This window comes from Streptomyces sp. NPDC047049 (assembly GCF_040643995.1).
Lineage (GTDB): Bacteria > Actinomycetota > Actinomycetes > Streptomycetales > Streptomycetaceae > Streptomyces > Streptomyces mooreae.
Genome location: NZ_JBEYVM010000006.1, coordinates 1 through 57,671 on the forward strand (window position 1 = coordinate 1; position 57,671 = coordinate 57,671).

Below are 57,671 nucleotides of genomic sequence, written 5' to 3' on the forward strand. Positions count from 1 at the left end.
CCCGAGCAGCGGACTGCTTCGCTTTACGTCCGGCACCCCACCCGCTCCGGCCCGTCACCGCACCCACAGCCCCGCGCAGCGGACCCGGCCCGCCGCTGGGGGTACCTCCCACGCCCTTTAGGCAGTGGGGGAGCAACGGGGAGAAACAACCACGGCGGGAAAGCCAAAAATGGGGGGAGGCAAAACGCAGTGAACCGCCTAGCGCGACTTCGCGACGATCACCAAGAAACTCATGAACGCCAACAGCACATGCGTCGCCACGACGTAGAGGAACACCCGCACATACACCCCGCGCGGCGGTTTGCCCTCCTTGTACGTCCGGGCGGCAGGCGCCGCCCCGGGCAGCGGCTCCGAAGGCGGCGGCGCGGGCACGGCAGGAACGGTTTGATCGGGCACGACGGGTGGTCCTTCCTTCAAGAGCGGCGCCCGGGGCTCACAGCCCGCGGCGCCTCGCGTCGTCGCCGAGGCACCACTCGGCGGCCCCGCTCTGCAACAGCGTGTGGACGAACAACAGCTCGGTCCCGCCCTGGGAGGCGGCGGAAATGCGGTGGGGCGTGAGCGAGTCGAAGTGCGCGGAGTCCCCCGGGTCCAGCACATGCACCGCCGCGCCGAGCGTGAGCCGCAGCCTCCCCTCCAGGACGTACAGCCACTCCTCGCCCGGATGCACCCGCACCAGATCGCCCTGCGTCCGCTGCGGCACATGGACTCGCAGTGCCTGCATCGCGCGCCCGGCTCCGCCCACGGTCCAATACGTCCAGCCGCCGACCTCGGACGGCTCCGTGCGGTCCGCGCGCAGCACCGGGTCCCGCTCCGGCGCGGTCTCGCCGAGCAGGTCGGATACCGTGGTGCCGTAGGTACGGGCCAGCGCCAGCAGCACCGGCAGCGACGGCTGCCGCTGACGCGTCTCCAGCCGCGACAGGTGCGCGGGCGAGAGTCCCACCAGCCGGGCCGCGGTCTCCAGCGTGAGACCACTGCGTCTGCGCAGGTCACGAAGGCGCGGTGCGACGGTGGACAAGTCCCCCGGCGGAGCGCCGACGGGCTCGTCGGGAAGCTCGGTCATACCCCTTGGTATAGCGATCCTTCGCCTCCTGGGCAAAAGATTTGCCTGACAGGCAAAAATCCCCGCCTGCCTCCGGCCTCCCCGCCCCCACCCGTCCCCAACTCCCGGCCTCCCGTGCGGCCATGGGCCGACGCCCGTCTCCGCGGGCCGGAATCACGGCTTCCGGGCCACTGTCTTTGCGTGATGACGCCATCACCACAGGTGAAGGAACGGTCCGAATAGCGGGCGTTCACCTCATACGGGCACGCGCGTCTTCACACTCGTCTGGCTTCCGCACGTCTCAACCAATGAACAGGCACGACCATGAGCCGGACCATCACCCCGCCGCCCCAGGGCTCCCCACAGGCCGTGCAGAACGGCGAAGCCGTGCTGTCGCACGGTCTCAAGCAGCGCCATCTGTCGATGATCGCGCTCGGCGGGGTCATCGGCGCGGGCCTCTTCGTCGGCTCCGGGGTCGGCATCGCCGCGGCCGGGCCGGCCATCGTTCTCCTCTTCGCGGGGACCGGCGCGCTGGTCATGCTGATCATGCGGATGCTCGGCGAGATGTCCGCGGCCCGGCCCTCCACCGGCTCGTTCTCGGTGCATGCCGAGGCGGAACTCGGCTCCTGGGCAGGTGCCACCTCGGGCTGGATGTACTGGCTGATGCTCTGTGCCGGCGTGGCCGCCGAGGCCACCGCGGCGGGCACGATCATGCACACCTGGGTGTCGTTCATCCCCGCCTACGGCTGGGTGGCGATCTTCATGGTGTTCTTCTGCGCCAGCAACCTCACCGCGGTCAAGAACTTCGGCGAGTTCGAGTTCTGGTTCTCCGCCGTCAAGGTCACCGCGATCGTCGCCTTTCTGGTGCTGGGCGTGCTCGGCATTCTCGGGGTGTTCGGCAGTGCGCCCGGCACCAGCCACCTCACCGGCCACGGCGGCTTCTTCCCGACCGGCGCCGCCGGGCTCGCCGCCGGTCTGCTGACCACCATCTCCGGGTTCGCCGGTCTGGAGACCGTCACCATCGCAGCGGCGGAGTCCGACGACCCGAGCCGGAACGTGGCCCGTGCCGTCCGCACCGCCGTCTGGCGCATCGCCGTGTTCTACATCGGCTCGATGGCCGTGGTGGTCACCCTGGTGCCGTGGAACGACCCGAAGGTCGCCACGGACGGCCCGTACGTCACCGTGCTCGACCAGCTCGGTATCCCGGCGGCCGGCACGATCATGCAGATCGTCGTGCTGGCGGCGCTGCTCTCCGCGATGAACGCCAACATCTACGGCTCGTCGCGCATGGCGTACTCCCTCGTCCACCGGGGCCAGGGGCCGCGCTTCCTGGCCAAGGTCACCCGGGGCGTGCCGGCCGCGGCGGTGCTGGCGTCCTGTGCGTTCGGCTTCGCGGCCGTGATCGCCGGGATCGTCTGGCCGACCACGGTGTTCGCCTGGCTGCTGAACATCGCCGGCTGCTCGGTGCTGGTCGTCTGGTCCATCGTCGGCCTCACCCAGCTGAAGATGCGCCGCCGCCTGGAGCGCGAGGCGCCCGAGCTGCTCTCCGTGCGGATGTGGGCCTTCCCCTACCTGACCTGGCTGGCGCTGGCCGCCATCCTGGGCGTCTTCGCCGTCATGGCCGGCAGCGCGGACGGGCGGCAGCAGCTCGCCGGCACGGCCGTCGTGGCCGCCGCGCTGGCGGGTGCGGGCCACCTCAAGCAGCGCCGCGACCGGCAGGCAGCCCTCAGCTCCTGAGCCGGGTGCCCCTCGGTCCCCGAGGGGCACCTCGGTCTCGACGGCCTCCGGGTGCGGGGCGAGCGCCGGGCGTATCCGATGCGGATGTCCGCGCTCGGGGGCGTTGAGGAGAGTGGCGCAACGCATCAGCGCCGGAGCAGATCGCGCTGGATCCGGTGAGCGACGGCGCGGCGTACGGACGCTGACGTGGTGGTGGTGGCCTTCGAGGGAAGGTCGAGGCCGCGGCTGATCTCGTCGTACGCGGCTTGGAAACCGCCGGGCAGCTCTGCCCGGTGCAGCCTCAGGTCGTCCTCGATGAGACGCCTCAGCTCGTCCACGTTCTGGGGCGTGAAGCGCTTCTTCCCCCGGGCGAGTGCGTTGACGCAGCGGGTGCAGCGGGCGGTTTCATGGAAGGTCTCGGAGATCACCTCGGCGAGGCCCCAGAGCCGCCCTTCGAGCCAGGGAATGTCGCGTTGACCGAGGGAGACCCCCATCGGCGGCCGTGGCTCGTCGGCCTTGTGCTTCGCCATCTGTTTGGACACGGCGGGCTGGCTCATGTCGGTGAGCTGAGCGATACGTTCCTGTGTCCAGCCGAAGCCCGCAAGCACCCTGATCATTTCGGCGCGTAGCCGTCGCATCTCCTCGCCCGCGCGAATGACCTCGTTCATGCCGGCGAGTACCCGCTCGGCCTGTTCCTCGGTCAGCGTCCCGGGAACCTGGTGCGTGCTCTCTTCGTGTTCCACCACCCGGTTATACACCAGATCCCGTCACTTATAACTTGGTTGTACAACCAGGTTATGGGTGACAGGATCCGCCTCATGCCTACCTTCTCCGCGCCGGACGGAACCCAGCTCTCATACCGCGTGACCGGTGAGGGCGACCCAGTCGTCTGCATCCCGGGAGGACCTGCGGATTCCGCCTACCTCGGCGACCTCGGTGGCCTGTCCGCGTACTGCCGCCTGGTCGTTCTGGATCTGCGCGGCACCGGCCGGTCCGCGATTCCCCAAGACACCTCCTCCTACCGCTGTGATCGCCTGGTCGACGATGTCGAGGCATTGCGGCGGCACCTCGGCCTCCCCCGGATGGACCTGCTCGGCCACTCCGCCGGCACGAACATCGCGACGCAATACGCGGCCCGGCACCCGGAGAAGGTCAGCAAGCTCGCCCTCATCGGCCCCAGCACCCGGGCTGTCGGCGTAGCGATCACGGGACAGACGCGGCGCGAGCTCGCGCAGCTCCGGAAAGACGAGCCATGGTTCCCCGCGGCATTCGCCGCCCTGCAGGCGATCACCGAGGGCACGGGCAGCGACTGGGAAGCCGTCGCCCCCTTCTTCTGGGGCCGGTGGGACGCCGCGGCGCAGAAGCACCACGCAGCCGGCCGGCCGGGCAACCAAGAAGCCGTCGCTCTCTTCGCGGCCGAGGGCGCCTTCCACCCGAAGAGCACTCGTGCGGCGCTCGCCGCCTGCGAGGCCCCCGTTCTGCTGCTCACCGGAGAGTTCGATCTGAACAGCCCTCCGGTGTCCGCCGCCGAGTTCGCGGAAGCGTTCCCGGACGCCACGCTTGTGGTGCAGCCGGGAGCGGGCCACTGTCCGTGGCTCGACGATGCCGGCCGGTTCGTGGCGACCACGGCGGCATTCCTCCGCGGGTGACCTGGCTCATGCCCCCGGGACTCCGAAACGAGGGCGGAGGGCTGCGATGGCGGGAGGAGACCGGCGCTCGACATGACCCTGCGTCAGGGGTGAGGCAGGGGCGCGGTATGGGGAGAATTGGGGCAGTTGGTGGGCGTGGTGTTGTGAACTCCCGGAAAACTTCCGCCCGTTGGGATTGACAGGATCATGTCTACGCGCGTCATTCTGGATGGCATGAGAATCCCCCCACGGATCACCAAGTTCGGCGCCGCCGGCGCCCTCGCTTCGGCCCTTCTCATCGGCGGGACCGCGGTCGCCGCCACGCCCGCCGTCGCCACGACCCATCCGGCCACCGCGTACGCCGCCACGGCGCACGTCACGTCCGTGCACGTCAAGGACGTCGGCAAGACCTGCTACTCCAAGCTGCCCTCGCAGGCACACGACACCCTCGACCTGATCGCCAAGGGCGGACCCTACCCGTATCCCAAGGACGGGACGGTCTTCGACAACCGGGAGGGCATCCTGCCGTCCCAGAGCTCGGACTACTACCACGAGTTCACCGTCGTCACCCCCGGCTCTCCCGACCGCGGTGCGCGACGCATCGTGACCGGCGAGAAGAAGGACGAGGACTACTACACCGCCGACCACTACAAGACATTCGACCTCGTCGACCGCGGCTGCTGACGGCCCGCCCGTACGAGGGCGGCGGAGCAGCACGCCACGGCGGAACAGTCGAACGGCGAAGCAGCAGTTCAGACGAACAGCGACACAGTGATACAGCGACACAGTGATACAGCAACAGAGCGACAGAGTGACACAGCGGAACGGCTGAAAAGCTGAGCAGCGGGGCGGCGGGCCCGGCCAGAGTCCGCCGCCTGCCACGTGACGGCGGCCGGGGTGTGCAGGCACCCCGGCCGCCGTTGTGCTGTCCGCGGGTGCCGCGCGTCCGTCTTGTGCGCCCCACGCCCGGCGCCCACGTCGTGCGCCCCCTTCTCACCTCCCTCTTCTCCCCATTCTTGGCAGAAGGGGCGCACGGGGCGCACCCCCGAGAGAGGATTGTCAGTGGTTCCCGGTAGCGTTTCGGCGGAAACGAGGAGCGGGCGGGCATCAGCGGAAAAAGACCATGTGGGGTCGGCTGCTGGGGCGCGCCCCGGAAAGTGCCGTATCCACCGTGCAGGCATGGTGAACCGGCACCAGGCGTCGGAGACAAGGAAGGACGGCGAACTGCCGTGTATCGCTGGGAGATCACCCGGGCCGCTCTGGCGCAGCGGGTTTTCGCCATCGTCCGGAGCAGAACGTATGACGAGGCGAGCGCCACGGCGGACACCCTGCTGTCGGCGGGCATCACCAGCCTGGAGATATCCCTCACCACCCCCTTCGCCCTGGAGGCGGTCACCACGCTCACCCGCGAGCTGGGCGACGACGCCGTCATCGGCGCGGGCACGGTCCTTGACGCGGTATCGGCCCGGATGGCGGTCGACGCGGGCGCCCGCTATCTCGTCTCGCCGAGCCTCGACGCCGAGGTCATCCGTACCGGCCACCGTTACGGCATCCCGGTCTTCCCCGGGGTGTCGACGCCGACCGAGATGGTCCGCGCGCTCGAACTCGGCGCGGACGCGGTCAAGCTGTTCCCCGCCTCGGGGCACGACCCGGCCTGGCTGGCGGAGGTCCGTGCCTCACTGCCTCAGGTGCCGCTGCTGCCGACGGGCGGGGTGACGGTCGACAGCGCGCCGGAGTGGATCGCGGCGGGGGCGGTCGCCGTCGGCATGGGAACGGCGCTCTCCGAGGGGGACCGCGAGACCGTCGCCAAGCGCGCCGCCGACCTCCTCAACCGCCTGGACGAAGCCGCCCCCGACCGCTCGGCCGGCAGAGGTACGGCGGACCTCTACGAGGACTGAGGGGCCCTCGGCTCGCCATCCCACCGGCCTGTTCGGTCAAACGCATGGGCCATTACGGCCACGCATCGGCCTCTTCGGCCACCGTACGGGCCGCTCCGGTCACCGCACCCGCCGTCCCGCCGTCCAGCCTGCCCGGCCGTCCCGCAGTCCGGCCCGTCCGGTCATCCCGCCGGCCGGTCAAGGGGTTCACCCGCACCACGGGCTCTGCCACCCTGAGCGCTTCGATCATGCGATCACGCCGCCGCGTCCAGGAGTCACAGGAGCCCTTATGAAGCGCGCCGCCACCCTCTCCGCCCTGGCTTGTCTGCTCGCCGTCACCGCCGCCGCACCGGCGGTCCCGGACGCCCCGAGCGGAGGAGGGGGTGCCCCACTCGCCGCCGGCAAGAAGGCCTCGGCCCTCGACGTCATCCCCCGGCGCGGTGTGCTGCGAGTCTGCACCACCGGTGACTACCGCCCCTTCAGTCACCTCGACCCCAAGACGGGCACCTACAGCGGTGTGGACATCACCATGGCCGGTGACCTCGCCAAGAGCCTGGACGCCGCACCCCGTTATGTGGCCACGACCTGGGCCGAGCTCGTCGGCGACCTGTCGGCCGGCCGCTGTGACATCGCCATGGGCGGCGTCTCGGTCACCCTCCCGCGGGCTCGCTCCGTCTACTTCAGCGAACCCACCCGCACCGACGGCAAGACGCCCCTCGTGCGTTGCGCGGACAAGGACAGGTACCAGACCCTCCAACAGATCGACCGGCCCGGAACCAAGGTCATCGTCAACCCCGGTGGCACCAACGAGGAATTCGCCCGCGCCCATATCCGGCGGGCCACCCTCACGGTGCACCCGGACAACACCACGATCTTCGACGAGATCATTGCGGGTCGCGCGGATGTGATGATGACCGACGCGAGTGAGACCCGCTACCAGGCCAAAATCCACCCCGAACTCTGCTCACTCCACCCGGACAAGCCCTTCTCCTTCTCCGAAAAGGCCTACGCCCTGCCCCGCGGCGACGACGAGTTCAAGGCGTATGTGGACCAGTGGGTACACCTGGCCACCCATGACGGGACCTACCACACGTACGAGGACGCCTGGATGAAGTGATCACGTGACGTGACGCCGGTGGTGCCGGTGGTGCCGTGTGAAGTGATGGCGTGCGAAGTGATGCCGTGCGAAGTGATGCACTGTGCAGTGAAGATGTGGCGCGCACCCATGGATACGGTGCCGTGGTGGAGAGCTGGCTCTCCTGTCGGCCAGGTCTTCTTCGGAGGTTCGGCGAGAGGCGGTTGGCGAGATGGCCGGTGCAGTACAGGAGAGCGCGGCGTTCGATCTTGTGGCGGCGCAGCAGGGGCTGGACGCACAGCCGTTCAGCAGGCTGGTGCAGGCACGGATCACCGAGTTCGGTGGCGGCGCGGCGACGCTGGAGATCGATATCCGCGACGAACTCCTGCAACAGCACGGGTTCGTGCACGGCGGGGTGCTCTCGTACGCCGCCGACAACACCCTGACCTTTGCCGCGGCCACGGCCCTGGGCCCGGCCATCGTCACCGGCGGCTTCTCCATCCAGTATCTGCGCCCGGCACTCGGCCGTACGCTGCGGGCCCGCGCCGAGGTCGTACAGGCCGGACGCCGGCAGGCGGTGTGCCGCTGCGATCTGACGGTGGTCGACGACGCGGGGGAGGAGAGCGTGTGCGCGGTGGCACAGGGGACGGTGCTGCCGCTCAACGCTCCGGCGGGCGGCGGGGAGTGAGGGGCGGTCTGGCCGGCGACGGCGCCGGTGGCAGACGGACGTAGGTCAGGGCAAGCAGGGACGGACGCCACTGGTCAAGGCCTGCGGGACCGCAGTGCGGCGAGGCCGAAGGCCACTCCTCCGGCGATGAACCAGGGGTTCCAAGGGCCAGCGTCCAGGTCCGCTGTTCCGCGCTCACGGAGGCGTCCAGGTGGGTGGCGCCGGCCAGCAGCAGCACCTCGATACCAATGCCACGGGCCAGCAGGAGGGCACTGACGCCCCATCCCAGCCACCGTGCCGGCGGAGCGGGAACGCCCAGCCACCGTGCCGGCGGAGCGGGAACGCCCAGCCACCGTGCCGGCGGAGCGGGAACGCCCCGGGGCCCGGACCGGGCAAGCTGCCGTGCCAGCGAGGCAGGCGGGACTTTGCGGACACGCCCTAGGACTCGTCGACCTCGTTCACGGCCTCGCGAGGCGGTGCCCGGTGTGAAAGGACATTGACGACCCGGTCGTTCGGATCCTTGACGAAGAACCGGCGGACGCCCCACTCCTCGTCCCGGAGCGGCCGGACGATCTCTGCGCCGGCGGCCAGCAGGGCGGCGTGGACCGCGTCCACGTCGTCGACCTCGATGCTCATGTCGGGGGTGACCGGGGCGGTCTCGTCGTGGGTCATGAAGGTGAGCTGGGCGGTGGGGTTGGCGGGGGACGCCAGGGTCATGACCCAGCCCAGGTTCATGACCTCCTCGAACCCCAGCAGGCCGTAGAACGTGCGGTTCTCCTCCAGGGCGTCGGACTGGATATCGGGGACGACGCGACGTACGGACATAACCGGCTGACTCCTCGGGGAGGGGGCGAGGCGTTCCGAAGGGTACGGCGCGCGGAGGTCCACGGTCCCTTGTCCGGACAATGTGACCTCCGGACTTCCCGTCATCTGTCCGGACGGATACGCTCGCCAGCGTGGGGAAACGCGAAACAGAAGCCCGGGGCGCCGAGAGCCCCCTCCAGTTCAGCGTGGACCGGAACAGTCCGGTCCCGTTGTATTTCCAGCTGTCCCAGCAGCTGGAGGCCGCGATCGAGCACGGCAAGCTGGCTCCCGGCAGCCTGCTCGGGAATGAGATCGAGCTGGCCGGCCGGCTCGGTCTGTCCCGGCCGACGGTGCGGCAGGCGATCCAGTCGCTGGTCGACAAGGGGCTCCTGGTACGCCGCAGGGGGATCGGCACGCAGGTCGTCCACAGCCAGGTCAAGCGCCCGCTGGAGCTGAGCAGCCTCTACGACGACCTGGAGGCGGCCGGGCAGAAGCCGGCCACCCGTGTGCTGCTCAACACCACCACCGAGGCCGACGCCGAGGTCGCCGCCGCGCTGGGGATCGCGGAGGGGGCCGAGGTCGCGCTGGTCGAGCGGCTGCGGCTGACGCACGGCGAGCCCGTCGCGCATCTGCGCAACCACCTTCCCGCGGGGCTGCTCAAGCTGGAGACGGCCGAACTGGAGGAGACCGGTCTGTACCGCCTGATGCGGTCGGCCGGCATCACCCTGCACAGCGCCCGTCAGGCGGTCGGCGCGCGCGCCGCGACCGTCGAGGAGGGCGAACGGCTCGACGAGCCCGAGGGTGCCCCGCTGCTCACGATGCAGCGCACCACGTTCGACGACACCGGACGCGCGGTCGAATTCGGCTCGCATGTCTATCGCGCCTCCCGGTACGCCTTCGAGTTCCAGTTGCTGGTGCGCCCCTGAGGTGCCCCTGGGAGTGCCCCTGAGGCAGCCCTGAGAAGCGCCCCTGAGGGCAGCGTCGAGCGCCTGGGAGCGCCCCTGAGGGCCAAGAGAGGCGCGCCCGGAAGCGGCCCCGGGCCCCGGCCCGCTGCGACGCCCCGAGGCATGTGACGCCCGGAGGCATGCGACGCCCCCGAGGTCTCCGGCCGGCGAACCGATTCCAGCCGCAATGTCCCCCTATGGGATACCTCTGCGGAACCCCCTAGTCAGAATGTTCTGACAAACCATTGACGCGGCTCTGTGCGCGCCGTTACAAACTCCTCCAGCCGCAGTCCGGCGGCCGGGAGAAAAGGCGGTCCCACGATGATGGGCGTGCGTACGGCTGGTCCCCTCACTGTCCGCGGCGTCGCGGTGCGCGGCGCCGCCGCCTTACTGACGACCCTCGCCCTCACCACCGGGTGCAGCGCTTCCGGCGGGCAGGGCGCCGGCGGCACGGCGTCCGGGGCCGGCAAGGGCGCCACCACCCCGCGGATGACGATCGGGATGGTCAGCCACTCCGGCGACGGCGACACCTTCTGGGACATCGTGCAGAACGGTGCCGAGCAGGCCGCCGCCAAGGACAACGTGAAGTTCCTGTATGCCCATGACAAGGAGGGCGCCCAGCAGGCCGCGCTGATCCAGTCGTACATCGACCAGAAGGTCGACGGGCTGATCGTCACCCTCGCCAAGCCGCAGGCCGTCAAGGCGGCGGTCCGCAGGGCCGAGGCGCAGGGCATACCCGTCATCACCATCAACTCCGGCGGCGAGCTCTCCCGGGCGTACGGGGCCCTGACGCACATCGGGCAGGACGAGTCCGTGGCGGGGCGCGCGGTCGGCGAGGAGCTGAACCACCGGCACCGGAAGAAGGCCCTCTGCGTCGTGCACGAGCAGGGCAATGTGTCGCTGGAGGACCGCTGTGCCGGCGTCCGCAAGGCGTTCCACGGGACGGTCGACGATCTCGATGTCGACGGCACCAACGCGCCCGCCTCGCAGTCCTCCGTCGAGGCCAAGCTCCAGTCCGACAAGGACATCGACGCGATCGTCACGCTCGGTGCCCCGATGGCGGCGATCTCCGTCAAGGCCAAGGAGGAGGCCGGCAGCTCCGCGCAGCTGGCGACCTTCGACCTGAACTCCGCCGTCGTCAAGCTGCTCAAGGCCAAGGACGTCACCTTCGCCGTCGACCAGCAGCCCTACCTCCAGGGCTACGAGGCGGTGGATCTGCTCTGGCTCCACAAGGCCAATGCCGATGTGCTCGGCGGGGGCAGGCCGGTGCTCACCGGGCCCGCCCTGGTCACGGAGAAGGACGTACCGAAGCTGACCGCATACACCGGGCGAGGCACCCGGTGAAGCCCCAGGGAAGACGGGACCCGATGAACCCGGACAGATCACCGGTAACGGATACTTGGCCCGCCGGTCCCGGCCGGCCGGTGCCGGAGGCGGTGCGGAACACCGCACACGCACGGACCGGCCGGTCCGGACAGCGCAGTCAACCAACGAAGCCAAACAGTCAACCAACGCAGCCGATACGGCAGCACCAGCGGGAAGGGCGAGTCCTCGTGGCACGGGTGAGAAGAAGGGGACGCGTCGTCGGCGCTGTGCTGGCGGCGGCGCTCGGCGTCGCGCTGGCGGGATGCAGCAGCACCGGAGGCCTGCGCGCCGAACAGGAACGCGCCGCCAAGTCCGCGGGCGGCAAGGCCGCGGTGAACACCCCCCGGTGGACGTTCGCGATGGTCACCCACTCGGGAGACGGCGACACCTTCTGGGACATCGTCCAGAACGGCGCTCAGCAGGCCGCCGTCAAGGACAACATCAAGTTCGTCTACGGGCACGACAAGGAAGCCCAGCGGCAGAGCCAGCTGGTGCAGTCCTACATCGACCAGAAGGTCGACGGGCTGATCGTGTCGCTGGCCAAGCCCAATGCGATGAAGGACGTGATCGCCAAGGCCGAGAAGGCCGGCATACCGGTGATCACGGTGAACTCCGGCGCCGAGGCGTCGAAGGCCTTCGGTGCGCTCAGCCACATCGGGCAGGACGAGACGGTGGCCGGTGAGGCGGTCGGCGAGGAGCTGAACAAGCGCGGCCGGAAGAAGGCCCTGTGCGTCCTGCACGAACAGGGCAACGTCGGCCACGAGCAGCGCTGCGACGGCGCCGGGAAGACCTTCAAGGGCGATCTGCAGAAGCTGTACGTCGAGGGCACCAACATGCCCGACGTGCAGTCCTCCATCGAGTCCAAGCTCCAGGCGGACAGCTCCATCGACGCCGTGGTCACGCTCGGCGCCCCGTTCGCCCCCACCGCCGTCAAGGCCAAGGAGCAGGCCGGCAGCAAGGCCGAGATCGACACCTTCGACCTCAACGCCCAGGTCGCGACCGGGCTCAAGGACGGCTCCCTCGGCTTCGCCGTCGACCAGCAGCCCTACCTCCAGGGCTACGAGGCCGTCGACCTGCTGTGGCTCTACAAGTACAACTCCGATGTCCTCGGCGGCGGCAAGCCGGTGCTCACCGGACCCCAGGTGATCACCAAGAAGGACGCCGCCGCGCTGCAGGAGTACACGAAGCGGGGGACGCGATGAGCCACACCGACGCACCGCCGCTGCGGCCCGCGGGGCCGCCCGCCAAGAGCGGCGGCGACGAACGGCTGCTGCACCGCTCCCTGGCCCGCCGGCTGATGGGCCGCCCCGAACTGGGCTCGGTCGTCGGCGCCGCCGCGGTCTTCGTGTTCTTCTCGATCGTCGCCGAGCCGTTCCTGCGGGCCTCCAGCCTCTCCACGGTGCTCTATGCGTCCTCGACGATCGGCATCATGGCCGTGCCGGTGGCGCTGCTGATGATCGGCGGGGAATTCGATCTGTCAGCCGGTGTCATGGTCGTCAGCTCGGCACTGATCTCCTCGATGTTCAGTTACCAGATGACCGCCAACACCTGGGTGGGCGTCGGGGTGTCGCTGCTGGTCACCCTCGCCATCGGGGCGTTCAACGGACTGTTGCTGACCCGTACGAAGCTGCCCAGCTTCATCATCACGCTCGGCACCTTCTTCATGCTGACCGGCCTCAACCTCGGCTTCACCAAGCTGATCGACGGCACCGTCTCGACCAAGTCCATCGCCGACATGGAGGGCTTCGAATCGGCCCGCAAGGTCTTCGCCTCGCATCTGACGCTCGGCAATGTCGACATCCAGATCACCATCCTGTGGTGGATCGCGCTGGTCGCCCTCGCCACCTGGGTCCTGCTGCGCACCCGCGTCGGCAACTGGATCTTCGCGGTCGGCGGCAACGCCGACGCGGCACGGGCGGTGGGCGTCCCGGTCACCAAGACGAAGATCGGCCTCTACATGGGCGTCGCCTTCGCCGCCTGGGTCTCCGGCCAGCACCTGCTGTTCTCGTACGACGCGATCCAGTCCGGTGACGGGGTGGGCAACGAATTCCTCTACATCATCGCCGCGGCGGTCGGCGGCTGTCTGATGACCGGCGGCTTCGGCTCGGCGATCGGTGCGGCCGTCGGCGCCTTCATCTTCGGCATGGCCAGCAAGGGCATCGTCTACGCGCAGTGGAATCCGGACTGGTACAAGTTCTTCCTCGGCGCGATGCTGCTGCTCGCCACACTCCTGAACGCATGGGTCCGCAAGCGGGCGGAGGAAAAGGCATGACCGCGCTGGTCGAGCTGAGCGACGTCAGCAAGTACTACGGCAATGTCCGGGCGCTGGAAGGCGTGTCCCTGGAGGTGCACGCGGGCGAGATCTCCTGTGTGCTCGGGGACAACGGCGCCGGCAAATCCACCCTCATCAAGATCATCGCGGGGCTGCACCGGCATGACGCCGGATCCTTCACCATCGACGGGGAGGAGAGTGCCCTCGCCTCCCCGCGCGAGGCCCTGGACCGCGGGATCGCCACCGTCTACCAGGACCTGGCCGTCGTTCCCCTCATGCCGGTGTGGCGGAACTTCTTCCTCGGCTCCGAGCCCACCACCGGCGTGGGCCCCTTCAAGCGGCTCGACGTCAAGACGATGCGCGAGACCACCCGCAGCGAGCTGCTGCGGATGGGCATCGACCTGCGCAACGTCGACCAGCCCATCGGCACCCTCTCGGGCGGCGAGCGCCAGTGCGTGGCCATCGCCCGCGCCGTCTATTTCGGCGCCAAGGTCCTGGTCCTGGACGAGCCGACGGCGGCGCTCGGCGTCAAGCAGTCCGGCGTCGTCCTCAAGTACGTCGCGGCCGCCCGGGACGCCGGTCTCGGCGTGGTGTTGATCACCCACAATCCGCACCATGCGTATCTCGTCGGTGACCGCTTCGTCCTGCTCAAGCGCGGCGCCATGGCCGGCAGCCACGCCAAAACGGAGATCACCCTGGAGGAGCTGACCCGCCAAATGGCAGGCGGCAGCGAACTGGAACAGCTCAGTCATGAGCTGGCCCGGACCGCGACCCCGGAGTTTCCCGGCGGTCATCGCCCCGAGTGATCGCCACCGCGCCCCGCACGGCCCCCCAGCTGTGCGGGGCGCGTCACTCCCCGTCGCGGTGCGCCGGACGCCGCCGGTGATGCACAATCGCACCGAACCCGCACATCGAGGCCCCGGCCTCCCGACACCCGCAGGGACGAGACGACTCTTGCGTGCACACAGCCGCCGCATGGGGGTACCACCCACGCCCATGAGGCAGTGGGGGAGAGACGGCGAAGAGGTGGGTCGATGAGCATGTACCGGGACCGGGTGCACCGAGGATCGGCCAGCGCCACCGTGCTGCGCACGGTCGGCACCCGCGAGCGGCGCTCGCACCTGACCGCCCCCCGGGTGCCCACCGTGGGTATCGACATCGGCGGCACCAAGGTCATGGCGGGCGTCGTCGACGCCGACGGCACCATCCTGGAGAAGGTCCGCACCGAGACGCCGGACAAGTCCAAGAGCCCCAAGGTCGTCGAGGACACCATCACCGAGCTGGTGCTCGACCTCTCCGACCGGCACGACGTCCACGCGGTCGGCATCGGCGCGGCCGGCTGGGTCGACGCGGACCGCAGCAAGGTGCTGTTCGCACCCCATCTGAACTGGCGCAACGAACCGCTGCGCGACCGCCTCGCCGGCCGCCTCGCGGTCCCGGTCATGGTCGACAACGACGCGAACACCGCCGCCTGGGCGGAGTGGCGCTTCGGCGCCGGCCGCGGCGAGGACCATCTCGTCATGATCACGCTCGGTACCGGTATCGGCGGCGCGATCCTGGAGGACGGCGCCGTCAAGCGCGGCAAGTACGGCGTGGCCGGTGAATTCGGCCATATGCAGGTCGTCCCCGGCGGCCACCGCTGCCCGTGCGGCAACCGCGGCTGCTGGGAGCAGTACAGCTCAGGCAACGCCCTGGTGCGCGAGGCCCGTGAGCTGGCCGCCGCCGACTCCCCGGTCGCGTACAACATCATCGAGCGGGTCGGCGGCCGCATCGGCGACATCACCGGACCGCTGATCACCGAGCTGGCCCGGGAGGGCGACGCGATGTGCGTCGAACTCCTCCAGGAGATCGGCCAGTGGCTGGGCGTCGGCATCGCCAACCTCGCCGCCGCCCTCGACCCGTCGTGCTTCGTCATCGGCGGTGGCGTCAGTGCCGCCGACGACCTGCTGATCGGCCCGGCCAGGGAGGCGTTCCGGCGTCATCTCACCGGCCGCGGCTACCGTCCCGAAGCCACCCTCACCAAGGCCCAGTTGGGTCCCGAGGCCGGTATGGTCGGCGCCGCCGACCTGGCCCGACTGGTGGCCCGCCGCTTCCGGCGCGCCAACCGGCGCCGGGTCGAGCGCTACGAACGATACGAACGGGCAGGCCGCCGATGACCGACACCGACCTGCACACCGTGCACGACGACGCCCAGCCCGTCCCGCCGCCCCGCGTCAAGCGCCGGCGCCCGGTGCTGATGGCGCTGATCATCTTTCTGCTGATCGCGATCCCGGCCGGCTATATCGTCATCTCCGCCGAGCAGAGCCGGGACAGCGGCGAGGGCAAGGAGGCCGAGGCCGCCGCCACCGGCCTGACCAACGCCTTCCCCTCCAAGGTCCAGCAGCGGATCTACAACGTCCCGGTGCCGATCGGCTCCACCCCGGTCTACTACTACGAGACCAACTCCTGGCAGACCAGTTCGCTGTTCGTGCAGTTCAGGACCAACAAGTGGGGACTTGAGCACTACCTCAACGCCGTCGGCACCAGCACCGCCGCCCTCAAGAAGAACCGTCAGACCATCGCGCCCGAACAGGCGTCGAAGGTCGGCTGGGACTTCGGCATCGACGCGCCCTGGGCGGGCACCACGACCAAGGGCCGGTCACCGCACCCGTACCAACGGATCATGGTCAACTACGACGAGCCGGGCCACCCGGTCGTCCACACCGTCTCGACCGTGAGGTTCTGAGGGCGACGGGCTGACGGTGGGGTCCCGACGGTGAAGCACCGGCCGTTCCGGGACCGTTCACGGCCGTGGCGGGACCAGCCCCTGCAGCAGCAGGGTGAGGGTGAAGGTGAACCGGTCGTGTCCGGCACCTGAGGTGAGCTCCCGTGCATGCGCGACGGTATGGGGGAACAGGTCGGGCGGCAGCATCCGGAGCCGTTCCGCGATTTCGGCGCGGTCGATCACCCGGCCGTCGGCGTCCTCAGCCTGCCGCCGGGCCACGGATGCCTCCAGGCAGTAGCCCGTGATGTAGAGGAAGGCCGCGTCGCTGGCCCAGGCCGCCTGCCGGGCGGGCGCGTCACCGGCGAGCAGGATCGCGAGCAATGCCTCGCCGACCCGCAGCGTTGCCAGATCGGCGGGCACCACGGAGAGAGCGGCCTGCGCGATGCCGGGGTAGCGCAGAAACTGATCGCGCAGCTGTGCGCACACGTCCATGAACTGCTCCCGCCAGCACGCGGGGTCCGGTGCGGGGAGAGCGACCTGCGAGCACAGCCTGCCGATGAGCAGGTCACCGAGCTCCGCCCGGTTGCGCACGTGCGCGTACAGCGACGCGGGGCCGGTCTGGAGCCTCGCCGCGACCATGCGCATCGTCAGGTCCTCGAAGCCGCCTTCCTCGACCGCCTGGAGAGCGGCGTCGATGATGCGCTCCACCGTGAGGGGCGTCTTCCTCCGGCCGGCGGCCCGGCGCCCTCCGGTTTCCGAGTCGGCGTTCTTGGCCGAGATCAGCGCCGCCCACTGATCCCGGGAGATTGCGTCACGCGCTGCCCGTCGTCCTGCCACGACGCCACTCTACCCGTTGACGAACAATGATCGTCAACAGAACAATGTTCGTCATCGGTGTGGGAAAGCGAACCAACGCGAAAGGAATCACCATGACGACCTCGGTCTCGATCATCGGCGCCGGTCTTGGCGGACTCACGCTCGCCCGGATCCTGCACCTCCACGACATCCCCGCCACCGTCTACGAGGCGGAGAAGTCCGCAGGCGTCCGCACCCAGGGAGGACAGCTCGACCTCCACGAGGAAGACGGCCAGCTCGCCTTGGAGATGGCCGGGCTCACCGAGGAGTACCGCTCGATCATCCACCGGGGCGGCGGAGCACGACGTGTCGTCGACGAGCAGGGACGCGTGGTCGTCGACCGGCCGGACGACGGCTCCCTGTCACGGCCGGAAACACTGCGCGGTGACATCCGCCGGATCCTGCTCGCCTCACTGCCGCCCGGCACGGTGCGCTGGGGCAGGAAACTCGTCTCGGCCACCCCCCTCGGAAACGGACGACACCAGGTGTCGTTCGCGGATGGCTCGTCGGCCGTGTCCGACGTCCTCGTGGGCGCCGACGGGGTCTGGTCCAAGGTCCGGCCGCTCCTGTCGGACGAGCGGCCGGTGTACTCGGGCATGAGCTACGTCGACACCTGCCTTCATGACGTCGACACGGCCCACCCGCGCGTGGCCGGCCTCGTCGGGAACGGCGCCCTGTACGCCCTGGTCCCGGGCAAAGGATTCCTTGCCCACCGTGAAGCCGGTGACGTCGTCCACACCTACGTCGTGCTGCACCGTCCCGTGGAGTGGTTCGATGCGATCGACTTCACCGACGTCCCGGCGGCGAAGGCACGGATAGCGGCGGAGTTCGACGGCTGGGCACCGGAACTGCTGTCCCTGATCACCGACGGCGAGTCCGCACCCGTCCTGCGCAGCATCTACGAGCTGCCGGACGACCACCGCTGGGACCGGGTCCCCGGCGTCACACTCCTCGGCGACGCGGCACACGCGACCGTCCCCGGAGGAGACGGAGCCAATCTCGCGATGCTCGACGGCGCCGAACTCGGTACGGCGCTCGCGGCCCACCCCGACGACATCGAGCGGGCCCTCGCCGACCACGAGAGCGGGATGTTCCTCCGGAGCCGGCAGGCGGCTGCCGACGCCCACCGCACCATCGACTTCATCTTCGGCGCCAACGCCCCCGCCGGGGTCATCAGCCTGTTCTCGGAAGACGAAAGCACCTCCGCCTGAGCCGGTGCGGCGGCGAACCTGAGCGACGGCCTCCCGACGTCCGCCGGGGGTGTGGATCGTCTCCGGGAGCGGGACCGGGACCGGGACCGGCGAGGGCGCCACCGGCATCAGCCCGAATGATCACCGACCTGATCCGCTCCCACGACGTCCTGGACGAAGCCTCACCACGGCCTCGGCCGCCCCGCCGGCCGCCGCCATGTCCCGCGGATAATCAGTGTTCCGGGCGCCGTTGCCCCCGGTAGCGTCGCTGCCGTGACTCCAGAAGATCTTGCGGTCGTCATCTCCGACGGCATACACACAGCCATCCGGTCCGGACGCATCTCAGCAGAGGTGCCCGGGGAGATCCGTGTGGAGCGCCCCCGGCACCGCAGCCACGGCGACTACTCGACCAACGTCGCCCTGCAGCTCGCCAAGTCCGCCGGTCTGCCCGCCCGCACCGTCGCCGAGGTGCTGGCGCCGCTGGTGGGCGCGGCCGCCGGAGTCGCGAAGGCCGAGGTGGCGGGCCCCGGGTTCCTGAACATCACCCTGGAGACCGCGGCGATCGGCGCCCTGGCGCGCGACATCGTCCTGGCCGGTGACGCCTATGGCCGTTCGGACCGGCTCGGCGGCCTCCGGCTCAATCTGGAGTTCGTCTCGGCGAACCCCACCGGGCCGGTGCACATCGGCGGGGCCCGGTGGGCAGTCGTGGGCGATGTGCTCGCCCGGCTGCTCGAGGCAGCGGGGGCGGACGTGTCGCGGGAGTACTACTTCAACGACGCCGGCGGGCAGATCGACCGCTTCGCCCGCTCTCTGCTCGCCACGGCGCAGGGCGCACCGGCGCCCGAAGACGGCTACAGCGGCGCGTACCTCGAGGAGATCGCCGCCACGGTGCTGCGCCGGCAGCCCGGGGCCCTGGAACTGGCGCGGACCGAGGCCGTCGCCGCCTTCCGGACGGAGGGCACGGCGTTGATGTTCGACGAGATCAAGGCGTCGCTCGCCGCTTTCGGTACCCACTTCGACGTCTACTTCAACGAGAAGGACCTGCACGACAAGGGCGACTTGGATGCCGCCGTCACCCGTCTGCGGGAGGGCGGTCACCTCTTCGAGGAAGCGGGAGCGGTCTGGCTGCGCACCACGGACTTCGGTGACGACAAGGACCGGGTCCTGGTGAAGAGCGACGGTTCCTGGACGTACTTCACCGCGGACTGCGCGTACTACCTCAACAAGCGGTCCCGGGGCTTCGAGCGGGTCGTCATCATGCTCGGCGCCGACCACGCCGGCTATGTGGGCCGGATGCGGGCCATGGCGGCCTGCTTCGGCGACGACCCCGACACGCATCTGGAGATCCTGATCGGTCAACTGGTCAACCTGGTCAAGGACGGTGCGCCGGTCCGGATGAGCAAGCGGGCGGGCACGGTCGTCACCCTGGACGACCTGGTCGAGGCGGTGGGCGTGGACGCCGCACGGTACGCGCTGGCACGGGCCAGCGTGGACACGATGATCGATCTCGATATCGACCTGCTCACCCGGCAGTCGAACGACAACCCCGTCTACTACGTCCAGTACGCGCACACCCGGCCGTGCGCCGTACAGCGCAGGGCGGCGGAAGCCGGGATCGGGAAGGGCGCGCCGGAGGACTTCGACCCTTCTTTGCTCACCCATGAGCGGGAGGCCGATCTGCTGGGCATGCTGGCCGAGTTCCCGCAGGTCGTGGCCACCGCCGCCACGCTGCGCGAGCCACACCGGGTCGCCCACTACCTGGAGCAGCTGGCCGGCACCTACCACCGTTTCTACGACGCGTGCCGGGTACTGCCACGGACCGGTGAGGACCCGGACGACCGCACCCGCGCCCGGTTGTGGCTCACGGAGGCCGCCAGGCTGGTGCTGCGCAACGGGCTGCAGCTGCTCGGAGTCTCGGCACCGGAACGGATGTGAGGACGACCGCTGCCTGATCACCACTCACCACAGAGGTAAACCCCCGTCACAGGGCTATGACATAGCCGACTTGAGTCAACTGTCGTCACACAAGTAGGTTCCGTATGAACTGAGTTCTACTACATACCGGCGTCCCTTCGCCGGAAGGATGGACGCCCCATGGGTTCCCACGCCCGCCCCAACCGCATACACCGCACCGGAGTCCGGATCGCGATGGTCGCACTTGTCGGTGCCGCCCTGCCGATCACCGCCAGTGGCCTGGCCCAGGCGGCCACCCCCGGCGCCACGCACTCCGCGGACGAGAACGACCAGCAGGGCAACGAGGCCACCGCGGCGGCGGCCCACAGGCAGGGAACGCAGCGGCAGTCCGGGTCCGCCCAGGCGGGCCGGCAGCACGCCGCCAAGGGCAAGGCCACCGCCGCGCAGGCCGCGAAGGACCAGGACGCTCCGCAGATCCACGCCGACCACGCCTTCCTGCTGGACGCCCGCGACGGCAGCCAGGAGCGGGAGCTGTGGGGCGGGGCCAAGGCGGACGAGAGCGTGTCGATGGCCAGCACCACCAAGATCATGACGGCCATGGTGGTGCTCAAGCACCCGGAGTGGCTGAACCGGCAGATCACGGTGAAGCAGGAGTACCGGGACTACGTCCAGAAGGTCGGCGGCAGCACCGCCGACCTCCAGACCGGCGACAGGCTGACCGTCGAGCAGCTGCTGCACGCCATGCTGATCCCGTCCGGCGACGACGCCGCGATGGCCCTGGCCGACAATTTCGGCGCCGGTGCCACCGCGGACGCGCGGATCGCCGACTTCGTGAACCAGATGAACGTCGAGGCGCAACAACTGGGCCTGGCCGGCACCCACTTCGACGGCTTCGACGGTATCTCGCACGGCAGCAACTACAGCACCGCCCGCGACCTGGCCAAGCTCGGCCAGCGCGCCATGCTGCAGCCGGTGTTCGCCGACATCGTGAAGAACAAGCAGTACAAGGCCGAGGCCCCGGCCGCCAACGGCCACATCCGGTACTACACCTGGGACAACACCAACAAGCTGCTGAGCAGCTACGACGGCGCGCTGGGCATCAAGACGGGCAGCGGCCCGGAGGCCGGCTACGCCCTCGTCTTCGCTGCCGAGCGGGACAACCGCACCCTGGTCGGCGCGATCCTCAAGGACGACCAGGCGAGCCGCTTCGACGACGCCGCCAAGATGCTCGACTGGGGCTTCGCCCACTGAACGGGCAGCGCCCCCTGCGCTGAGCGCACACCGCACGCGGCACCGTCGGCTCCGCCCCTGCCCCGTCCCCTGTCCCCCTCCCCGGCTCCTGACCCGGCCCACGGCACGTTTAGTGATCGTTTATTGCGGCTCGGCAGGATGTGAAGTGTCGAGAAGGATCCTTCACAGGGGACGGTATGGCCAAGCTCTATCTGGAGAAGCTCCAGTGCGTCACGACTGAGGGCTGGAGCGGCGTCGACGAGCCGAGGCTTGTTGTCCAGCATCGTGGCACCGTGTGGAACAGGACGGTGCTGGGAGACCGGATGTACACCGTCAAGTACGACTGCGACTTCACGGGAACGATTGCCGTCTCCCTCGGGGAGGCCGGCGGAGCGGTCGGGGACGGCAGGCCGGGGGAGCAGTGGATCACGGATACGCCCGGTGAGCGCAGTCTGCGCTTCAGGGCGGATGGTGCTGAGTACAACCTGCTGTATGCGGTCGAGTAGCCGAGTAAGGGCCGCCGGCCGCGGGGACTGCCGCAGGGGGACCGGATCCGGCGGTCGGCGGGTGGTGGACGCGGAAAGTCCGCTGCCCCGGTGTGACACACCGGGGCAGCGGACTTTTTGGCGGCGGCGTCGGGGGGACGCCTCACCGCCGGGTGGAGAGCCTCAGCGGCTGTAGATGGGCATGATGGTCTCGCTGTCGTCGCACCACACCTCGTGGTAGCCGTTCGCCTGGGCCTGCGGGAGTTCCGCCGCTTCGCACGCCGCCTTCGACGGGTACTTCAGGGCACCGACGGGGACCCAGCCGTCGCCGGGCGGAGGGGCGGCGGAGGCGGTGGTGGCGGTCAGCGGAATGGCGACCGCTGCGGCACTGACAGCGAGACCGACACCGATACGGGTACGCCACGACTTCATGGTCTTCTTCTCCTTGCTCGTCATTACTGCTCCGAGCTGGTCCTGCTCGGAGACGGTCTTGGCCCATGTCCAGGGCGGTACCGAGAGGGGCAGTCGAGTGGTCGGCCGGGTCGTCAGCCGGACCGTCAACCGAGTGTTCAGTCGATCGGGCTGACGAAGGTGGCCGGCCGGGTATTTACGCGTGGGCGCTGATCACGCCGCCGGCGCTGAGCACGATGTAGATGCCGTTGGCGTTGAGTCCGGCGTCGTGCTGGTTCGTCTCCAGGGTGGCGGCTACGCCGTCGTGGCCGATGATCTGTGCGCGGTACCGCAGCTCGCCGATCTTCGTGACCTTGGCCGTCCAGCCGCCCGCGAGCTTGAAGGTGCCCGGTCCCTGGTGTCCGCCACCCATCCAGGAGTGGACCTGGCCGTCCAGCGTGAGCGTGACGAACATGTCGTTGGCGTCGAGCCCGTCGTCGTGCCCCTTCGTCTCCAGCGTGGCCAGGACCGAACCGCGAGCGACGATCTTGGCGCGGTAGTGCTGGTCGCCCAGCTGGTAGATCTCGGCCTTGCTGATGCCGTCCGCCAGGCGCTGGGTGCGGACCGGCGATGCCGCCGTGGCACCGGCCCCGGTGTGCGCGCTGCCCGACTGCTGCCGGCCCGACTGCTTGTCCGCGACGCTCGCCTTGACGTCGGCCTTGGCGTCGGTGCTCTGCAATCCGGACCAGCCCGCGGCGGTGGACTCGGCGGCGGTCGAGCGCATGTTCGTGTGGCCCGCGGACTTCGTGCCGCCGGCGTCCGAGCCGGAGCAGGCGGTCAGGGTGAGGCCGGCGGCCGCGGTCAGGACAGCGGCGGCGATACGCAGCGTGCGGCGACGAGCGGTGCGGACGGTGGAGCTGGAGCTCATTTCGTATTCCCCGGGGCGGTCGGTGTCGTGGTTTCCTCGGTACGTCACCCACTCTGCTCGGGGCCACTAGCGGACGGCTGCCACTCCGCTAACACCCGGCTAACACGCTGCTGAGCAAGGGAAGTACGCCAAGGCGAGCCTCAGGGGCCGGGCGCACGCTGCCGAGTTGGGACACAGGCAGTGGCATCTGACGTGCATCCAGCGGTGCGAGGTGAACCGCGGTGATCGCGAGAGTCAGGCGGTGCGGGACGCCGGGGGAGCGTAACCGCCGCCGTCTTTGGGGCCGTTGGCGGGCAGCCCTGTGCGCAGCACTCCGGGCGGGGGCCGGCGGCGGCACGGCTGTCGTACCGCAGAGCTGGAGACGATCTCTCCGGTCCAAACTGCCTACTTCAAGCCGACTATGACTTCCGGGCATGCAGGGCCAGTAGCCCCAGGAGTTCGCCGCCACGTCATGACGCCGTACCCGTCGCTCCGGAGCCTCGGAGAGCGGTTCTTCCTGGGGCAGTGCTGCCGCAGGCGCCACTTCCGCACCATCGGGGCCATCCGTTACCCCGCGCCGGCGTTCCCGGTGGAGTAACGAAGGCGTGACCATGGGTAGTGGTACGGCTCTCGACAAGTGGCCGGTAAAGACTGTTCCTGAATCAACCTTTAGGCAATCATGGAACACGGCCGAACACCGGGGTGGTCATCGTGGCTCACCTGGAGGGTGGATATACGTTCAGCGATTCTTCTGCCTTCATCAGGAGGAAGGTCTGTAGGTTTTTTCGGTCCTGTCCGATTCCGGGTCTCAGCTCTTCGCGGCGCACTGGGGCGTGCGGGGGAGCGAGCAACTCTCCCCCGTCCGTGGAATGAAGCGACCTTCCTCGGGCGCGAACATTCGCATGGTGCGGGATGGTGAATTCGCGGAGTGACCCCCGCAGTTCACCGGCAGGACCGCCACGATGGCTCGTGATAGTGATCAAGCGCAATCGAAGACGTCTCAAGGCATCTATCCAGTGGATCGTTGCGTCAATTTGACCATCTTATTGACCGCGATCCACACCTGTGTGAACTGGAGTGAAGCAAGATGACGACAAGCACGGCAACGGCACTTCACGATCAAGTCACTTCGCTCATGGACGAGTTGGACCGGCACCCGGTCTACGAGAATGAGTACTTCAAGTTCCTGGAGAACTCGCCGTGGAACAGCCGCACCTATGAATTCCACCGGGCGAACTTCTTCCAGCGCACCGAGGGCACGGTCAAAGGCATTGCTCACGTGTGTGCGCAGGCAGCGGCCAACGACGACCGGGATACCCTGGTCCTGTTCTCCTACATCCTCAACGAGGAGGCCGGGAACGGCGAGGCCGCCCATTGCCATGAGGTGTTGATGGAGAACGCCCACAACTTGCACGGCAAGATCGAGTTCGGCCTGGCGCCGTTACTCGTGAAGGACGCGCGCCACAGTGACCTGGTCATCCCGGAGACGTTCGCGTACCGCGAGCGCACCCGGGAGCTACTGGGGGCCAACTACCACCGCATGCTGGGCGTCGCGATGGCCCTGGAGTCCCACGCCGACAGGATGCTGCAGGTCTGCCGTACGGCGTTCCGCAACAGCAACCAGAAGCAGCCCGAAGCCGAGTTCGTCAACAACGTCGAGATCTACTTCAATGTCCACGTCGGTGATGAGGGCGTCGAGGAACGCCATGCCGCCGATGCGAAGAAGTGCGTCCAGAACAACTGCCGCACCGAAGCCGACGTCGCCGAGATCACCTACGGCGCGAACGAGACGCTGAAGATACAACACGAAATGTGGAACGCGATGCACAAGGCCGTCCGCGAGTTGAATTCCTAGCGGGGAGAGGTGAATCGGCCGACCGTGCAGAAAAATCGTGGAATTTCCGATGCCGTCCTGAGCATTCCGGAGTCGGTGACTCACGGGACCGCGGCGAAGATCGCCGCGCTCAACAAGTCACTCCCCGAGAACGACCAGATCATCGACCTCAGCATCGGCGCGCTGGACACACCGACCGATCCCCGGATCGACCGAGGTGTGATTGATTTCGTGGAGAAGCAGTCCGACACGATTCATGCCTTCGCGCCCGTCAGAGGGTTTCCGTTCCTGTTGGAGTCCGTGGCCGCGCGCGTGGCCCGCCTCCATGGAATCGCGTACGATCCGAACCGTGAAATCATGGTCACACCGGGCGGTGTGAAGGGTTCGATTTCGGTGGTCTTCCACGCCCTGCTGAACCCGGGCGACGAAGTCGTGATCCCCGTGCCCAACTGGCCGCACTACTCGGACATGGTGCGGCTGCACGAAGCCATCCCGAAGACCGTCCTGGTCACGGCGCACGACGGGCTCACGGCGCCGGCTCTTGAGGAAGCGCTCTCGGAGCGAACCAAGATTGTCGTGCTCGGCGACTGCATCAACCCGACGGGCAAGGTCTATTCGACCGAGGAATTGTCGGCGCTGGCCGATGTCCTCGCCCGGCACAATATGCGGTGTGAGTCCCGCGGCGAGAGCCCCGTCCATGTCCTGTTCGACTCTCCCTACGAGGCCCATATCGTGGGGGACCGCGCCAAGACGTTCGCCGCCATCGACGTTCCGCTCCCTGACGGCAGCCGCTGCTCCATGCGGCCGTGGACGCTGTCGGTGACCGGGCCGGGCAAGACGTACGGAATGCACGGCGACCGGATCGGTTACCTCTGCGGTCCGGCGGACATCGTGGACGCGGCGGCGCGCGCACAGGTCAACATCACCTCGTTCGCCTCCACTTACGGACAGGTCGCCACGCATATCGCCCTGCAGCCGGAAATGGACGAGGTGGCGGCCGGCAGGGCGAAGACCGCACGCGCCAATCTCCAGACCATGCTGCGCGAACTCGAAGCCGTCCCCGCGTTGAAGATCAGCCCTGCCCAAGGGGGCTACTTCCTCTTCGTCGACTTTTCGAGCTACGCCGACGCCTACCAGAAGCAGGGCTACAGCAGCGCCGATCAGTTTCTGCTGGAGGAGGCGAAGGTCGCCACGATCTGCGGCAGCCATTTCGCGGAGGGCCACTACCTCGATCACCTCGTGCGGATCAACTGCGGCCGGACGGCTGGGCTCGTGAGCCAGGCCGGCATACGTATCAGGCGCGCCCTCACACGCTTGGAGTCCTGACCTGAATGCCAAGATGAGGGGACGCATCACCTTCTGCATCATCGGCACGGGTTTCGCAGGAACCTGCGCGTTGTGGCATGTGGTGCAACGACTTACCGATCCACGCCGCAGGCCCTCGCTCTCCCCCTCGGCCGTCACGATCGTCACGGTGGAGCGGGGGCCGGTGAACGGGCCGGGATATCCCTATGCGAAGGACAACGTCCAGCTTGCGCATCGGTGCAACAACGAGGCGAGCACCATGGGTATCCACGGCAATGATTTCGTCGACTGGCTGGCCGCGAGCAAACCGTGGCTCATCAGGGACTGTCCGGAGCTGGTCCGGGAGACCCACCCCGGAGTCGCGCTCAGTGAATGGCAGCCCGAAAACGGCGAGTTCTACCCGCGTGCGTTGTTCGGCCTGTATCTGGAGAAGCGGTTCCACGAGACCGTCGAGCGGGCCCGCGCACAGGGCATCGACGTTCAGCAGTACGTGCGCCACGAGGCCGTCGACGGCTATCCAACGGAGCAGGGATTCGCCCTGTCCCTCCGTAGCCTCGATACCGACCACGAGTTCACAGTGGACGGGATCGACCGCGTCCTGCTGAGCACCGGGCACTGGCAGTCCAAGGCGGCCGACCCACTTTCCGGAGAGAGTGGATACGTCATGACGCCCTATCCGCCGGACGCGGTGAAAGCGGCCGTCGCCGAACGCATCCGGTTACGGCGCGCACGTGGCGAGCGGCCCCGTGTGTTCGTTCAGGGGATGGGGCCGAGCGGTATCGACGCCATCATGACCCTGTGCGGTGACGGCGAGTTCACGTACACCGACGACGGTCATATCGCGTCGTACCAGCCGGCGGCGCAGGCCGGCGAGGAGCCCTTGCACATCGTCGCTGGATCGCGCTGCGGGTTCTTCCCTCCCGTGCGGGGGCCGCTCGTACCGTACGAGCCGCACCACTTCACGGAGGAGCGCCTGGCGGAGATCCGGCGCGATCACCAGGGGCAGCTGACGATCGAGCGCATTCTGGAGCTCTTGGACAAGGACCTGCGCCGGGCGACCGAGGGGGCAGTGGGGTGGAACGACATCACGAACCCCGGCTATCCCTCCGCCAAGGAAAAGCTCGCGAGTGATCTCCGGGACTCGTACACCGGAAACCTCATCCACACCATCGTGCTGAAAGCGCGGCGGATGCGCTTCTACAACCAGCTCGAACCGGCTGACAAGGCGACGTACGACCGCCTGCTCGACACCCACTTCATCCGGACGGCCGTGCCGATGCCGTCCGCGAACGCGGAGAAGCTTCTCGCTTTGATGGACGCCGGGATACTGACGACCGTCAGGCAGGGCTATGACGCACCGCGGACAGCAGTGGGGGAGGACGGTGATTTCCGGATCACCTACCGGTCCGACGCGGGCGGACAGTCGACGCTGCGGGCGGACTGCGTGATCCGTGCCAGCGGGCAGGACTTCAGCATGGAGAACCATCCGTCACCGTTGGTGCAGAACCTTCTGAGGCGAGGCGAGATCGTCCCGCATGAGGAAGGGGGATATGTCACGGGCGGTATCGCGCTCGACGCCCGCGGCGGGTACCGGGTGATGAAGCGGGCGGGCGACGGGTGTGTTCCGTCGCCGCATCTCACCTCCTACGGTTCGCCCGTCAGGTTCTGGCAGCACGAACACAATTTCGCCGGCGCATTCGTCGAGGCGGCCGAGTGGGTTGCCGAGGAGTGGCTCGACGTCGCGACGGCCGTCACGACACCCTCCGTCGCCGTCGACGGTCCCGGATTGGTCACCAGCGAGACAGGGAGTTGAACGATGGAGATGAAAGAGTTCCATTACCAGGACGGCCTGCGGGTCAGCCTTTTCAATCTCGACCACAAGGCTGTCCCCTATCACTTCCATAATGAAGTGTCCGACATGATGTATTGCTCACGGGGCCAGATCACGATCGAGCTGCCCGATACGGACGAGGTGTTCACCGTCCACCCGGATCAGATGTTCCAGGTTCCCCACCCGAGCAAGCACAGGTTCGTCAACGGAGCGCCTGTCGGAACGCCCTCACGCTACGTCCTCCTGCAGATCGGCGATTTCGACATCAACTTCGTCCCGGCTGCCAAGGACATTGCGGGGAAATTCGCCGAGCGCACCGCGACGCCGGTCACGGACGGCGCCGTGCACATCGAGGACCGCAAGAGCGACATCATCAAACTCGCCGACCAGTTCGAACAGGAGAGGCCCGAGGTCCTGGACGCGGAGGAGCAGGCTGACGTCGTGGCGGCACTGCGGTGCTTCGCCTCCCGCGGAGTGGAGACGGCGCACCCGCGGAGTGGCCGCAACTCTTGACCGACACGGCCCTGCTCTCCTTCGACGTGGCCACCGTCACGCTGATCGTTCTGACGTTCTTCGCGGGTGGGTTGATCAAGGGTTTGACCGGCCTCGGCCTGCCGCCCGTCGTCCTGGGAATTCTCGCGGCGACGGTCGGGATCCACCCCGCGAAGGCGTTGATTCTCATTCCGACGTTCCTGACGAATGTCGTTCAGGCGTCGCGCGGTGGTCACGGCCGGGAAGTCGTGCGGCTCACCTGGCCGTTTCTCCTGGCCGCCACGGTCTTCACGGTCTCGGGTGCGTTCACGCTGAGCTACTTCCGGGCGGACGTGATGTCCGCGTTGCTCGGTCTGGGGCTCACGGTGTACGGGTTGCTCGGGCTGTTCAAGCTCCGGGTGAACATCAGGGACAGATGGTGGCACCACCCCGCGGGTGTGGCCTTCGGCGCCACCAACGGCTTCCTCACCGGAATGACCGGCTCGTCGGCCGTCCCGGGAGTTTTCTACCTGCAGTCCATCGGGCTGCTGCGGGACCAACTGGTGCAGAGCATGGGGATCCTCTTCACGCTCTCCACCGTTGGCCTGGCATGGTCGCTGCGGACACAGGACCTGCTCAGCATGGATCTCGGCGTCATGTCGGCCGCCGCCCTGGCCCCGGCATTTCTCGGGATGTCGGTCGGCAATCGGATTCGCCGGAGGATCTCCGAGGAAAAGTTCCGCACAGTATTGTGTGTCGCCCTGTTGCTCCTCGGCCTGTACGTCGCGATACAGAGTCTGGCCGGCTGATGAGGCTTCATGACGCAAGGAGAGGAATCGCCATGGAACACGGTCTCGCCGAACTGCTGCGGGAGCTGGAGGAATTCGGCAGTACCAACGATGCGGCGACGGACGACCGAAGCCGGAAGATGCTGAACATCACGCACGACACCGGCGTGTTCCTCGCCTTGCTCGTCAAGGCCTCCAAGGCCAAGAACCTGCTGGAGATCGGGACGTCGAACGGCTACTCGACGCTGTGGCTCGCCGACGCCGTGGGCGAGGACGGCTCGGTCACCACCATCGAAAAGGCCCCTGACAAGCGCGCGCTGGCGGAGCGGAACTTTCAGCGTGCCGGGCTCGGCCCCCGCATTCAGCAGATCGGGGACGAGGCCGGCCGCTTCCTCGCCACGCGTGAAGCGGGCGAGTACGACTTCATTTTCCTGGACAGCGATCGCGGACAGTACGCCGGCTGGTGGCCCTCACTACAGCGAATCCTCGCGCCCGGCCACCTCCTCGTGGTCGACAACGCGACCTCCCACGCCCACCAGATGGAAGACTTCAGCCGGCTGGTCACGGCCTCGGAGGGCTACCTCAGCTCCCTCTCCCCGATCGGCAAGGGCGAGTTGGTGATCCTGAAGGAGGAGGCGTAACGGGTCCGCGCACTTCGAGCGCCCGGGCGGGGGGATGACGGACCCGACCGCCGGATCTGGCCTGAACGGGCGGTCATCAGCACGGAGAGGGCTGTACTCGCGGGAGCTGGTACAGCCCTCCCCCTGTGTGCGGGCGTGTCAGCCGGGGGTGTCCGGCCTCAGCGGCGTTCGCAGGCAAGCGTCAGGCACAGCATCAGCACCTCGTAGGGGGTGCTGTCGCTCTGTGCGGCGGGTGTCTCCTCGGAGTCCGCCACGAACCGCCACTGCGATGGCCGGGCGTGCTGGGTCTCTGCCTTCTTCTCCACCTTGACGTGCAGTGTGCGGGCCTGCGGGTCGTTCGTCTCGACGGGCACTTCGTCGCTGCCGATGGAGAAATGGTCGTGTAACAGGACCAGGCCGAACCGGTCCAGGTTGCCGTGCTTCTCCAGCACGGCCTTGATGTCCCTGGCGAACTCCGCGTCCTGCGGGCCGAGCGGTTCCGCGTCTTCGAAGCGGGGAAGGTGGCGCGATGCGCTGCTGGTCTGCGTGGGCATGACGATCTCCTCTCGACCGCGCTCTGCGGTCTCAAGTCACCATAAACACAGGGTGAGTTGTGGCAGAAGTGCCTGACGGTAAAAGAGCTCCCGAGCGAGCCGGACGGCGCTGCCGGGACTCAACGCCCCCACCGGGGGCACGCCCGGGCGCGCGACCGGAGAAGACCTGACCGCATGCCGACGCCGTCCCGCCGCGTTATCGCTCCTGTGCGCTTTGTAAGGTTTGTGTTCATGGCGATGTGGAACCCACCGGCGGCTGTGGCCCAGCCGCAGCCTTCAGCGCCCTGGCAAGCGCCGACCGAGATCGAGCGAAAGCTCTACGAGGCAAAAACGCGCGGTGACTGGGTCGGATACTTCGATGTGCTCGCCGATAGCGACCTCTTCCTCTCGATGTCCCGTCGGGAGGCGGACGGGCCTGACGTGGTTCCGCCGCTGTCCTATTGGAGCCCGGCCGTCGGCCGGTGGTGCGAAGTCGTCCTGACGGAAGGCGTCTTGCCGGCCCCCGCGCCTGATCCGGTGTTCGGCCTGATATCCCTGGGCGACTTCGCCGAAGCGTGGGGCAGCGACGATCGGTGGCTGGCAGTCAACCCGGGCACTCCCTGCGAGGCGTACTTCCCGCCCAATCCGGGGTTGTGGAAGGCACATGCCGACCGGGGGAAGGGGTCGGACGTGCAACGCGGCACCCTGCGCACCTTGTGGGTGGGTGCCCCGCTCCAGGGGCCCGTAGCCCACGGGCTGGGGTGCGGGGCGCTGATGAACGTCACCAACGGAGCCCTGTGGAACGCCATGGGCACACACGGCAACGGCTACTTCCTGGAGCGCAAGAGCCTGGAACAGTGGTGGGGAGTGACCGGCCGAAGCGGCTGGCAAGGTGCACTGGACGGCCTCCTCAAAGGAACGGGTGTCAGGGGCCCGTGGGAGTTCGTGCTGGAGGTCCGCAGCTCCCTGTCCCAGCAGTTCGGGGGCCCGGTCGATCCCGCACTGTGGCGGGAGACGGCTGAAAAGGTGTTGCTCCACAACGCCGCCGAAAGAGGCGGTACGGCCTCCGATGCCCAGGTCGCCGGGGTGAAGCAGCTGATCGGCCGTATTACGCGCTACGAAGGCCGTTTTCGTGCGGACGGCATCCTTGCCGCCAACGGCCGCGTGCGGTCCGTGCTGGCGTGGGATTACGGACGGGCTTCCTGCATGGCCCGATGGGGAGTCGGCGCCCGCTTCACGGATATCCCGGACGCTGAGCAGGCGGTGCTGCATGTCTCACGTCTGAGCCGGATGACCTACAACTCCTGGGAGGAATTCGCGGCCGGCTACATCCTCGGGCGCTGCCTGCACTTCGATGACGAGCAGTTCGGGCACTGGTACACGGAAATGCTCCACGCCTATCGAGTGCTGGCCACCCATGCGGAAAGCCCCTGGCGCACCGTTGCCTGGGTATGACACGTCCGCGGGGGCGCCGTCGACCTTCGTGGCGATCGAGGTCCGGAGGTAGTCGAGGAATCCCCGCAGGACCTCGGTCTGGTTGCCTGCGGTCCGGGGCGGCGGGGTGTCGTGGCGGCCGTGGTGGTGTGTGGAGCCGGGCACTGTGGTCTTCCTTCCTTTGTCGCGGGGCGGGCACCTGCCGCCGTGTCAGGCGGTGCGGCGGATGACGCGGGCATGGTGAACTCAGCGGGCGATGGCGGGTTACCTCCGGGCCGCGGTGTCGGAGGGGAGTTCGGCGAAGCGGTCGCGGTACGCGCTCGCGAAGCGGCCGAGGTGGGAGACGCCCCACCGGTAGGCGATCGTGCCGATGGGGTCGGTGGAGGCGAGGATGTCCGCACGGATCCGGTCGAGCCGGAGGTTGCGGACATAGGACAGCGGCGGAAGGCCGAGCCGGTTGCGGAACGCCGAGCTGATGGTGCGAGGGCTGCAGTGGGCGGCCCGAGCGATGTCAGCGAGGCTGATGCGCTCGGTGAGGTTCGCCTCGATGAACGTGAGGGCTGCGCGCACCGCCCGCGGGTGGCCGGGGGGACGGCCGTCGCGCAGCTCGGCCGTGTGCGAGTGCGGCTGGGCCAGGAGCAGGGCGGTGATGAGGGACCGCAGCTGGCTGCGCTGCACGTCAGAGCGCTGGAAGAGGGGGTCTCCCGAGTCCAGCTGTTCGAGCAGGGCACGGACCAGCAGCCGCACCGCCCGGCCCTTGGACGTGGCCAGGTCCAGGGCGAAGTCGAAGCGTACGGGGGACAGCGGCGGGTGCCCGGTCAGCGCACGGAATTCCTGGTCGACCAGGTCGGCGTCGATGCGCAGCCCCAGGAACCGCGTCCCACGGGCAGGCACGGGCCGCAGTTCCTGGGAGTCCCCGGGGTTGACGACTCCCGCCGTCGACCTGTCCAAGGTCGCCCGCCGGCTGCCGCGCGCTGCCGAGATCGCGCCGGAGACGCCGATATTGACGAAGTAGGACCTGTGGCCCTCGGCCGAGGCGACGCGCACATCGAGCGGCGAGACGAAGTAGCCCACCGCGAAGCCGTGGGCAGCCACGCCGCGCAGTTCGTGATCGCCGCTGCACAGGCCGTTCAGCGGCGAGGTGGCTATGGCGCCGCCGAAGAGCAGGGCGGCGGCGTTCAGCAGGTCGACCGGGTTCCGGGATTTGCTGATGAGGTAGGTGCGCAGCGGCTCAGGCACGGCCTTCAGCTCCTCTTTTGGTGCGCCCGCCGCGGTGCCGGGGAGCATGTGTGGCGGGGGCCGCGTACGGCGTCAGTACGGCTCGGGGAGTCTTCGGCCGCCAGGAACGGGACACCGGTGTCACCGGCGGTCTCCGTCAGCCCCCACAGCTCGGTGTAGGACTGACGCTGCTCGGCGAAGTCCGGCATGGCGACATCGATGTGCCGCAGGTGGGTGATCAGGCTGCTGCCGTTGCCCATGGTCAACTCCCTCGGGTCGCGCAGGTCAGTTCAAGGTGCTGCCGTCGAAGCTGCGGGTCCTGGTCACAACTCCCACGCTTCGCTGGCCACTTGGCGCCGGATGGAGATTACTTCGCCGAATCCGGCCGGTCCCGACCGGATGATCACGCGGGCTCGGCCATGAGCCGGTGACCAGCCTCGGTCAGCGGATACGTTTCGCGATGGCGCTGTGCGCGTTCCAGCCCCGCGATCGCCACCGAGGTCTCCACGAGCGTTCGGCACCGCTGCCCGCGCCGTCTCACGAACGCCTCGAGCCCCGCCCCGACCGAGCTGTGCCGCCCGAGCTCTTCGGCCAGCACCAGGCCGTCCTCGATGGCCAGAGCCGCGCCGCTGGCCATCTGCGGTGCGGGCGCGTGCGCGGCGTCACCGATGACGACGCCGCTGCCCCGGTTCCAGGCGCCCGCCAGGAACGCGGTCAGCACCGGGCGGCGCACCACCGACTCCGACGCGGACACCAGAGGGAGGACTTCCGCCATCCGGCCCGGGAAGGTTTCCAGCATCTGCTGCAGGCGCGGGACGAGTTCGGCATCGGGCAGGACGCTCCGCTCCACTGCGTTCTCCGTCAGGAACACGTAGGCCTGGCTGACCGAGAGGGGCACCAGGCCGGCCGTGCCGGCCTTCCCGGCGAACTGGTGGATCCCGGTGGCCCATTGCGGGCGGGACACCAGAGCCCGCCAGACCATCTGCCCGTGATAGCCGGGCGAGGTCGCAAGGCCGAGCAGGCCCCGCGCCGATGAGCGGATCCCGTCCGCGCCCACCAACAGCGCGACCTGCCGGACCGTCCCGTCCGACAACCGCACGTGGACCAGTTCTCCCTCCTGGTCCATCGCCGTGACGGTCAGCCCGTGCCGTACGACGGCGCCGCGCCGCTCGGCTTCCGCGTGCAGGATGCGGTGCAGCACGGGGCGCGCTATGCCGGCCATCGCCGGCCGCCGCGCACCGAGCAGGCCAGGCAGCCGGGCCCGGCCCGCGGGTTCGCCGTCCACGTCCACGTGCGTGATCACGCTCATGCCGTAGCCCGCGGCCAGACAGTCGTCCGCGAGACCCAGCCCGGCCAGCGCGCGCAGTGCGGGACCGGTCAGGCACAACCCCCATCCGGAAGTCGCCCTGGACGGGCTGACCTCAGCGATCTCCACCTGCCATCCCGCGCCTGCCAGGGCGGCGGCCGCTGTCAGACCGGCGACGCCCGCCCCCACGACCATGGCTGTACGTGCACCGCGGCAGCTGTTCATGTACGCCTCCAGAGCATCTGATGTCGTCGAAACCGTAGGCTCCGTCCGCGCGCCGCCCTATCCGGATCAGGCGACGACCATCCGCTGTCCGCAAGCGACTCCCTGACCGTCCTCCTCATCGTTCCGCCTTCGCCGGCACCGACACCCCTCGGCAAGAACACCGCGCGGGACTTCGGTTGCTGCACGTCGCGACGAAAGGTGATGTCGTCGACGCAAGGGGCCGCTCAACGTGGCGACGTGACAGGTGCGGAAGGTATGGCGCGTGCACAGCGCGCTCGGCAGGCGCCCGCGGTAAGGGTGCGTACGGGGTTGCGGCGGCTGGCCGAACCGGGCAGGGCGCCCCACTCGTTCGACCCGGAGGAACTCCGACCAGGATCAAAGACATCGGGCCGAAGAGCGACCAGGTTCGCTGACGAGGAAGCCTGAACTGCGCGCCAGGTCGTCCTCTCCAACGAGGTGCCAGGGTGGGCGGTGTGTTGGTCTGTCCGGGTGATAGTCGAGTCAAGACGGTGGTGTTTTATTGCCCACTTCGGGTTAATGGTGGTGACCGATATCCGGTGGGTTGCCCATCTCTCCGGGGAGAGAGGCGACCCCTGTGGTGCGCGGATGCGTGGTACGTGTCTGCGGGTCTCTCTGTCCCGGTGTGCAAGCGGTGATCCGGCGCGTATACCGGTGCCGTGCGACACGGGCCCCGGATGGGAGTTCTCGGGCGGCCCTCTCAGCTGAGAGAGGTGTGTCATGGAACCGACTACGGGTTGGTTGGGAGCTCCGGCGGTGGCCGGCGGGTTTCGGCCGGTGGTACCGGCCGTTGGAACTCAGGTGGCCGTGCGGGGGCTTGCGGCCACGCCGTTCAGTGCGGCGTTCTCCACGGTGACGATCCCGGCGGGCACGACCCCGCTGGCGGTGGCGGTGGCGCAGAACGGCAACGTCTACGTCGGCAACGCGAATTCGGCCAACGTCACGGTGATCAACAGCACCACGAACACCGTGCTGGCCACCATCCCCGTCGGCTCAGACCCGGCCATGATCGCGGTGGCGCAGAACGGCAACGTCTACGTCACCAACCAGAGCTCGGCCAACGTGACCGTGATCGACAGCGCCACGAACACGGTCCTGGCCACCGTCCCCGTCGGCGGGGGCCCGTTCGCACTGGCGGTGGCGCCGAACGGCAACGTCTACGTCGCCAACAGCACGTCGAACAACGTGACGGTGATCAACAGCACCACGAACACCGTCGTGGCCACCGTCCCCGTCGGCGCGGTCCCGGACGCGGTGGCGGTGGCGCAGAACGGCAACGTCTACGTCGCCAACCGGAACGCGGGCACCGCGACGGTGATCAGCAGCGCCACCAACACCGTCACTACCACCCTCCCCACCGGTGGTTTCCCGGGCTATGCGGCGGTGGCGCAGAACGGCAACGTCTACATCGCCAACCAGACCTCGAACAACGTGACCGTGATCAACAGCGCCACCAACACCGTCATTGCCACCGTCCCCGCCGGCACGGTCCCGGGGGTGATCGCGATCGCGCAGAACGGCAACGTCTACGTCACCAACACCGTTTCCAACAACGTGACGGTGATCGACAGCGCCACGAACACCGTCCTGGCCACCGTCCCCACCGGCGGGGGCCCGTTCGGGGTGGCGGTGGCGCCGACCGGCAACGTCTACGTCGGCAACAGCAATTCCAACAACGTGACGGTGATCAGCAGCACCACGAACACGGTCCTGGCCACCGTCCCCGTCGGCGCGTTCCCGTTCTCGGTGGCGGCGGCGCAGAACAGCAACGTCTACGTCACCAACGCCAATTCGGCCAACGTGACGGAGATTTCGCCGCTCACGGTGACGCCCTCGCCGGCGTCGCCGGTGTGCGGGCAACCGGTGACGTTCAACATTTCCGGGGGGACTCCGAACGGGACAGCGGTGGTGGACTTCGGGGACGCCAGCCCCACGGTCACCGTCCCCCTGGACGCCACCGGGAGCGGGCAGACCACCCACACCTACACCGCCGGTATGTTCACCGCGACCGTGAACGGCAACCCCACCTCCGTCACCGTGGGCACCAACCCCACCACGACGACGCTGTCGGTGACGCCGAACCCCTCCAGCTGCGGGCAGAGCGTGACCGTGTGCGCCACGATCACCCCGGCACCAGGCACCACCTCAGTGCCGACCGGCACGGTCACCTTCACCCTCCCCAACGGCGGGACCCAGATGGTCCCCGTCAACGCATCGGGGCAGGCCTGCTTCACCACGACCGCGCTGACCACCGGCACCCTCACCGCCGCCTACGGCGGTGACAGCTGCTTCACCGGTTCGTCAGCCAGCACCCCCGTGACCGTGAACCCCACCCCCACAAAGCTGACCGCGCAGCCAGGCACGATCCGGCTCCGGCTGACCCCGCTGCCCGAGTTCTACATCCCCACCCTCAGCGCCACCCTGACGACCACCTCGGGGATGCCGCTGGCCGGTCAGCCGGTGACCTTCACCGCCACCACGCTCTTCGGCCCGGTCAACCTCGGCACCGCCATCACCGACGCCAACGGCACCGCCACCATCCACAACGCCGTCGTCCCCGTCTTCGCCATCGCCACCCCCTTCTACACCGCCACCTTCCCCGGCACTGCCTGCTACACCCCCGCCACCGCCCACGGCATCCTGCTGTTCATCCCCCTGCCGGGCTGAGCGCACCGGCTCCGAAAACCCCACGTCACTTGCCGGATGTCGCGTGGGGAGCCGGCGGGACGCCTTGGCCGGCTACGCGGAGCGGGCGGTGCCCGGCGACGGCGGCCCGCTCCCTGGCTCCCGCCTCGGCGGGAGCAGTGGTCGGGGTCTTGTCGGCCCATGAGGCGTGCTTGGCAGCAGCGGTGCGGACGTCGACGGGGAAGCAGGCGAGGGCTTTGTGGCTTTGCCGTCGAGGTGGTCGCCCCGCCCCGTGTGCGACGGGCACCGCCGTTCGCCGATCGTCCGGGAGCGCCGATCCCGGCGAGTCTCGCCTGCGTCCGTCGTGCGCATCGTTGCCGCCGGCCGGGGCGGCCCTGCCGTTCGGCCTTGCCTGTCGTCTCAAGACCGGACCTGAGGTGTGGAGGCAGTGAACTTTCGCATCGGACGGTCAGGCGGAGGCTATGTGAAGCTCAGTGTGCAGGTGCTCGGCGGTCGCGCACGGCGGATACCACCGTCAGGGCAGTCCCGACGAGGATCGGCACGATCATCGCGGTGAACAGCCAGCCGGATACCTCCGGCTCCGGCGCCGAACGCCACAGGACTGCGCAGCCGATCAGGAGCGACACGCCCACACAGGCGTTGAACGTCAACAGCGCCCGGGCGGTCCAGAGGGCGGAGGCGCGGGTGCGAGGCCGGTTGAGCGACGACCTCACGAGCCCGTTGCCGAAGGGCGCAACGTTGTCGGGGAGTTCGGCGCTTGGCGTTACCCGCAGGGTCAGCTCTGCGCAGGCGGTCAGCAGAACAGTTGCGCCGAGGTGCACGAATACGAGGACGAAGGCGCTGCCGACAGACCGGCTCGTCCAGGCGTCCACCCCATCGGTGCTGATGTGCAGCGGTATCCGGCCCGGCAGATGCGGATAGCGGACGATGCCCCAGACGGCCAGTGCGGTCAGAAGAGCGGCGTTGGGGAGGAGCCACAGGCGGACGGGAGATGAAAAGACCATGCGGCCGATTGTCCGACGAACGCGCAAGGGTGGGTACCGTTTTACCGGTGAGGGCGGCCGGAGCGTGGCGGTGGCCGGGCGGACGTCGAGGGGCGCGCCCATTACGTGCGCGGATCAAGGTGGGGGGCCGCAGTGACCCCAGCTTACCGGCCCTGCAACCGTGTGACTGGCAGTTTTCCCTCCCGAGCATCACCTCTGCAGCCGGAGCATCCTCGCGCTCCGTCATTCTTCGGGCAGCGGGTCCGCGGAAAGTGGATGAGGATGAGGTCATCAGAAGAAGCGGATGCCGTCACGCGGAGCGTCTATGACGTTCGTCGCGAGTCGCGAGTCGCGAGTCGCGAGTCGCGAGTCGCGAGACGCGAGACGCGAGACGCGAGACGCGAGACGGGAGTGCCGGAGCCGGCTCCGCGCTCGGCGTCACTTGGCACCCCGGAGTACTCAATCGGAGTTCTCATGGCCCAACAATCCACGCCTTGGGCTCAAGAGACCGAAACAAAGCACACTCGGATGAATGCCTCAGGCCGGGCTTTTCGCCCAATCGATGAGCCGAGCCCACCAGCCGCCCCTCGACCGGCCCGATGGGCCCCCCGGGGCGCCAGGAGCGGGCGTGCGTCGCGACGACCCGTCCTGTCGGGCCGGCGCCGATCCCGGTCGAGTCGCCGCCTTTACCGGGCGCGCACGCTTGCGTTCCGCAGGGTCACACATGCACCGCTGAGCGTTGGGTATGCCCATGAGTACTTGCTCCACATGCCTCCCGCAACCCGCAAAGGTCAACTTTCGGCACGACGGGCAGACGGCACGTTGGCACACGGTTTCCTCCCTTGGTTCTTCGCTTGAGATCCACGATATTCACGCCCTCACCACGCGAAACCCCAGAATTTGCAACCCCTTCAGAAACAGCTTCCTTGTGCCGGCGTGAGCCGCCCTCATGAGGTCGAATCACGACCTGAGTCACCTCGCCGGCGGTCATAAAGATCCGGCCATGAGAGGCAGGCGCCGCGTATCCGTCGCGGAGAGTATCTCACTAAGTGGTGCCAAGTGACCTGTTTGAAGAAATTCCCACAGTTGCTCGGGACATCGAAACAATGGTTGCATCTCGCCCGGTCGAGAAAGAGAGGCACAGCGCCTTATGTCATTGCCCGTCACCGCATTGCTTTTGAGACCTTCGACCGGGCGCAGCAAGGGCAGGAATCGAGAACGGCAACCACTCTCCCCGAACGGGTGGTGCGCCGGCCAGAAGGGAGCAACGTGAGTTGCTCGCATGCCACAGGATGCCCCCTTTTCCCCCTACTCAGGTCGAGCTTGCAAGGTTGGCGCGACTACTACTGCGACAGCGCAGATCGATGGCTCGGCTGTGCCCGCTACCAGATGTCACTGACCGGCGAGCGTGTGCCGATCAGCCTGCTGCCCAACGGAGCCAGCGCGCGACACCTCGAAGCCCCGGCCGAGGCGGGCCGGTCCAGCGCCACCAGCGCGGCGGCCGCCCCTCGGCAGTCCCCGCCGCCACGACACACTCCGGGGTCACCGGAGCCCGCGTCCTGGCCCCAGCCGGCACCGGCCCAGCCCCATGAGCAAGCACAGTCATGGCCTGGAACCGCGACACCGGAAGCCATGTCCCGGTTCGGAGCCACACCTCCACCAGCAGATGTCTGGCATGACCGGCCGTCACCGCCCCCACAGGACGACCGGCCTTCAGACAGCCTCGCTCGACAAGCACGGCACGCGCCCGCCCCTAAGCCCGGCTTATGGGCTCGTTTTGCCGATTGGATGAGAGGCCCCGCATGAGTACCTACTGGCCCTGGTGGGCGGGCGCTATCGGGCTCGCTCTGGTCACCGTCAATCACACCCTCATCACTGATCGGTCTCTCGGAGTGTCGGCCGCGTGGGATCGCGTGCTGCACTGGCGTCGTGAACGCGAGCTCGAACGGATGGACGAGGAGTTCGCCGACGATCAAGCTCTGGCCGAGGCGCTTGCCGCAGCCACAGCGGAGCACTTCGGCACTGGCACCGGCGCGTCCACCGTGCCGCAGGAACCGTACGAGAAGTCGCAGCCGCTCGAAGCCAACGCCGAATCGGCAGCGAGCGAGCGCACGGCAGCCACGAGCCTGCGGCCGGCCCCGCTGGTCACGCAGGCCGCCCTGCTGATGTCGATCTTCCTCGGTGGGTTCATCGCGGCGGTCACCTCCGGGCGGTTCCACCTCCGCTACGACATGGGCCCCGGCTTTCGGGACTTGGTCACCGCCGATTCGACCACCATGATCGCCATGCTGTTCGTGGGAGGTGTGCTGGTCGGCTTCGGCACTCGGCTGGCCGGTGGGTGCAGCTCCGGCCACGGACTCAGCGGCTGCGGCCGGCTGCGGCCGGTCAGCCTCGTCGCGACCGCCGTGTTCTTCGGCACCGCCGTCGCGGTGTCGTTCCTGTTGTGGAAGGTGATCTGATGCGTACTCGGGGCGCGATTCTGCTGGCCAGCATCATCACCGGACTAGTTCTCGGTTACACCGTCACCAACATCGGTTTCGGCGACTTCGCTGAGCTGAACCGCATGTTCACCTTCCAGGACCTGCGCATGTTCCTCTCCTTCGCGGGTGCTGTGGTGATCCTCGTGTGCGCGTTCGCTCTGCTGCGGGTCCGCCGCACCCCGGGACGCATCCACGCCGGAGTGATCCCCGGCGCGGTGTTGTTCGGTACGGGCTGGGCGATCTCAGGCGGGTGCCCGGCAATCCCGATCATCCAGGTCGCCAGCGGATACCTACCTGCTCTGATCACCATCGTCGGCGTCATCGTCGGTATCCGGTTGTGCCGCTGGGCCAACGCCCGGTACTTCCACCTCGACCGCGGCTCCTGCGGGCTGTGACCCAGCACCCCCACCGACACGAGCCGTGCAGCTTGGGATCCACCAGAGGGGCTGTGCGAGAGGTGAGGAATCGCCGTCGGCTGGTGCCGAACGGTGGCCTCGGCCGAAGCGGTTGGGCCGGTGGGCGCGTGGCGGGCGCCGCCGAGTGCAGTGAGCCTGGCCGCCGGCGCGTCGGCTGCCCACCCGGCGATCGCGGGCCCACTTCTTGTGCACGTCCCAAGAACCCGCGCGGCTCTCGTCATGCCACCGTCCTGCCCCGGTCAATCGCGCGCGAGGCCGGAAGCATGGCTGGGCGTGATGACGGCTTGGCCGGTGATGCGGTGGAAGCCAACGGTGTTGAAGAAGAAGCCGACGCCGCCGTTGCCCCCCGGGGCGCACGCTCACTCTCGCGTGCGTGATGGGATGGGAGCTGACCGTCCAGTCCTCCAGCGGCGGTCCGCCGTCCGGAGCCCACAGGGCAATGCGTGTGCCGGGGCGACCGTGCCGTTCTGCTGCGGCACTCTGCCCGATGCGTAGACCGCCTCCCGGGGAGCGCCGGTGTCAACGGTGACCGGTCCGCAGCCGTGTGCCGGACCGGCTTGCCGGCATAGGTTCACGTCCCTCTCCCATGCCTGGCCGCCGTCGGGGTAGGCCCGTTCGCCTTGCTCAGCGGCAGCACGACGCTCGACGCGGTCGGTTTGGGCGCGCCGAGGGTGAGGGCTGCGGCGTTGGGGGTGAGCGCCACGGTATGGCGCCGGCCGGCCCGTACGCGCCCCGCGACCCGCTGCACTTGGGGCGGCGGGCGTACCGGAACAGACACAGAGAACCCACAAGATTGCGCCTTACGGTCGCCCCGCGGCTACCTTGCAGGGCGTGCCGTCGGTGGGTGGGTGGGTGAACCGGGACGGCGTCGACAGTGAACTGCACACGATGCGGTAGCTCTGTGGTCCAGGGGCCGGACGGCCGATGGTGCTGCAACAACTGCGGGGCGAGCGGATGAGCCGCCCGCTGAGACGAAGGCGGAGCCTGAAATGTGCGCGGCGAAGCGCCCGGACCGAGTCCTGGTCGTCGATGACGACGCGATGATCCTGCGTTCCCTCGGGCGCGGCCTCCGGCTGAACGGGTTCACCGTGGCGCTCGCCGAGGACGGTCCGACGGCCCTTGCGGAACTGACGGAGCGGCCCCCGGACGTGGTCGTCCTGGACGTCTCCCTGCCGGGCGGCCTCAGCGGCACCGACATCTGCCGCACCCTGCGTGCCAACGGGGATGAGGTGCCGGTACTGATGCTGTCCGCGCTGGACGAGCTGGAGGACCGGGTCGCGGGGTTGCAGGCGGGGGCCGACGACTACCTGGTCAAGCCGTTCGCGCTCAAGGAACTGGTGCTGCGGCTGGAGGCCCTGTTGCGCCGCCGTCCGCCCGGGGCCACGGACGAGGTGCAATTCGGTGACCTCGTCCTCGACACGGCGGCCCGCGAGGTCACGTACCAGGGGGCGCCGGTCCGGCTCACCCGGCGGGAGTTCGAGCTGCTGGAGGTGCTCGCCCGCAACGCGGGGGTCGTGCTCACCCGTGACCAGTTGCTGGACCGGGTGTGGGGATACGACTTCGCCGTCCGCACCGATGCCGTCGACACCTTCGTGAGCTACCTCCGGCGCAAGCTGGAGGCCGACGGGCGACCGCGCCTGGTCCATACGGTCCGCGGCGTCGGCTTCGTCCTGCGGGCGGACGAGCGGACGGCCGGGCGGACGGAAGGCCGGGCGGGCGGATGGACGGACAGCCGGAAGGGGTCCGCACGATGAGGCTGTCGACCCGGATCGCCCTCGCGATGGGCATCGCCATGCCCCTGCTGGTCCTGGGCTCGGGGCTGCTGCTCCTGCGCCTGGTCACCCATGACGTGCACGCCGAGCAGGACGCCCATCTGCGGGAGCGGGCCGCGGTGCTGCTGCCGCTGGCCAGGGGGCTGCTGCGGACCGAGGGCAATGGACAGCCGCGGAAGGCGGCGAATCAGGAGCGGCGGCTGCTCGACGCGGGCCTCGACGTCGGGGTGCGGCTCCTCACGGCCGCGGGAAAGCCGGGGATGCCCGGCAGCGGCGGCGAGGACGCGGCCACCGGCGGCTGGCACACCACCACCGGCGGGCAGGGCACCGCCACGGGCGGGCTGAACGGGGCCTCGCGCGGGCAGAACGTGAGCCAGGGCCAGGCGGCGGCCGGGCAGGCCGCCACGCCCGTACGGCCGGCGTACCGGGTGGTGGCGCAGGCCGGCCCCCAGCCCGCCGGCACCGTGGCCCTGCCCGGCGCCGCCTCCGCCCCGGTGACCGTCCGGTCCCACGGGAAAGGCTGGCGCGCGCTGTCGGTGGAGGTGCGCGGTTCGAGCGCCCGGAACCCACGCGGCACGCTGTGGGTGTTCTCCCGCGGATCGGCCGGGAGCGACAAGATCGACACCGTACAGCGGCGCATCATCCTGGTGGCGCTGATCACCGCACCACTGACCGGGCTGCTCTCCCTGGCCATCGCCGGACGCGCCACCCGGCCGCTGCGCCGGCTTCAACACCGGGCCGGCGGGCTGGACCCCCGCACCAGTACGGCCCGTCTGGACCACACCCGGTCGCGGATCACCGAGGTGGACGACCTGGCCCGCACCCTCCAGACCGTGCTGGCCCGGTACGACGAACAGGCAGCGCGGACCCAGGAAGCGCTGGCCACCGCGCGGGCCTTCTCCGCGACCGCGTCGCACGAACTGCGCACCCCGTTGATGGGTATGCAGACCAATCTGGACATCCTCGCCGACCACCCGGACCTCGACCCCGCCGACCGTGCCGAGGTCCTGGACGACCTGCACGCCGGACAGCAGCGGCTGATGGGCACGCTGACCGCGCTCCGGGCACTCGCCCAGGGCGACTTGGTGGAGGCCGGCGCCTTCGCTCCGGTGGACCTCTCCGAGCTGGTCGCCGTGACGGTGGACGAGGTGCAGCGGCACCACCCCGGCGTCGAGCTGACCGTGCACATCGCCCCCGGGCTACGGCTGAGCGCCTGGGAGCCGGGGCTGCGGATGGCGGTGGAGAACCTGCTCCGCAACGCGGTGGTCCACGGGAGCCGGCCGGGCGTACCGGCACGGGTCGAGGCGGTACTGCGGCCGGGCGGCTCACCGGCGGAACCGGTCGCCGTGCTCACTGTGGACGACGAGGGTCCGGGCATCGTGCCGGAAGAGCGTCAGCAGGTCTTCCAGCGGTTCCACCGGCGCACGGACAGCCCGGGCTCGGGGCTGGGGCTGACCCTGGTGGCCCAGCAGATCGCGCTGCACCGCGGCACCGTGGAGATCACGGACCGGCCCACGGGGACCGGCGCCCGGTTCGAGGTGCGGCTGCCCCGCCCCGTGGACGTGGAGGCCGACACCCGGACCCTGCAACTGCCGCTGCGCCGCGTCTGGCTGAGCGAGATCCCGGCTGAGGGGTTCGCCCCGGAGTTCGTTTCGGGGGCCGGCCCTGAGCCGGCTCCCTAGGAACCTGCCGCTCACCCCTCCCGCCGCCGGGCCTCCCTGGCCACCCGCGTCGTCACCCGGCTCGCCCCCGCGGAGCACGTCACCGAGCGGAAGCGGCCGTCGACCTCGGCGACCCAGTACGCATCGGCGAGCGTGACCGCCTGGACGCACCGGCTGCTCCGCCACCCGCGGAAGGACACCCCGACGACATCGGCGCCGGGCGGCAACTGCCCCCACGCCAGCGACCAGGGCGCCGCCGGCCCGCCGCCGCGCCGGGCGCCCCTGACCGGCGAGACGCAGAGCGTGCTCACCACGGACACATCGATCAGTCCGGCCGCACTGTGCACCTCCAGCGCCGGGCGGCCCTCGGAGCCGCGCGCGAGGCGCAGCAGCCAGCCGCTCAGGGGCAGTCGCAGGGCACGCTGTCCCAGAACGGCGAGGGTGGAAGAGCTCGTACGGGAGGACTCGTCCAGCATGAGGAAATCAGCGCAGTCCACGGTGTCTCCCGGGGTTCGACGGCTCGGTGCGTGCGCTGCCGCTGACGCGGAGGCTGACGCGCAACTGACCCGGAGCGTAAGGACGTTCCTTGTGGATTCCTTGTGTCGGCGCACGTCTCCCGGGCCCCTGACTTCGGCTCCTCCACAGGACGAGGCACACCGCACCGAGTCACAAGATCCCCACAAGGAACGTCCCTACGTTCTGTGTCACCGGCCGGTCCGCCTCCACGGGAGACCGGATACGGCCGCGTCCATCCCTTTCCGGAAACCCTTCGTTTCCGGGAAGCCATTCGTTCCTGGAAGGGAGCACCACCATGCAGCGTCCCAAGACCGCAGTGGCAGGCCTGCTGACCGGACTCACCCTCGTCGGTTCCCTGCTGGCCACGGCAGGGCCGGCGAACGCGGCGAACGCCGGCAGCCCGGCCTCCGCGCCCGCCGCAACGTCCCCGAAGACCGGCCACAAGGGCCACGGCAAGAGCCTCTGTGAGCGGGTGCCCCACATCGAGAAGCGCATCAACAAGGCGCTCGACCGGCTCAACGGCGACGCGAGCACCCGCGGTTCGATCGCGCGGATGGAGGCGCGTGTGAAGAAGGCCCACTCCAAGGGCCACGACGAGGTCGCCACGTTCCTCCAGGACCGGCTCACCCACCGCAAGGAGCTGAAGCCGAACCTCACCCGGAAGCTCCGTGACCTGAAGGCCGTCGCGACCTGGTGCGAGAAGAAGAAGGACGACGCCAAGGGCGGCAGCGGCTCATGAGGCGGCGTTCCCGGCGGATCGCGCTGCTGCTGACGGCGGCGGTCGCGGTCCCGGTCCTGGCGGCCACCGGCTGTTCGGGAGACTCCGGCCAGGCGTCCTCTGGGGCCTCCGCGGGCAGCGGTGCGTCGTCCTCGGCGCCACAGGGGTCCTCCGGTTCGTCCGGTTCATCCGCTGAGGAAACGGAGATGGAGAAGAAGATCCAGGACGCCGAGAAGGCGGCGGACGACGCCGACGCCGACGCGGCCGAGGATCCTCAGTGAGGAGCCGATGATGGAGGCGGGGGCATCCGTGGACTCTCCCCCCGGCCCGCACACCGCGGAAGTGCGCCGGCTGGGCGGCCGGTACGAGCTGGGCGACCGGCTCGGCCGGGGCGGCACCGCCGAGGTCCACGCCGCGCACGACCTGCGGCTCGGCCGCGGCGTCGCGGTCAAGACCCTGCGGTCCGACCGGGTCGGGGACCCGGAGTCGCTGGCGCGCTTCAGGAGCGAGGCGCGCTCGGCGGCGTCGCTCAACCACCCGTCGATCGTCGCGGTCTACGACACCGACGAGGACATGGTGGACGGCACGTTCGTTCCGTACATCGTGATGGAACGGGTCGACGGGGCGACCTTCGCGGACCTGCTGCACGACCGGCACCGGCTCCCGCCCGCCAGGGCACTGGAGTTGACCGCCGGAGTGCTGAAGGCGCTGGCGCACGCGCATCACAGCGGCATCGTCCACAGCGACATCAAACCCGCCAATGTGATGCTCACCCACGACGGTGCCGTCAAGGTGACGGACTTCGGCATCGCGCGGCTCGTGGTGGTGCAGGGGGCGGACCTGCCTCCGGACACCACGGTCGTCGGCACTCCCCCGTACCTCTCCCCGGAGCAGGCTCGGGGAGAGGCCGTGGGTGCCCCCGCCGACCTCTATTCCACCGGCTGCCTGTTGTACGAGTTGCTGACGGGGCGTCCGCCGTTCCTCGGTGAGGGCGTGATGGACCTGGTACTCCAGCATGTGGAGGCCACCCCGGAGCCCCCGTCGGCCCATGTGCCACAGCTGCCTCCCGAGTGCGATGCGCTCGTGCTCCGGGCACTGAACAAGGAGCCCACGGACCGCCCGCCGAACGCCGAGGCGATGCTCGGCACCGTCGAGCGGATCCTGAGCGGCCTCACCTCCGGGCACTCGGACCAGGAGGCGGCGTTCGGTGAGCCGGCGGACGCGGGCGGACCTCCTGGCCCGCCCGCGTCGAGCCTGCACACGGACCCGACGCTGGTGTTCCCCGCCCCGGATCCGCCCGTCCGGGGCGACCGGGGGCGCCGCTCCCGGCCGGACCGGCGCCGGTCCGGCCGGACGGCCGGGCTGCTGGTGGGCGCCCGGCTGGCCGCAGTGGCCGGCGCATACGCCCTCACGGTCCCGGGCAGCGGGGAGCCGGACGCCATCGCAGCGAACTCCGAGGCGTCCGGCACCGCGAGCCCGGCCTCCCCGGCACCGGACGAGTCGCCGGAACAGGAGCCCGGCCGGCAGTCGGCGGACGAGCAGGCGGACGGCCGGCAGCCGAAGGGCGAGCGGGCCGGCCTGGGCAGGGCCCGGGTTCCCGCCCTCGTCGGCAGCACGCTGCCGCAGGCGCGGGCCGCCGCCGAGCGAGCGGGGCTCCGGGTGACGGTCAAGCGTCTACCGGGCCGGCACTGCCCGGAGGGGCCCGCCGAGCCGGGCACCGTGTGCGCGCAGACGCCGGGGCCGGGCGCCGACGTCGCCCGCGGGTCCACGATCCGGGTCAGGGCGCCGGAGGGCCGCCCCCGCGCTCACCACCGCCCGGCACGCCCATGACCTGACCGCACCTCAGGTCCACGGAACCGCAGAACCACCGCACCGCACACCCGCAGAAACAACGCCGCCAGGGCCGGAATGATGAAGGGCCCCCGCCTCGAATAAGGCAGGGACCCTTGTGTGGAGCGCCCGGCAGGCCTTGCACCTGCATTTCCCGCCGGCTGGCGGACGTCTTTCCTTGGACCACAGACGCGTGACTCCGTGCTGTGCACCGAAGCTGCATCATGATCATACAGGGTTGTCCGGCCTGTCATGCCCGCGCGTCCGCCTCAGCGGCCGACCTGGCGGGAGCGCGCGGGGTGCAGCTCACCTCCGCTCGTGCGAGGACGTCGACTCGCGCGAGGAACACCACCTCGCGCGATCTGAGCACGGAAGGAGCCAGCTGGCGGATTGATCTTTGTGGTGCTTCTTTGGAGGAGCTGGGTGGGGTGAGGGGTGGCTTCTCGGGAGCGTCGGCGGCGTGAGGGTGGGCTCGCACGGAAGTGGATCGATGTTGATGTTCCAGTCAAGTCCGCCGCCGGTGTCGGCCGCGGCTTGGACGTGCCGGAGGAGCATCTCCCGAGTGCCGCCGGCCGGCCACAGCACATGCCGCTTGTGGACCGTCTTCCACGGGCCGAAGCGTTCGGGAAGCTCCCGCCACTGCACCCGGTGCCGAGCCGGTGGAGCCGCGCCGTTCAGGCGTGGGGGAGTGCGTGCCGGGACAGCACACCTAGGGGCGGGGCGTGTCCTCCCATGGTTCGGTCGGGCGAGCGCGGCACGATGCCGTCGCCGGCGACCCCCGCGCTGTTCCGCGGGCGCCGCGCGCCCCTTAGGACGGGAAACCGCTTCAGCAGGCCATAGGCGCAACGTCACTGGCCCAGGCGCGGAGGGTGCTGATTGAGCTGACCGGTCAGGAGCACTCACCAGCCTGGACCGAGCCGAGCAAGCGCCGGACGGACTCCGGAAGGCGACGCGGCCCCCCTCACAGGCTTCATCCATCCCCTTCTGCCGCGCATGCGGGTTCTGCTGCGCATGCGGGCGAGGCCGGGAGACGCGCTTGCGGCTGCATCGGCCGCAGGAGAGGCCTTCCTGGCGGCCCGTGGGCAGCACTCCGCAGTCCTGCCCTGACAGTCCGAGGCCGCGCTATGCTTGCATCGGCTGGGCCGGGAAGAGGAAGCCCAGCCGCCGGTGCTGAGGGAACTGCGACTGGCCCGCGAATGGGGTGCGCCCCTGGAAGACCTACTTTCCGGCCGCGGTGAACGAGTCCGACGATGCGCAAGACGCGGCTGACGTTCTGCGGAGCCGCCTTGGACGCGGTTCACGAGGGCGAGAGCGGCGTATTTCACCCCGAACTGCTCCGCTCCATCGCCGACGCAAACAACGGCTGGGCACATGCGCCAGAGCTGTCATCCGGCGCGAGCCGAAGCAGTCACCCGTGACCGAGCCTTCGACGTGCAGTTCCGGCCCGATGGCACCAGAACCGGCGATCCACAGGCCGTAGCCCGGCGTCCGTGCTCAGTGATTCCCCGTATGCATAACGAGAAGGGGCCGCCCGAAGTGAACCGATCAAGCTCGGGAAATGCCTTGACTGCCAGGTGCTGGTCCCAAGAGCGCCCTGCCACCACCTGGGCGGCAGTCTGATCGGAGGACGAAAGCATGCCAACTACACCCGTGCTGAATCCGCAGGTCGTGCTGGAGCTGGTGGACTCGCTCGAAGCTCCGTTCGTCATAGAGCTCGTCAACACGTTCTTGGAAGATTCTCCCGAACTGATCGACGAGATCCACCAGGGGATCCAGGACAACGAGACGGAACAGGTACACCGTGCCGCGCACACGCTGAAATCGTTCAGCAAGACTTTCGGGCTCGAGCAGCTGGGGGCGTTGTGCCAGGGGCTGGAGAAACTCTCAGCACACGGCGAACTGTCCGAGAGCACGAAGTCGGCCGCAAAGGACACCGAAGCCGCCTACCGTCCCGCTCGACAGGCTCTGGCAGACCTTCGACAGGAGCTCGTCCCCGTGACGGCGCCCGGCAGCCGGCCGCGGGAGAGCTGATCGCGGGAGGAGGGCGATGAAGAGCCGCCACGCCGCGGTGACCGGCGAGGGCCCGGATGAACCTGGGGCGCACCCGCGGATAACGTACGAGATACCGCGCGGAGAAAGACGTCTACGGTGCAGGCTACGGATATGGCATAAACTCGCCGCTATCTGGTGGCGTTTATGCTCCCTCTGATACTCGCAACTTTCTTCCTCCTGAATCAGCAGAACTCAGGGATCAGTTTTGCTCGCGCTTAATTGGCGGGGGTGCAGTACCTGCGCCCCTGAGCGCTCCGATCCAGTTCGCCGACCTGCTGCACCGGTCACTGGTTGGATACTCTGGGAATCGGCGCATGGCACCTGGCTCATTCGGGTGTGAGAGCCGGCTGCACGCCGACATCGACGAGAGACGCCCAGCTACACACTGAGATCGACGAGAGACGCCAGGGTGTCCTGTCGGAGGAGTGGTGGCGATGAAGCGTTCTGTGCGGCGGCGGGTGAGTGTGTCGCTCCGAACGCTCGTGCGTGTTTTCGTCGTGGTCAATGCCCTCTTGCTTGCCGTTGTGCTTACCCTGAGCGTGGTCGCTGTGCAGAGCATGCAGGGCGCTGAACGGGCCGAGAGCCGGCGGTCGGAATCGCTGCGCCTGGCCGACGAACTGCGCCAGACCTCCGATGATCTGACCCGCATGGCAAGGACGTACGCGGTCACCGGAGAGTCACGCTACCGGGACTACTTCGCCGAGATCCTGGCCATCCGTGACGGCAGAGCCCCGCGCCCCAAGCAGTACGACCGTGTCTACTGGGACGTGATCACCGACACCGGACGGCCGCCCACTTCCTCTGGACCGGCCGTCAGCTTCGATACGCTGGCCGCGCGGGCAGGGTTCACCGGTGAAGAGTTGAGCCTGCTCAAGACGGCCCGGTCGCGCTCCGACGCTCTGGCACGACTCGAAGAGACAGCCTTCGCCGAGATCGACAGGACCGCTGGAACGTCGAGGGCAGCTACCGGCCGGGACAGGGCTGCCGCACTGCTCTTCAGTGCGGATTACCATCGCGCCAAGGCTCGGATCATGCAACCGATAGGGCGCGTGTTCGATCTGGTCGACGTGCGTACACACCGAGAAACCGCGCAGGCTGTCGGCCGGGCGACGGCATACTCGTCGGCAGCGGTCGGCGTCGCACTGGTGATGCTGTGCGGTATGGGGGTCGTCGCGGTTGTGGCGCGGCGAGCGATCATCCGTCCGGTCGGCATGCTCGACCACGCTACCGCGCGCATCGCCGAGGGCGACTTGCGCGTACGTGCGCCGGTCGGGGGCATGAGCGAGATCAGCTCACTCGCCACGCGCTTCAACGGCATGGCTGAGCGGGTGCGGCTGCGAACCGGAGAGCTCGAGCTGCTTCAGCGCGTCGCGGCCACCGCCAACGAGGCCGCTGACCTGACTGAGGCGACGCAGGTTGTCCTCGACCTTGTCTGTGGTTACACCGGCTGGCAGGTGGGCCATGCATACTGGCTCGCCCCCGATGGGGCACGAGCCGAGGGCGCCGAGCTGGTCCCCTCGCGGGTCTGGCACTCCGCTGACTCTGCTGAGCTTCGAGCCTTCCGGCAGGCGAGGGAAGCCAGCCCGCTGACCCCGGGAGAGGGGTTGCCCGGACGTGTATTTGCCAGCGGCAAGGCTGCGTGGATCGTTGATGTGACCGAGGACCCTGAATTCTCCCGCGTCGGACATGTGGACGGCATCGGTGTGCATGCCGCCATGGGATTCCCCGTGCTGGTGGGTGACGAAGTCGTCGCCGTGCTGGAGTTCTTCTCGTTCCGGTCGGCCGAGCCCGACGGGGCATTGCTCGACCTGATGGGAAACATAGGCGCGCAGCTGGGCCGGGTCGTGGACCGTATGCGTGCAGAGACTGCGGCACGCAACGTCAATTTGTTGCTGGAATCGACCGCAGAAGGTATCTACGCTACCGATCTCCAGGGAATGTCCACGTTCGTCAACAGGGCCGCAGCCGAAATGCTGGGATACGAGCCCGACTCCCTGGTCGGCAAGCACATGCACGAGCTGTGCAGCCACACCCACCGCAACGGTCTTCCGTGCTCGGTCGAGGACTGTCCGATCTGTGCGGCGTATCGGACCGGTCGTGGGCGCCAGACCGAGGGGGAGATGTTCAGGCGACGCGATGGAACCCTCTTTCCGGTCGCTTTCACCTCCTACCCGATCAGGGAGAAGGGGGAGGTCCGCGGGGCGGTTGTCACCTTCTCCGACGTCACAGCCCGGCGACGTGCCGAGGAGGCGCTGCAGCAGGCGAAGGAGGCAGCCGAGAGCGCCAACAACGCCAAGAGTGCATTCCTGGCGACAATGAGCCATGAGATCCGCACCCCGATGAACGCGATCATCGGCATGACCGGACTGCTGCTCGACACGGAGCTCGACCACGAGCAGCGCGACTTTGCCGGCGTCGTCCGTGAGAGCGCGGAGGCCCTGCTCGCGCTGATCAACGACATCCTCGACTTCTCGAAGATCGAGGCCGGCAAACTCAAGCTTGAGCACGAGCCGTTCCATGTCGCCGAGTGCGTTGAGGCCACGCTCGAACTCGTGGCCGCCGAGGCGGCCGCGAAGAACATCGAGTTGGCCTGCCTGGTTGACCCGGACGCGCCCGAGGGCATGGTGGGTGACGTCACCCGCCTCCGGCAGGTGCTGCTCAATCTGCTGAGTAACGCGGTGAAATTCACCGAACGAGGCGAGGTAGTGGTCACGGTCGACGCCGAGCCTCTGGCGGCTGCCGACGACGGGTCGGCCACGTCCCCGCGGTGCCGATGGCACTTCGCCGTGCGGGATACAGGGATCGGCATCCCGCCCCATCGAATCGAAGGATTGTTCGATTTGTTCAGCCAGGTCGATGTCTCCACGACCCGCCGCTACGGGGGCACCGGTCTTGGCCTGGCCATCTCAAAGCGCCTGTGCGAACTCATGGGCGGGACGATCTTCGTATCCAGTCGGCAAGGTGAGGGCTCGACGTTCCGCTTCACCGTTGAGGGTGGGACCGCAGACGTCCGCCGGCGCGGCCCCGTGCCAGAGGTAAGGCCGGAGCTGGCGGGAAAACGGGTGCTCGTCATCGACGGAAGTGCGGTCAACCGTCAGATCCTGATGACACAGATGGCGGCGTGGGGCATGCAGCCGATCACCGCCGATTCACCGGCCGAAGCGGTCGAGTGGCTTTCGGCCGGAGCCCGCTTCGACCTCGGAATCCTTGACACAAAGATGCCGGAGAGGAATGGCCCTACCCTCACCGAAACCATCCAGGCGACCCAGCAGCATCACTCCATCCCGCTCATCATGCTGACTTCGCTCGGTCAGCAGCGCAACGACCTCCCCGACTCCCGGATAGCCGCCTACCTGACGAAGCCGATCAGGCCGTCCCAGCTCTTCGACAGCATCATCAGCGTGTTCACAGGGCAGTTGGCCGGTGCTGTTTCTGCCGTGGAGCGCGCGTCCGGACTGCAGCGGGGCGCGCCCCAGGGCACTTTGCGGATCCTCGTCGCAGAAGACCACGCGATCAATCAGCGGCTGGCAATACTGTTGCTGGACAAACTCGGATACCGAGCCGATGTCGCGAGCACTGGTCTGGAGGCATTGGCGGCGCTCGAACGTCAACCCTACGACGTGATTCTCATGGACGTGCAGATGCCGGAGATGGACGGCCTGGAGGCGACCCAGCGCATCCGCTTGCGTTGGCCGGGCGAGGGCCGCCCCTACATCGTCGCGGTCACCGCCAACGCGATGGAGGGCGATCGGGGCCCTTGCATCGAAGCCGGAATGGATGACTACCTCACCAAGCCCATCAATCTCAAGGAACTGGGCAAAGCCCTCGCCCGCTGTGCACACCGGGGCGAGCGCCCTCGTGGACCTCGATGACGCCCGGACAACACGGCGAATTCGCGGCCCGGCCGGCCTCGGTCCACGGTCACCGGCGTCCGCAACTCCCCGTCGCCGTCAGGACAAGGGCTCCCTTGTAGGGGGCGAGTTCCGATGTCCTCTTCTGGTCGGGGATCTCCAACGCTGCGAGAGCCGCGTGCCATTCACCCGACCTGAGGGCAATCGTTTCCGGCTTGACCCGGCCCAACTTCCAGCCTCGTTGCTGCAGCCGTCGAGCGGCCAGCTGGGCATCCCGCATCGTGAGGACCCGGCCGGACAGGCGCCTCGCCGACACCATGCAGGCACCGGGAGCCAGCCGGGGGTTCAAGTCTGTGTAGGTCCCGAGATCCTGGCCGGCGACACGCAGATCTGCGGTGACCTCGGCGCGTGTCTTGTCAGTGCTTGGAGACGGTGACGCCGTGGCGCGCTGCGGCGAAGGCCTCGTGGGCGTGGTGGTGGGTGTGCTCGGCGAGCACCCGGATAACGCCACGACAGCCACCGCACAAGCAACTGCCAAAAAACCCAACCGTCTCATCTGCCCCCCCGGAACGCGGTGTCTTGCACCGCACCAACAACCGGTCTGAAGTGTGCCACCGTCTCTGGTCGCAGAGGTGCTGTCTCAGGGGATCGCACAGGGCAACGACACCCCCAGAGCAGCGATTGCTCGACTTGCCGCAATATGTCGCCGAGTTCCGGGAGCCATGGTGCCGGCGTCGTGCTCACCGCGCATCGATGACGAACCCCTTCGCGGCAGCCCTGGCTGGATTGTGGCTGGACAGTTGATATGGGCCGCCGGAGCATGGCGCGCAGGCGCGAGGCATTCAGGGGAGGACCGTCGGCATGGGCTTGAATGATGGAGAAGAGCCAGGCGGCCAGCGGCCCTGGCAGCGGTCGCGCGCTAGCGGTAACCCGGGGGCGGCTGGGCCTGGAGGTCCCAGTGGGCCCAGGGACCTCAGCCAGGGGCGGATCCCCTCAGGGGGGCGGATGCCACAGCCGGTAAAGAGCCTTCGCGTGTTGATGATGATCCTGGGCGGTATGCAGGCCGTCCTCGGAGTTGCTCTGCTGACCAACAGCGTGGCCATCGCCACAGCCATCTGGGGCGAGGGCGACGCCTCGACCCCGTGCTGCACCACGCCCGGTGAGGCTCACTCCGGGAACATCGTATTCGCCGGAGTGCTCGTGCTTGCGGTTGCTGCATGGGGCGTCACTACCGCTTTGAAGTTCCCCACGCGCCACCCGAATCTGCGCGTCTCCGCCTTCGCCTACGGTTGGACGGCGCTGCCCTTCACCCTGGCATTCTTCGAAGTGGCACCCATTCTGGGTCTGATCTGGCTCGTGCCGGCCATCCTGGCAATCGTCCGCCCTAACCAGCCGGAAAGCCGTGCTTGGTTCGGTCATCAGCCCCTCTGAGGCGGGACCAGCGCAGCGGAACCTGGGCACCTGTTACGCGGCCTGAGAGATTCCGCGGGTAGAGGGCCAGGCGTCATGGTCGGCGGCCCGGCCGTGTGTCCCAGCGTTGGCTGGCTGGTCCAGGCTTCCCGGATGAGGCGTCGGATCACGATGATCGCGGTCATCCACGCGAGCAGTGCGTTGATGACGACCGCCCGACGTTCCGTGCAGGACGGTGAAGTTGAAGCCGCGGCCGTACCAGGAGTTGGTGCGCTCGACGACCCAGCGGCGAGTGTGGTTGATCGGGATCACGACGCCCCTGGACTGGATCCGCCACTCGCACGACTGGTACCTGCTGTGAGCCGCCATCGGCCCGTTGATGCTGAGGCTGAGATGTCATGGGGCAGTCGGCCTCAGCACGCGGGGCGGGTGGACGTGGAGGTGCCCGGCTTCTGCCTCGCAGCCGCGGTCGCGGAGTGCGTGAGCCAGGGTTTCGCTGCGTCCAGCCGCCCTTGCGCACAGCCGCACGTATCCTCCGAGCCGTGACACCGATATATGTGCTGGACGGTACGCAGATCAGAACGCTGGAAGACTTCTGGCGAGCGATCGGCGAAGCGATCAACGGTCCCGGGGGCTACTTCGGTCGAAACCTCGACGCTTTCGCCGACTGCCTCAGCGGTGGCTTCGGGACGCCCGACGACGATGACTATGTGGTTGCGTGGCGCGACCACCAGGTATCTCGCGAGCATCTCGGCCATTCGGAGACTGCTCGCCAGTTGGAGATCCGGTTGTCCCGCTGTCACCCCACGAACCGGCCTTCGGTCAGCGCCGACCTTGCCGCAGCGAGAGAAGAGCGCGGAACCACTGTCTTTGATTGGCTGCTCGAGATCTTCGACGATCGAGCTCCTGGTGTCCTGCGACTCCGGTGACGGGCCATGAGGACGCCTTGTTCGGCACGCGGGGGAGGCGGACGTGGAGGCGCTCGACCTCGACGTTGTGGCCGCGCTCGCGAAGTGCTCGGGCAAGATGACGGCCGCCGCGGCAGTGGACGTGGTCGTCGTCAGCCCTGGTGGGCTCGCAACGTTGTCTTGGACGGGAAGGGAAGCTCCCGGGCTTCCAGGGTCATCATCGGCCCTGGAGGGCTCGTAACGCGGGGGCGGCCGACCAGTCCGTTACCTGTCCTGGCTGATGGACCACCGGGCCGAGTTCGGGCACCTGGTCCGCGACCAGCTCGGCGCCACGGCCGCGTCCCAGGTGCTGTGGAGCGCCCCGAGGCTGATCTGCGTGGCCGGCGACTTCACCCGCTACGACCTCCACGCCGTGCGCGAGCACCGGCGCAGCATCGACCTCGTCCGCTACGGTCTCTTCGGCCACGACTACATCGGCCTTGAGACCGTGGCCTCGCACACCGGGCAGACGGCCCCACTTACGGCGACTCGGCGTCGCGCGGCCGGCGTGCCGAGCACTCGACGGCAGACAGGGCGCTGACGGACCTGGCTGCGGCGGTCGACGAGGCACTGCTCGGCTTCGGGGACGGCATCACCCGGATCCAGCGCAAGCAGCCGAGGTGGGCTCCGCGGCCTCTGTGGGTGCCGGCGAGAGCACGGGGACGGACCAGCTTCCCCACCGGCGCGCCCGTGATCGCGGACGTCCGGTGCCTGCTGTGTACCGAACCCCGCTCAACATGACGGGACGTCAGCAAGCGGGCGTCAGTCGACTACGCCGAGTCCTGAACGAAGCGGGCGCGGTAGTACGCGACTTCCGGTTCGCGCTTCATCCAGATGTTGCCGGTGGGGGTCTCCGTTGTTGCGTTGCCGGACCATCCGGTTGGTTTCCGCTGCGCTCTTCGAGATGCACGACGAATGGATCGCCTTACCGCACGGCCACCTCCCCGAAGGTGATATGGGTGATATCTGCCGTAAGCTCTCTTTTGGTTCGTCCGCACTGCCCAACGCACCGAAATGCAGCCCCCAGTTGATCCCCAACAGCACGGCGAGGGACACTACCTGGCGGATGCGTGTTCCCGGCCGAGTGGCACTCGCTCGGTATCCTCCCGTGCAGGTCGTCGGAGGCCATTTACCCAAGGATTGCTGGGCAGTTGACCTCAGGGTTTCGTGATAGCGTCCTTGTTCGGAGGGACAATGCAACCTGAAAGGGAAATCGTGAACACGGAGAAGATCGCCGCTCGCCGCCTCTCGCTGGAAGAGGTGGCGAAGCTCGGCGTGAAAGACAGGATCTTCATTTCCGCCGACACGGCAGAACTCAAGCTTCCCGACTGCTATGTCCCTGCTTTTCTGACCAAGTCCGGTGAGGATTTCGAGGGCGGTTCGATCACGGCGAGAACCGTATTCCAGGAAGAGGTCTCCTGCCTTCCCGACGACGAGAATGCAGCCGGAATCTACTTGGCCGACGAGAACGGTTCGGCGACCATCGAGGTCCTCCAGTCCGCCGGGGTCGTGCTGGACCTGGCGCTTTTCGTTCCTAGTGGGGACAAGGGGGCCCTCACGGCCCTTTACGCTGCAGCCCGGCAAGCCTTCGGCGCCGACGTCGTGCAGATCTGGCGCCAGGGCCTCAAGGAGGTTCCCGACGTGAAGGTCGACATCTTCGAGGAGCAGATTCCCCGGGGGCGCAAGGGGAGCGACAGCCCCAAGCGTGACCGTCGCGCGGTCGACACCTACCCCACGCGTGCGG

The 57,671-nt window shown here is 68.6% G+C and carries 52 protein-coding genes and 2 pseudogenes (1 of these 54 running past the window's edge); 39 read left to right on the forward strand and 15 right to left on the reverse strand.

Annotation, left to right across the window (positions count from 1 at the left end):
• Positions 1-198: 198 nt before the first annotated feature.
• Entirely contained in the window at positions 199-396 is a 198-nt protein-coding gene (locus ABZ851_RS16395) for a DUF6126 family protein (protein ID WP_336054799.1), read from the reverse strand.
• Positions 397-433: 37 nt separating this feature from the next.
• Positions 434-1,060: an XRE family transcriptional regulator gene (locus tag ABZ851_RS16400; protein ID WP_361127394.1), complete on the reverse strand. Its 627-nt coding sequence runs from the start codon at positions 1,058-1,060 to the stop codon at positions 434-436.
• Positions 1,061-1,363: 303 nt separating this feature from the next.
• Between ABZ851_RS16400 and ABZ851_RS16405 the strand changes: the two genes are divergently transcribed.
• Positions 1,364-2,776: an amino acid permease gene (locus tag ABZ851_RS16405; protein WP_361127397.1), complete on the forward strand. Its 1,413-nt coding sequence runs from the start codon at positions 1,364-1,366 to the stop codon at positions 2,774-2,776.
• A gap of 125 nt (positions 2,777-2,901) precedes the next feature.
• On the opposite strand, the gene ABZ851_RS16410 is transcribed toward ABZ851_RS16405, so the two are convergent.
• The gene (locus ABZ851_RS16410; protein ID WP_361127400.1) at positions 2,902-3,498 is read right to left on the reverse strand and encodes a sigma-70 family RNA polymerase sigma factor; all 597 of its coding nucleotides are present in this window, start codon (positions 3,496-3,498) and stop codon (positions 2,902-2,904) included.
• Positions 3,499-3,573: 75 nt separating this feature from the next.
• Between ABZ851_RS16410 and ABZ851_RS16415 the strand changes: the two genes are divergently transcribed.
• The 5 genes from ABZ851_RS16415 (at position 3,574) to ABZ851_RS16435 (ending at position 8,023) form a co-directional block, all read left to right on the forward strand.
• Positions 3,574-4,404: an alpha/beta hydrolase gene (locus ABZ851_RS16415; protein ID WP_361127403.1), complete on the forward strand. Its 831-nt coding sequence runs from the start codon at positions 3,574-3,576 to the stop codon at positions 4,402-4,404.
• Between the two features lie 213 nt (positions 4,405-4,617).
• The gene (locus ABZ851_RS16420; RefSeq protein ID WP_361127406.1) at positions 4,618-5,067 is read left to right on the forward strand and encodes a ribonuclease domain-containing protein; all 450 of its coding nucleotides are present in this window, start codon (positions 4,618-4,620) and stop codon (positions 5,065-5,067) included.
• Between the two features lie 545 nt (positions 5,068-5,612).
• A complete protein-coding gene (gene eda / locus ABZ851_RS16425; RefSeq protein WP_336054804.1) occupies positions 5,613-6,281 on the forward strand; it encodes a bifunctional 4-hydroxy-2-oxoglutarate aldolase/2-dehydro-3-deoxy-phosphogluconate aldolase in 669 nt (222 codons plus the stop codon).
• A gap of 268 nt (positions 6,282-6,549) precedes the next feature.
• The gene (locus tag ABZ851_RS16430; RefSeq protein ID WP_361127410.1) at positions 6,550-7,377 is read left to right on the forward strand and encodes a transporter substrate-binding domain-containing protein; all 828 of its coding nucleotides are present in this window, start codon (positions 6,550-6,552) and stop codon (positions 7,375-7,377) included.
• Positions 7,378-7,567: 190 nt separating this feature from the next.
• Entirely contained in the window at positions 7,568-8,023 is a 456-nt protein-coding gene (locus ABZ851_RS16435; RefSeq protein ID WP_361127413.1) for a PaaI family thioesterase, read from the forward strand.
• 417 nt (positions 8,024-8,440) lie between these two features.
• On the opposite strand, the gene ABZ851_RS16440 is transcribed toward ABZ851_RS16435, so the two are convergent.
• Positions 8,441-8,827, reverse strand: coding sequence for a VOC family protein (locus ABZ851_RS16440; RefSeq protein ID WP_361127416.1), 387 nt, complete (start codon positions 8,825-8,827; stop codon positions 8,441-8,443).
• Positions 8,828-8,958: 131 nt separating this feature from the next.
• Here ABZ851_RS16440 and ABZ851_RS16445 point away from each other — a divergent pair, with 131 nt between their 5' ends.
• The 7 genes from ABZ851_RS16445 to ABZ851_RS16475 all read left to right on the forward strand — a co-directional run bounded on the left by ABZ851_RS16445 (position 8,959) and on the right by ABZ851_RS16475 (position 16,112).
• On the forward strand, positions 8,959-9,732 hold the full coding sequence (locus ABZ851_RS16445; protein WP_088800735.1) for a GntR family transcriptional regulator: 774 nt from the start codon (positions 8,959-8,961) through the stop codon (positions 9,730-9,732).
• A 339-nt stretch (positions 9,733-10,071) separates the two neighbouring features.
• Positions 10,072-11,094: a sugar ABC transporter substrate-binding protein gene (locus ABZ851_RS16450; protein WP_361127421.1), complete on the forward strand. Its 1,023-nt coding sequence runs from the start codon at positions 10,072-10,074 to the stop codon at positions 11,092-11,094.
• 248 nt (positions 11,095-11,342) lie between these two features.
• Positions 11,343-12,317 (forward strand): sugar ABC transporter substrate-binding protein, encoded by a 975-nt coding sequence (locus tag ABZ851_RS16455; protein WP_361128215.1) that lies wholly within the window; start codon positions 11,343-11,345, stop codon positions 12,315-12,317.
• Positions 12,314-13,387, forward strand: coding sequence for an ABC transporter permease (locus tag ABZ851_RS16460; protein ID WP_361127424.1), 1,074 nt, complete (start codon positions 12,314-12,316; stop codon positions 13,385-13,387). Before ABZ851_RS16455 ends, ABZ851_RS16460 begins: the two co-directional genes overlap by 4 nt.
• Positions 13,384-14,193, forward strand: a complete 810-nt coding sequence (locus ABZ851_RS16465; protein WP_361127427.1) for an ATP-binding cassette domain-containing protein — start codon at positions 13,384-13,386, stop codon at positions 14,191-14,193. Before ABZ851_RS16460 ends, ABZ851_RS16465 begins: the two co-directional genes overlap by 4 nt.
• 228 nt (positions 14,194-14,421) lie before the next feature.
• Positions 14,422-15,543, forward strand: coding sequence for an ROK family glucokinase (locus ABZ851_RS16470; RefSeq protein WP_361127430.1), 1,122 nt, complete (start codon positions 14,422-14,424; stop codon positions 15,541-15,543).
• Positions 15,540-16,112, forward strand: a complete 573-nt coding sequence (locus ABZ851_RS16475; RefSeq protein ID WP_361127433.1) for a hypothetical protein — start codon at positions 15,540-15,542, stop codon at positions 16,110-16,112. The genes ABZ851_RS16470 and ABZ851_RS16475 overlap by 4 nt, the downstream gene beginning before the upstream one ends.
• Positions 16,113-16,169: 57 nt before the next feature.
• Here the strand turns inward: ABZ851_RS16475 and ABZ851_RS16480 are convergent, their stop codons facing one another.
• Positions 16,170-16,928, reverse strand: a complete 759-nt coding sequence (locus ABZ851_RS16480) for a TetR/AcrR family transcriptional regulator (RefSeq protein ID WP_361127436.1) — start codon at positions 16,926-16,928, stop codon at positions 16,170-16,172.
• Between the two features lie 92 nt (positions 16,929-17,020).
• Here ABZ851_RS16480 and ABZ851_RS16485 point away from each other — a divergent pair, with 92 nt between their 5' ends.
• The 4 genes from ABZ851_RS16485 to ABZ851_RS16500 all read left to right on the forward strand — a co-directional run bounded on the left by ABZ851_RS16485 (position 17,021) and on the right by ABZ851_RS16500 (position 21,786).
• On the forward strand, positions 17,021-18,157 hold the full coding sequence (locus ABZ851_RS16485) for an NAD(P)/FAD-dependent oxidoreductase (protein ID WP_361127439.1): 1,137 nt from the start codon (positions 17,021-17,023) through the stop codon (positions 18,155-18,157).
• A gap of 252 nt (positions 18,158-18,409) precedes the next feature.
• Positions 18,410-20,071: an arginine--tRNA ligase gene (gene argS, locus ABZ851_RS16490; RefSeq protein WP_361127442.1), complete on the forward strand. Its 1,662-nt coding sequence runs from the start codon at positions 18,410-18,412 to the stop codon at positions 20,069-20,071.
• Between the two features lie 159 nt (positions 20,072-20,230).
• Complete coding sequence (locus tag ABZ851_RS16495; RefSeq protein WP_361127445.1) at positions 20,231-21,301, forward strand: serine hydrolase; 1,071 nt, start codon at positions 20,231-20,233, stop codon at positions 21,299-21,301.
• Positions 21,302-21,477: 176 nt separating this feature from the next.
• The gene (locus tag ABZ851_RS16500) at positions 21,478-21,786 is read left to right on the forward strand and encodes a hypothetical protein (protein ID WP_088800745.1); all 309 of its coding nucleotides are present in this window, start codon (positions 21,478-21,480) and stop codon (positions 21,784-21,786) included.
• A 162-nt stretch (positions 21,787-21,948) separates the two neighbouring features.
• On the opposite strand, the gene ABZ851_RS16505 is transcribed toward ABZ851_RS16500, so the two are convergent.
• Positions 21,949-22,326 carry a hypothetical protein gene (locus tag ABZ851_RS16505; RefSeq protein ID WP_361127449.1) on the reverse strand — a complete coding sequence of 126 codons (378 nt, stop codon included), beginning with the start codon at positions 22,324-22,326 and terminating at the stop codon, positions 21,949-21,951.
• A gap of 46 nt (positions 22,327-22,372) precedes the next feature.
• A complete protein-coding gene (locus tag ABZ851_RS16510) occupies positions 22,373-23,083 on the reverse strand; it encodes a hypothetical protein (protein ID WP_361127452.1) in 711 nt (236 codons plus the stop codon).
• A gap of 1,114 nt (positions 23,084-24,197) precedes the next feature.
• Between ABZ851_RS16510 and ABZ851_RS16515 the strand changes: the two genes are divergently transcribed.
• From ABZ851_RS16515 to ABZ851_RS16540, 6 genes are read left to right on the forward strand one after another with little or no spacing between them, the layout of a single operon-like run.
• A complete protein-coding gene (locus ABZ851_RS16515) occupies positions 24,198-24,917 on the forward strand; it encodes a hypothetical protein (protein WP_361127455.1) in 720 nt (239 codons plus the stop codon).
• Positions 24,918-24,926: 9 nt separating this feature from the next.
• Positions 24,927-26,222, forward strand: a complete 1,296-nt coding sequence (locus ABZ851_RS16520; RefSeq protein WP_361127458.1) for a pyridoxal phosphate-dependent aminotransferase — start codon at positions 24,927-24,929, stop codon at positions 26,220-26,222.
• 13 nt (positions 26,223-26,235) lie between these two features.
• Positions 26,236-28,014, forward strand: a complete 1,779-nt coding sequence (locus ABZ851_RS16525; RefSeq protein WP_361127461.1) for an FAD/NAD(P)-binding protein — start codon at positions 26,236-26,238, stop codon at positions 28,012-28,014.
• A gap of 3 nt (positions 28,015-28,017) precedes the next feature.
• Positions 28,018-28,545 (forward strand): hypothetical protein, encoded by a 528-nt coding sequence (locus tag ABZ851_RS16530; RefSeq protein ID WP_361127464.1) that lies wholly within the window; start codon positions 28,018-28,020, stop codon positions 28,543-28,545.
• Between the two features lie 26 nt (positions 28,546-28,571).
• Complete coding sequence (locus ABZ851_RS16535) at positions 28,572-29,312, forward strand: sulfite exporter TauE/SafE family protein (protein ID WP_336048140.1); 741 nt, start codon at positions 28,572-28,574, stop codon at positions 29,310-29,312.
• 32 nt (positions 29,313-29,344) lie between these two features.
• Entirely contained in the window at positions 29,345-29,932 is a 588-nt protein-coding gene (locus tag ABZ851_RS16540) for an O-methyltransferase (RefSeq protein ID WP_361127468.1), read from the forward strand.
• Between the two features lie 158 nt (positions 29,933-30,090).
• Here ABZ851_RS16540 and ABZ851_RS16545 read toward each other — a convergent pair whose 3' ends face one another.
• Positions 30,091-30,465 (reverse strand): hypothetical protein, encoded by a 375-nt coding sequence (locus tag ABZ851_RS16545; protein WP_361127471.1) that lies wholly within the window; start codon positions 30,463-30,465, stop codon positions 30,091-30,093.
• A gap of 174 nt (positions 30,466-30,639) precedes the next feature.
• On the opposite strand from ABZ851_RS16545, the gene ABZ851_RS16550 reads away from it, so the two are divergent.
• Positions 30,640-31,899, forward strand: a complete 1,260-nt coding sequence (locus ABZ851_RS16550) for a DUF1266 domain-containing protein (RefSeq protein WP_361127474.1) — start codon at positions 30,640-30,642, stop codon at positions 31,897-31,899.
• Between the two features lie 9 nt (positions 31,900-31,908).
• Here ABZ851_RS16550 and ABZ851_RS16555 read toward each other — a convergent pair.
• The 4 genes and pseudogenes from ABZ851_RS16555 to ABZ851_RS16570 all read right to left on the reverse strand — a co-directional run.
• Positions 31,909-32,043 (reverse strand): annotated as a pseudogene (locus tag ABZ851_RS16555) (mini-circle protein); the annotation flags it as partial.
• A 99-nt stretch (positions 32,044-32,142) separates the two neighbouring features.
• A complete protein-coding gene (locus tag ABZ851_RS16560) occupies positions 32,143-33,117 on the reverse strand; it encodes an AraC family transcriptional regulator (RefSeq protein ID WP_361127477.1) in 975 nt (324 codons plus the stop codon).
• 5 nt (positions 33,118-33,122) lie between these two features.
• The gene (locus tag ABZ851_RS16565; protein WP_361127480.1) at positions 33,123-33,356 is read right to left on the reverse strand and encodes a hypothetical protein; all 234 of its coding nucleotides are present in this window, start codon (positions 33,354-33,356) and stop codon (positions 33,123-33,125) included.
• Positions 33,357-33,499: 143 nt separating this feature from the next.
• Entirely contained in the window at positions 33,500-34,627 is a 1,128-nt protein-coding gene (locus tag ABZ851_RS16570; protein ID WP_361127483.1) for an FAD-dependent monooxygenase, read from the reverse strand.
• Positions 34,628-35,446: 819 nt separating this feature from the next.
• Between ABZ851_RS16570 and ABZ851_RS16575 the strand changes: the two genes are divergently transcribed.
• Entirely contained in the window at positions 35,447-37,312 is a 1,866-nt protein-coding gene (locus ABZ851_RS16575) for an Ig-like domain repeat protein (protein ID WP_361127486.1), read from the forward strand.
• A 449-nt stretch (positions 37,313-37,761) separates the two neighbouring features.
• On the opposite strand, the gene ABZ851_RS16580 is transcribed toward ABZ851_RS16575, so the two are convergent.
• The gene (locus tag ABZ851_RS16580) at positions 37,762-38,295 is read right to left on the reverse strand and encodes a DUF1648 domain-containing protein (RefSeq protein WP_361127489.1); all 534 of its coding nucleotides are present in this window, start codon (positions 38,293-38,295) and stop codon (positions 37,762-37,764) included.
• Positions 38,296-40,076: 1,781 nt separating this feature from the next.
• Here ABZ851_RS16580 and ABZ851_RS16585 point away from each other — a divergent pair.
• From ABZ851_RS16585 to ABZ851_RS16600, 4 genes are all read left to right on the forward strand, one after another.
• Positions 40,077-40,733 carry a YeeE/YedE thiosulfate transporter family protein gene (locus tag ABZ851_RS16585; RefSeq protein ID WP_361127492.1) on the forward strand — a complete coding sequence of 219 codons (657 nt, stop codon included), beginning with the start codon at positions 40,077-40,079 and terminating at the stop codon, positions 40,731-40,733.
• Entirely contained in the window at positions 40,733-41,149 is a 417-nt protein-coding gene (locus ABZ851_RS16590; RefSeq protein WP_361127495.1) for a YeeE/YedE thiosulfate transporter family protein, read from the forward strand. Before ABZ851_RS16585 ends, ABZ851_RS16590 begins: the two co-directional genes overlap by 1 nt.
• Before the next feature lie 1,010 nt (positions 41,150-42,159).
• Positions 42,160-42,924: a response regulator transcription factor gene (locus ABZ851_RS16595; RefSeq protein WP_361127498.1), complete on the forward strand. Its 765-nt coding sequence runs from the start codon at positions 42,160-42,162 to the stop codon at positions 42,922-42,924.
• On the forward strand, positions 42,921-44,624 hold the full coding sequence (locus ABZ851_RS16600; protein ID WP_361127501.1) for a HAMP domain-containing sensor histidine kinase: 1,704 nt from the start codon (positions 42,921-42,923) through the stop codon (positions 44,622-44,624). Before ABZ851_RS16595 ends, ABZ851_RS16600 begins: the two co-directional genes overlap by 4 nt.
• 11 nt (positions 44,625-44,635) lie before the next feature.
• Here ABZ851_RS16600 and ABZ851_RS16605 read toward each other — a convergent pair whose 3' ends face one another.
• On the reverse strand, positions 44,636-45,100 hold the full coding sequence (locus tag ABZ851_RS16605) for a hypothetical protein (RefSeq protein ID WP_361127504.1): 465 nt from the start codon (positions 45,098-45,100) through the stop codon (positions 44,636-44,638).
• A 314-nt stretch (positions 45,101-45,414) separates the two neighbouring features.
• Between ABZ851_RS16605 and ABZ851_RS16610 the strand changes: the two genes are divergently transcribed.
• The 6 genes from ABZ851_RS16610 (at position 45,415) to ABZ851_RS16635 (ending at position 55,001) form a co-directional block, all read left to right on the forward strand.
• The gene (locus ABZ851_RS16610; protein WP_361127507.1) at positions 45,415-45,858 is read left to right on the forward strand and encodes a hypothetical protein; all 444 of its coding nucleotides are present in this window, start codon (positions 45,415-45,417) and stop codon (positions 45,856-45,858) included.
• Complete coding sequence (locus tag ABZ851_RS16615; protein WP_361127510.1) at positions 45,855-46,118, forward strand: hypothetical protein; 264 nt, start codon at positions 45,855-45,857, stop codon at positions 46,116-46,118. The genes ABZ851_RS16610 and ABZ851_RS16615 overlap by 4 nt, the downstream gene beginning before the upstream one ends.
• Before the next feature lie 28 nt (positions 46,119-46,146).
• Positions 46,147-47,667: a protein kinase gene (locus ABZ851_RS16620; protein ID WP_361127513.1), complete on the forward strand. Its 1,521-nt coding sequence runs from the start codon at positions 46,147-46,149 to the stop codon at positions 47,665-47,667.
• Between the two features lie 1,635 nt (positions 47,668-49,302).
• A complete protein-coding gene (locus tag ABZ851_RS16625; protein WP_361127516.1) occupies positions 49,303-49,698 on the forward strand; it encodes an Hpt domain-containing protein in 396 nt (131 codons plus the stop codon).
• Between the two features lie 455 nt (positions 49,699-50,153).
• A complete protein-coding gene (locus ABZ851_RS16630; protein ID WP_361127519.1) occupies positions 50,154-53,591 on the forward strand; it encodes a response regulator in 3,438 nt (1,145 codons plus the stop codon).
• A 1,011-nt stretch (positions 53,592-54,602) separates the two neighbouring features.
• Complete coding sequence (locus ABZ851_RS16635) at positions 54,603-55,001, forward strand: hypothetical protein (RefSeq protein ID WP_361127522.1); 399 nt, start codon at positions 54,603-54,605, stop codon at positions 54,999-55,001.
• Between the two features lie 73 nt (positions 55,002-55,074).
• Here ABZ851_RS16635 and ABZ851_RS16640 read toward each other — a convergent pair.
• Positions 55,075-55,268 (reverse strand): annotated as a pseudogene (locus ABZ851_RS16640) (IS5/IS1182 family transposase); the annotation flags it as partial.
• Here ABZ851_RS16640 and ABZ851_RS16645 point away from each other — a divergent pair.
• The 4 genes from ABZ851_RS16645 to ABZ851_RS16660 all read left to right on the forward strand — a co-directional run.
• The gene (locus ABZ851_RS16645; RefSeq protein ID WP_361128272.1) at positions 55,216-55,341 is read left to right on the forward strand and encodes a hypothetical protein; all 126 of its coding nucleotides are present in this window, start codon (positions 55,216-55,218) and stop codon (positions 55,339-55,341) included. The pseudogene ABZ851_RS16640 and the gene ABZ851_RS16645 overlap by 53 nt on opposite strands.
• A 181-nt stretch (positions 55,342-55,522) precedes the next feature.
• Positions 55,523-55,909: a barstar family protein gene (locus ABZ851_RS16650; RefSeq protein WP_361127525.1), complete on the forward strand. Its 387-nt coding sequence runs from the start codon at positions 55,523-55,525 to the stop codon at positions 55,907-55,909.
• Positions 55,910-56,168: 259 nt separating this feature from the next.
• On the forward strand, positions 56,169-56,468 hold the full coding sequence (locus ABZ851_RS16655) for a hypothetical protein (protein ID WP_361127528.1): 300 nt from the start codon (positions 56,169-56,171) through the stop codon (positions 56,466-56,468).
• A 674-nt stretch (positions 56,469-57,142) separates the two neighbouring features.
• Positions 57,143-57,671: the 5' portion of a hypothetical protein gene (locus ABZ851_RS16660; RefSeq protein ID WP_361127531.1), read on the forward strand. The gene runs 80 nt beyond the window's last position; the window shows 529 of its 609 coding nt (coding positions 1-529); its start codon is at positions 57,143-57,145; its stop codon lies beyond the right edge, outside the window.

Coding starts and splice junctions, on each gene's coding strand:
- ABZ851_RS16545 (WP_361127471.1), bottom strand. CDS start 30,465: ATGCCCACGCAGACCAGCAGCGCATCGCGCCACCTTCCCCGCTTCGAA.
- ABZ851_RS16595 (WP_361127498.1), top strand. CDS start 42,160: ATGTGCGCGGCGAAGCGCCCGGACCGAGTCCTGGTCGTCGATGACGAC.
- ABZ851_RS16565 (WP_361127480.1), bottom strand. CDS start 33,356: ATGGGCAACGGCAGCAGCCTGATCACCCACCTGCGGCACATCGATGTC.
- ABZ851_RS16500 (WP_088800745.1), top strand. CDS start 21,478: ATGGCCAAGCTCTATCTGGAGAAGCTCCAGTGCGTCACGACTGAGGGC.
- ABZ851_RS16475 (WP_361127433.1), top strand. CDS start 15,540: ATGACCGACACCGACCTGCACACCGTGCACGACGACGCCCAGCCCGTC.
- ABZ851_RS16530 (WP_361127464.1), top strand. CDS start 28,018: ATGGAGATGAAAGAGTTCCATTACCAGGACGGCCTGCGGGTCAGCCTT.
- ABZ851_RS16655 (WP_361127528.1), top strand. CDS start 56,169: ATGGACCACCGGGCCGAGTTCGGGCACCTGGTCCGCGACCAGCTCGGC.
- ABZ851_RS16435 (WP_361127413.1), top strand. CDS start 7,568: ATGGCCGGTGCAGTACAGGAGAGCGCGGCGTTCGATCTTGTGGCGGCG.
- ABZ851_RS16420 (WP_361127406.1), top strand. CDS start 4,618: ATGAGAATCCCCCCACGGATCACCAAGTTCGGCGCCGCCGGCGCCCTC.
- ABZ851_RS16570 (WP_361127483.1), bottom strand. CDS start 34,627: ATGAACAGCTGCCGCGGTGCACGTACAGCCATGGTCGTGGGGGCGGGC.
- ABZ851_RS16550 (WP_361127474.1), top strand. CDS start 30,640: ATGCCGACGCCGTCCCGCCGCGTTATCGCTCCTGTGCGCTTTGTAAGG.
- ABZ851_RS16405 (WP_361127397.1), top strand. CDS start 1,364: ATGAGCCGGACCATCACCCCGCCGCCCCAGGGCTCCCCACAGGCCGTG.
- ABZ851_RS16540 (WP_361127468.1), top strand. CDS start 29,345: ATGGAACACGGTCTCGCCGAACTGCTGCGGGAGCTGGAGGAATTCGGC.
- ABZ851_RS16580 (WP_361127489.1), bottom strand. CDS start 38,295: ATGGTCTTTTCATCTCCCGTCCGCCTGTGGCTCCTCCCCAACGCCGCT.
- ABZ851_RS16615 (WP_361127510.1), top strand. CDS start 45,855: ATGAGGCGGCGTTCCCGGCGGATCGCGCTGCTGCTGACGGCGGCGGTC.
- ABZ851_RS16510 (WP_361127452.1), bottom strand. CDS start 23,083: ATGAGCTCCAGCTCCACCGTCCGCACCGCTCGTCGCCGCACGCTGCGT.
- ABZ851_RS16590 (WP_361127495.1), top strand. CDS start 40,733: ATGCGTACTCGGGGCGCGATTCTGCTGGCCAGCATCATCACCGGACTA.
- ABZ851_RS16430 (WP_361127410.1), top strand. CDS start 6,550: ATGAAGCGCGCCGCCACCCTCTCCGCCCTGGCTTGTCTGCTCGCCGTC.
- ABZ851_RS16460 (WP_361127424.1), top strand. CDS start 12,314: ATGAGCCACACCGACGCACCGCCGCTGCGGCCCGCGGGGCCGCCCGCC.
- ABZ851_RS16625 (WP_361127516.1), top strand. CDS start 49,303: ATGCCAACTACACCCGTGCTGAATCCGCAGGTCGTGCTGGAGCTGGTG.
- ABZ851_RS16440 (WP_361127416.1), bottom strand. CDS start 8,827: ATGTCCGTACGTCGCGTCGTCCCCGATATCCAGTCCGACGCCCTGGAG.
- ABZ851_RS16525 (WP_361127461.1), top strand. CDS start 26,236: ATGAGGGGACGCATCACCTTCTGCATCATCGGCACGGGTTTCGCAGGA.
- ABZ851_RS16600 (WP_361127501.1), top strand. CDS start 42,921: ATGAGGCTGTCGACCCGGATCGCCCTCGCGATGGGCATCGCCATGCCC.
- ABZ851_RS16470 (WP_361127430.1), top strand. CDS start 14,422: ATGAGCATGTACCGGGACCGGGTGCACCGAGGATCGGCCAGCGCCACC.
- ABZ851_RS16515 (WP_361127455.1), top strand. CDS start 24,198: ATGGACGAGTTGGACCGGCACCCGGTCTACGAGAATGAGTACTTCAAG.
- ABZ851_RS16465 (WP_361127427.1), top strand. CDS start 13,384: ATGACCGCGCTGGTCGAGCTGAGCGACGTCAGCAAGTACTACGGCAAT.
- ABZ851_RS16585 (WP_361127492.1), top strand. CDS start 40,077: ATGAGTACCTACTGGCCCTGGTGGGCGGGCGCTATCGGGCTCGCTCTG.
- ABZ851_RS16630 (WP_361127519.1), top strand. CDS start 50,154: ATGAAGCGTTCTGTGCGGCGGCGGGTGAGTGTGTCGCTCCGAACGCTC.
- ABZ851_RS16495 (WP_361127445.1), top strand. CDS start 20,231: ATGGGTTCCCACGCCCGCCCCAACCGCATACACCGCACCGGAGTCCGG.
- ABZ851_RS16485 (WP_361127439.1), top strand. CDS start 17,021: ATGACGACCTCGGTCTCGATCATCGGCGCCGGTCTTGGCGGACTCACG.
- ABZ851_RS16450 (WP_361127421.1), top strand. CDS start 10,072: ATGATGGGCGTGCGTACGGCTGGTCCCCTCACTGTCCGCGGCGTCGCG.
- ABZ851_RS16610 (WP_361127507.1), top strand. CDS start 45,415: ATGCAGCGTCCCAAGACCGCAGTGGCAGGCCTGCTGACCGGACTCACC.
- ABZ851_RS16415 (WP_361127403.1), top strand. CDS start 3,574: ATGCCTACCTTCTCCGCGCCGGACGGAACCCAGCTCTCATACCGCGTG.
- ABZ851_RS16400 (WP_361127394.1), bottom strand. CDS start 1,060: ATGACCGAGCTTCCCGACGAGCCCGTCGGCGCTCCGCCGGGGGACTTG.